Annotated in this window: 55 protein-coding genes and 2 riboswitches (1 of these 57 running past the window's edge); of the genes, 32 read left to right on the top strand and 23 right to left on the bottom strand. The window is 72.3% G+C overall.

Translation table 11 applies throughout. The features are described 5' to 3' along the window. Positions 1–1,139, top strand: the final stretch of a protein-coding gene (locus AB0F98_RS22260) for an alpha/beta fold hydrolase (protein WP_357738191.1). Its footprint begins 1,729 nt before the window's first position; only the last 1,139 of its 2,868 coding nucleotides appear in the window; its start codon lies off the left edge, out of view; the stop codon is at positions 1,137–1,139. Continuing rightward, positions 1,139–2,002 (top strand): ABC transporter permease subunit, encoded by an 864-nt coding sequence (locus AB0F98_RS22255; RefSeq protein ID WP_357738189.1) that lies wholly within the window; start codon positions 1,139–1,141, stop codon positions 2,000–2,002. The genes AB0F98_RS22260 and AB0F98_RS22255 overlap by 1 nt, the downstream gene beginning before the upstream one ends. Positions 2,003–2,008: 6 nt before the next feature. Here AB0F98_RS22255 and AB0F98_RS22250 read toward each other — a convergent pair whose 3' ends face one another. Continuing rightward, positions 2,009–2,689 (bottom strand): DUF4232 domain-containing protein, encoded by a 681-nt coding sequence (locus AB0F98_RS22250; RefSeq protein WP_357738187.1) that lies wholly within the window; start codon positions 2,687–2,689, stop codon positions 2,009–2,011. A 329-nt stretch (positions 2,690–3,018) separates the two neighbouring features. Beyond that, positions 3,019–3,153: riboswitch (SAM riboswitch) on the top strand. A 10-nt stretch (positions 3,154–3,163) separates the two neighbouring features. On the opposite strand from AB0F98_RS22250, the gene thrC reads away from it, so the two are divergent. From thrC to paaN, 3 genes are all read left to right on the top strand, one after another. Beyond that, positions 3,164–4,450, top strand: a complete 1,287-nt coding sequence (gene thrC / locus AB0F98_RS22245) for a threonine synthase (protein ID WP_357738185.1) — start codon at positions 3,164–3,166, stop codon at positions 4,448–4,450. Between the two features lie 281 nt (positions 4,451–4,731). Next, the gene (locus AB0F98_RS22240; RefSeq protein ID WP_357738183.1) at positions 4,732–5,751 is read left to right on the top strand and encodes a GNAT family N-acetyltransferase; all 1,020 of its coding nucleotides are present in this window, start codon (positions 4,732–4,734) and stop codon (positions 5,749–5,751) included. A 51-nt stretch (positions 5,752–5,802) separates the two neighbouring features. Further along, positions 5,803–7,476 (top strand): phenylacetic acid degradation protein PaaN, encoded by a 1,674-nt coding sequence (gene paaN / locus AB0F98_RS22235; RefSeq protein ID WP_357738181.1) that lies wholly within the window; start codon positions 5,803–5,805, stop codon positions 7,474–7,476. A 96-nt stretch (positions 7,477–7,572) separates the two neighbouring features. Here paaN and AB0F98_RS22230 read toward each other — a convergent pair whose 3' ends face one another. Further along, complete coding sequence (locus tag AB0F98_RS22230) at positions 7,573–8,028, bottom strand: GNAT family N-acetyltransferase (RefSeq protein ID WP_357738421.1); 456 nt, start codon at positions 8,026–8,028, stop codon at positions 7,573–7,575. Between the two features lie 297 nt (positions 8,029–8,325). Here AB0F98_RS22230 and AB0F98_RS22225 point away from each other — a divergent pair, with 297 nt between their 5' ends. The 3 genes from AB0F98_RS22225 to groL all read left to right on the top strand — a co-directional run bounded on the left by AB0F98_RS22225 (position 8,326) and on the right by groL (position 11,948). Then, positions 8,326–8,529, top strand: coding sequence for a cold-shock protein (locus AB0F98_RS22225; protein WP_091594539.1), 204 nt, complete (start codon positions 8,326–8,328; stop codon positions 8,527–8,529). A gap of 328 nt (positions 8,530–8,857) precedes the next feature. Further along, a complete protein-coding gene (locus AB0F98_RS22220) occupies positions 8,858–10,051 on the top strand; it encodes a hypothetical protein (protein WP_357738179.1) in 1,194 nt (397 codons plus the stop codon). A 274-nt stretch (positions 10,052–10,325) separates the two neighbouring features. Further along, positions 10,326–11,948 (top strand): chaperonin GroEL, encoded by a 1,623-nt coding sequence (gene groL, locus AB0F98_RS22215; protein WP_076466948.1) that lies wholly within the window; start codon positions 10,326–10,328, stop codon positions 11,946–11,948. A gap of 185 nt (positions 11,949–12,133) precedes the next feature. On the opposite strand, the gene AB0F98_RS22210 is transcribed toward groL, so the two are convergent. The 3 genes from AB0F98_RS22210 to AB0F98_RS22200 form a co-directional block, all read right to left on the bottom strand. After that, positions 12,134–12,376: a hypothetical protein gene (locus AB0F98_RS22210; protein WP_357738176.1), complete on the bottom strand. Its 243-nt coding sequence runs from the start codon at positions 12,374–12,376 to the stop codon at positions 12,134–12,136. A 90-nt stretch (positions 12,377–12,466) separates the two neighbouring features. Then, positions 12,467–13,399, bottom strand: a complete 933-nt coding sequence (locus AB0F98_RS22205; RefSeq protein WP_357738174.1) for a GNAT family N-acetyltransferase — start codon at positions 13,397–13,399, stop codon at positions 12,467–12,469. 68 nt (positions 13,400–13,467) lie between these two features. After that, positions 13,468–15,924: a S8 family serine peptidase gene (locus AB0F98_RS22200; RefSeq protein ID WP_357738172.1), complete on the bottom strand. Its 2,457-nt coding sequence runs from the start codon at positions 15,922–15,924 to the stop codon at positions 13,468–13,470. A 133-nt stretch (positions 15,925–16,057) separates the two neighbouring features. Here AB0F98_RS22200 and AB0F98_RS22195 point away from each other — a divergent pair, with 133 nt between their 5' ends. Together AB0F98_RS22195 and AB0F98_RS22190 are read left to right on the top strand one after the other, a co-directional pair. After that, positions 16,058–17,884, top strand: a complete 1,827-nt coding sequence (locus tag AB0F98_RS22195; protein WP_357738170.1) for a glycerol-3-phosphate dehydrogenase/oxidase — start codon at positions 16,058–16,060, stop codon at positions 17,882–17,884. Between the two features lie 75 nt (positions 17,885–17,959). Continuing rightward, a complete protein-coding gene (locus tag AB0F98_RS22190) occupies positions 17,960–18,490 on the top strand; it encodes a hypothetical protein (protein ID WP_357738168.1) in 531 nt (176 codons plus the stop codon). Positions 18,491–18,530: 40 nt separating this feature from the next. Here the strand turns inward: AB0F98_RS22190 and AB0F98_RS22185 are convergent, their stop codons facing one another. Further along, positions 18,531–19,931, bottom strand: coding sequence for an FAD-linked oxidase C-terminal domain-containing protein (locus AB0F98_RS22185; RefSeq protein WP_357738166.1), 1,401 nt, complete (start codon positions 19,929–19,931; stop codon positions 18,531–18,533). A 149-nt stretch (positions 19,932–20,080) separates the two neighbouring features. On the opposite strand from AB0F98_RS22185, the gene AB0F98_RS22180 reads away from it, so the two are divergent. After that, the gene (locus tag AB0F98_RS22180; RefSeq protein WP_357738164.1) at positions 20,081–20,482 is read left to right on the top strand and encodes a DUF4031 domain-containing protein; all 402 of its coding nucleotides are present in this window, start codon (positions 20,081–20,083) and stop codon (positions 20,480–20,482) included. Here AB0F98_RS22180 and AB0F98_RS22175 read toward each other — a convergent pair. Then, a complete protein-coding gene (locus AB0F98_RS22175) occupies positions 20,364–21,008 on the bottom strand; it encodes a metal-dependent phosphohydrolase (protein WP_357738162.1) in 645 nt (214 codons plus the stop codon). The genes AB0F98_RS22180 and AB0F98_RS22175 overlap by 119 nt on opposite strands. Before the next feature lie 74 nt (positions 21,009–21,082). Between AB0F98_RS22175 and AB0F98_RS22170 the strand changes: the two genes are divergently transcribed. Then, complete coding sequence (locus tag AB0F98_RS22170; protein ID WP_357738160.1) at positions 21,083–22,342, top strand: FUSC family protein; 1,260 nt, start codon at positions 21,083–21,085, stop codon at positions 22,340–22,342. 95 nt (positions 22,343–22,437) lie between these two features. Here AB0F98_RS22170 and AB0F98_RS22165 read toward each other — a convergent pair whose 3' ends face one another. After that, positions 22,438–23,703, bottom strand: coding sequence for an aminotransferase class V-fold PLP-dependent enzyme (locus tag AB0F98_RS22165; RefSeq protein WP_357738158.1), 1,266 nt, complete (start codon positions 23,701–23,703; stop codon positions 22,438–22,440). Positions 23,704–23,748: 45 nt separating this feature from the next. Continuing rightward, positions 23,749–23,869, bottom strand: a riboswitch (SAM riboswitch). 65 nt (positions 23,870–23,934) lie between these two features. Here AB0F98_RS22165 and AB0F98_RS22160 point away from each other — a divergent pair. Beyond that, positions 23,935–25,350: a PrsW family intramembrane metalloprotease gene (locus AB0F98_RS22160; RefSeq protein WP_357738156.1), complete on the top strand. Its 1,416-nt coding sequence runs from the start codon at positions 23,935–23,937 to the stop codon at positions 25,348–25,350. Between the two features lie 76 nt (positions 25,351–25,426). Here AB0F98_RS22160 and AB0F98_RS22155 read toward each other — a convergent pair whose 3' ends face one another. Further along, positions 25,427–25,594, bottom strand: a complete 168-nt coding sequence (locus tag AB0F98_RS22155; RefSeq protein ID WP_165947321.1) for a hypothetical protein — start codon at positions 25,592–25,594, stop codon at positions 25,427–25,429. 120 nt (positions 25,595–25,714) lie between these two features. Next, positions 25,715–26,053 carry a co-chaperone GroES gene (locus tag AB0F98_RS22150; RefSeq protein WP_357738154.1) on the bottom strand — a complete coding sequence of 113 codons (339 nt, stop codon included), beginning with the start codon at positions 26,051–26,053 and terminating at the stop codon, positions 25,715–25,717. Between the two features lie 103 nt (positions 26,054–26,156). Between AB0F98_RS22150 and AB0F98_RS22145 the strand changes: the two genes are divergently transcribed. Further along, positions 26,157–27,509 (top strand): AI-2E family transporter, encoded by a 1,353-nt coding sequence (locus tag AB0F98_RS22145; protein ID WP_357738152.1) that lies wholly within the window; start codon positions 26,157–26,159, stop codon positions 27,507–27,509. 36 nt (positions 27,510–27,545) lie between these two features. Here the strand turns inward: AB0F98_RS22145 and AB0F98_RS22140 are convergent, their stop codons facing one another. Beyond that, positions 27,546–29,699 carry an ATP-dependent DNA helicase gene (locus AB0F98_RS22140; RefSeq protein ID WP_357738150.1) on the bottom strand — a complete coding sequence of 718 codons (2,154 nt, stop codon included), beginning with the start codon at positions 29,697–29,699 and terminating at the stop codon, positions 27,546–27,548. A 123-nt stretch (positions 29,700–29,822) separates the two neighbouring features. Here AB0F98_RS22140 and AB0F98_RS22135 point away from each other — a divergent pair, with 123 nt between their 5' ends. The 4 genes from AB0F98_RS22135 to AB0F98_RS22120 all read left to right on the top strand — a co-directional run bounded on the left by AB0F98_RS22135 (position 29,823) and on the right by AB0F98_RS22120 (position 33,252). Then, complete coding sequence (locus AB0F98_RS22135; RefSeq protein WP_357738148.1) at positions 29,823–30,329, top strand: DUF402 domain-containing protein; 507 nt, start codon at positions 29,823–29,825, stop codon at positions 30,327–30,329. A 156-nt stretch (positions 30,330–30,485) separates the two neighbouring features. Continuing rightward, on the top strand, positions 30,486–31,484 hold the full coding sequence (locus tag AB0F98_RS22130; RefSeq protein ID WP_357738146.1) for a PPK2 family polyphosphate kinase: 999 nt from the start codon (positions 30,486–30,488) through the stop codon (positions 31,482–31,484). 129 nt (positions 31,485–31,613) lie between these two features. Beyond that, on the top strand, positions 31,614–32,240 hold the full coding sequence (locus tag AB0F98_RS22125) for a DUF47 family protein (protein WP_076466922.1): 627 nt from the start codon (positions 31,614–31,616) through the stop codon (positions 32,238–32,240). A gap of 4 nt (positions 32,241–32,244) precedes the next feature. Further along, positions 32,245–33,252 (top strand): inorganic phosphate transporter, encoded by a 1,008-nt coding sequence (locus tag AB0F98_RS22120; RefSeq protein WP_357738143.1) that lies wholly within the window; start codon positions 32,245–32,247, stop codon positions 33,250–33,252. 97 nt (positions 33,253–33,349) lie between these two features. Here the strand turns inward: AB0F98_RS22120 and AB0F98_RS22115 are convergent, their stop codons facing one another. After that, entirely contained in the window at positions 33,350–34,318 is a 969-nt protein-coding gene (locus AB0F98_RS22115) for a Gfo/Idh/MocA family oxidoreductase (RefSeq protein ID WP_357738141.1), read from the bottom strand. Between the two features lie 71 nt (positions 34,319–34,389). On the opposite strand from AB0F98_RS22115, the gene AB0F98_RS22110 reads away from it, so the two are divergent. Next, positions 34,390–35,223, top strand: a complete 834-nt coding sequence (locus tag AB0F98_RS22110) for an NUDIX hydrolase (protein ID WP_357738139.1) — start codon at positions 34,390–34,392, stop codon at positions 35,221–35,223. Between the two features lie 104 nt (positions 35,224–35,327). On the opposite strand, the gene pstB is transcribed toward AB0F98_RS22110, so the two are convergent. The 7 genes from pstB to AB0F98_RS22075 form a co-directional block, all read right to left on the bottom strand. Next, a complete protein-coding gene (pstB, locus tag AB0F98_RS22105; protein ID WP_357738418.1) occupies positions 35,328–36,104 on the bottom strand; it encodes a phosphate ABC transporter ATP-binding protein PstB in 777 nt (258 codons plus the stop codon). Positions 36,105–36,124: 20 nt separating this feature from the next. Beyond that, positions 36,125–37,213 (bottom strand): phosphate ABC transporter permease PstA, encoded by a 1,089-nt coding sequence (gene pstA, locus AB0F98_RS22100; protein WP_357738137.1) that lies wholly within the window; start codon positions 37,211–37,213, stop codon positions 36,125–36,127. Further along, complete coding sequence (gene pstC / locus AB0F98_RS22095; protein ID WP_357738136.1) at positions 37,210–38,301, bottom strand: phosphate ABC transporter permease subunit PstC; 1,092 nt, start codon at positions 38,299–38,301, stop codon at positions 37,210–37,212. Before pstC ends, pstA begins: the two co-directional genes overlap by 4 nt. A gap of 38 nt (positions 38,302–38,339) precedes the next feature. Beyond that, positions 38,340–39,446: a phosphate ABC transporter substrate-binding protein PstS gene (gene pstS, locus AB0F98_RS22090; protein ID WP_357738134.1), complete on the bottom strand. Its 1,107-nt coding sequence runs from the start codon at positions 39,444–39,446 to the stop codon at positions 38,340–38,342. Positions 39,447–39,841: 395 nt separating this feature from the next. Continuing rightward, entirely contained in the window at positions 39,842–40,768 is a 927-nt protein-coding gene (gene mshD / locus AB0F98_RS22085) for a mycothiol synthase (protein WP_357738132.1), read from the bottom strand. A 55-nt stretch (positions 40,769–40,823) separates the two neighbouring features. Next, positions 40,824–41,753, bottom strand: a complete 930-nt coding sequence (locus tag AB0F98_RS22080; protein ID WP_357738130.1) for a polysaccharide deacetylase family protein — start codon at positions 41,751–41,753, stop codon at positions 40,824–40,826. A 103-nt stretch (positions 41,754–41,856) separates the two neighbouring features. Beyond that, positions 41,857–42,576 (bottom strand): response regulator transcription factor, encoded by a 720-nt coding sequence (locus tag AB0F98_RS22075; RefSeq protein WP_357738415.1) that lies wholly within the window; start codon positions 42,574–42,576, stop codon positions 41,857–41,859. A gap of 267 nt (positions 42,577–42,843) precedes the next feature. Between AB0F98_RS22075 and AB0F98_RS22070 the strand changes: the two genes are divergently transcribed. From AB0F98_RS22070 to AB0F98_RS22045, 6 genes are all read left to right on the top strand, one after another. After that, positions 42,844–43,890, top strand: a complete 1,047-nt coding sequence (locus tag AB0F98_RS22070; protein ID WP_357738128.1) for a hypothetical protein — start codon at positions 42,844–42,846, stop codon at positions 43,888–43,890. A gap of 131 nt (positions 43,891–44,021) precedes the next feature. Continuing rightward, the gene (locus tag AB0F98_RS22065) at positions 44,022–44,810 is read left to right on the top strand and encodes a DUF2993 domain-containing protein (RefSeq protein WP_357738126.1); all 789 of its coding nucleotides are present in this window, start codon (positions 44,022–44,024) and stop codon (positions 44,808–44,810) included. Between the two features lie 103 nt (positions 44,811–44,913). Next, positions 44,914–44,991, top strand: coding sequence for an Ms5788A family Cys-rich leader peptide (locus AB0F98_RS22060; protein WP_311202345.1), 78 nt, complete (start codon positions 44,914–44,916; stop codon positions 44,989–44,991). Between the two features lie 206 nt (positions 44,992–45,197). After that, entirely contained in the window at positions 45,198–46,046 is an 849-nt protein-coding gene (locus tag AB0F98_RS22055; RefSeq protein ID WP_357738124.1) for a sulfurtransferase, read from the top strand. Between the two features lie 3 nt (positions 46,047–46,049). Continuing rightward, positions 46,050–46,382 carry a DUF1416 domain-containing protein gene (locus AB0F98_RS22050; RefSeq protein ID WP_357738122.1) on the top strand — a complete coding sequence of 111 codons (333 nt, stop codon included), beginning with the start codon at positions 46,050–46,052 and terminating at the stop codon, positions 46,380–46,382. A 138-nt stretch (positions 46,383–46,520) separates the two neighbouring features. Further along, positions 46,521–47,393 (top strand): hypothetical protein, encoded by an 873-nt coding sequence (locus AB0F98_RS22045; protein WP_357738120.1) that lies wholly within the window; start codon positions 46,521–46,523, stop codon positions 47,391–47,393. A 59-nt stretch (positions 47,394–47,452) separates the two neighbouring features. On the opposite strand, the gene AB0F98_RS22040 is transcribed toward AB0F98_RS22045, so the two are convergent. The 3 genes from AB0F98_RS22040 to AB0F98_RS22030 all read right to left on the bottom strand — a co-directional run bounded on the left by AB0F98_RS22040 (position 47,453) and on the right by AB0F98_RS22030 (position 50,349). Beyond that, entirely contained in the window at positions 47,453–49,504 is a 2,052-nt protein-coding gene (locus AB0F98_RS22040; RefSeq protein ID WP_357738118.1) for a glycogen debranching N-terminal domain-containing protein, read from the bottom strand. Next, complete coding sequence (locus AB0F98_RS22035) at positions 49,501–49,884, bottom strand: SCP2 sterol-binding domain-containing protein (RefSeq protein WP_357738116.1); 384 nt, start codon at positions 49,882–49,884, stop codon at positions 49,501–49,503. The genes AB0F98_RS22040 and AB0F98_RS22035 overlap by 4 nt, the downstream gene beginning before the upstream one ends. Positions 49,885–49,974: 90 nt before the next feature. Then, complete coding sequence (locus tag AB0F98_RS22030; RefSeq protein ID WP_357738114.1) at positions 49,975–50,349, bottom strand: DsrE family protein; 375 nt, start codon at positions 50,347–50,349, stop codon at positions 49,975–49,977. Between the two features lie 12 nt (positions 50,350–50,361). On the opposite strand from AB0F98_RS22030, the gene mtfM reads away from it, so the two are divergent. Together mtfM and AB0F98_RS22020 are read left to right on the top strand one after the other, a co-directional pair. Continuing rightward, complete coding sequence (gene mtfM / locus AB0F98_RS22025) at positions 50,362–50,466, top strand: small membrane protein MtfM (RefSeq protein ID WP_267900765.1); 105 nt, start codon at positions 50,362–50,364, stop codon at positions 50,464–50,466. A gap of 55 nt (positions 50,467–50,521) precedes the next feature. Continuing rightward, positions 50,522–51,127 carry an FABP family protein gene (locus AB0F98_RS22020; RefSeq protein WP_357738111.1) on the top strand — a complete coding sequence of 202 codons (606 nt, stop codon included), beginning with the start codon at positions 50,522–50,524 and terminating at the stop codon, positions 51,125–51,127. A 68-nt stretch (positions 51,128–51,195) separates the two neighbouring features. Here AB0F98_RS22020 and AB0F98_RS22015 read toward each other — a convergent pair whose 3' ends face one another. Further along, positions 51,196–52,050 carry an aminotransferase class IV gene (locus AB0F98_RS22015; RefSeq protein ID WP_357738109.1) on the bottom strand — a complete coding sequence of 285 codons (855 nt, stop codon included), beginning with the start codon at positions 52,048–52,050 and terminating at the stop codon, positions 51,196–51,198. A 66-nt stretch (positions 52,051–52,116) separates the two neighbouring features. Here AB0F98_RS22015 and AB0F98_RS22010 point away from each other — a divergent pair, with 66 nt between their 5' ends. From AB0F98_RS22010 to AB0F98_RS21990, 5 genes are all read left to right on the top strand, one after another. Then, a complete protein-coding gene (locus AB0F98_RS22010) occupies positions 52,117–52,545 on the top strand; it encodes a Fur family transcriptional regulator (protein ID WP_357738107.1) in 429 nt (142 codons plus the stop codon). Further along, a complete protein-coding gene (locus AB0F98_RS22005) occupies positions 52,542–53,654 on the top strand; it encodes a folate-binding protein (RefSeq protein WP_357738106.1) in 1,113 nt (370 codons plus the stop codon). Before AB0F98_RS22010 ends, AB0F98_RS22005 begins: the two co-directional genes overlap by 4 nt. A 22-nt stretch (positions 53,655–53,676) precedes the next feature. Further along, on the top strand, positions 53,677–54,504 hold the full coding sequence (locus AB0F98_RS22000) for a 3-keto-5-aminohexanoate cleavage protein (RefSeq protein WP_357738104.1): 828 nt from the start codon (positions 53,677–53,679) through the stop codon (positions 54,502–54,504). A gap of 93 nt (positions 54,505–54,597) precedes the next feature. Then, the gene (locus AB0F98_RS21995) at positions 54,598–55,557 is read left to right on the top strand and encodes an asparaginase (protein ID WP_357738102.1); all 960 of its coding nucleotides are present in this window, start codon (positions 54,598–54,600) and stop codon (positions 55,555–55,557) included. Between the two features lie 82 nt (positions 55,558–55,639). Beyond that, positions 55,640–55,936: a hypothetical protein gene (locus tag AB0F98_RS21990; RefSeq protein WP_357738100.1), complete on the top strand. Its 297-nt coding sequence runs from the start codon at positions 55,640–55,642 to the stop codon at positions 55,934–55,936. The last annotated feature ends 185 nt before the right edge of the window (positions 55,937–56,121 follow it).

The following is a 56,121-nucleotide window of genomic DNA, read 5'->3' as shown; positions in this document are numbered from 1 at the left end:
CGAGTCCGGCGGAGCCGAACGTCTACACCGTCGCGGCGGGTGACGCGCCGCTCGCCCTCCCCGACGTCGCGGGCGACCCGATCCCGACGGCGGCGACCGTCTGGCGCTGGGTGCTGGTCGGGCTGCTCGCCGCGATCGTGGTCGGGCTCGTCGTGGTCGTCGCCCTGGTCCGCCGCCGGCAGCGCCGTCACGACAGTTCGGTGCATCCGGAGTACGCGCAGGTGCCGCTCGCCGTGCGCCGACTGCGCAAGGAGTACGCGGACGGCTTCGTCGCCGTCTCCAACGTGGACTTCGAGGTACGCCCCGGCCAGGTGGTCGGCCTGCTCGGGCCGAACGGCGCCGGCAAGACCACCACCCTGCGGGTGCTGATGGGCCTCACCCAGCCCACGGCGGGCGAGATCTACGTGTTCGGGCACCGGCTGGTGCCCGGTTCCCCGGTGCTCTCGCGGATCGGCGCGCTGGTCGAGGGGCCCGGCTTCCTGCCGCACCTGTCCGGCCTGGAGAACCTGCGGGCGTACTGGCAGGCGACCGGGCGCCCGGAGTCGGACGCGCATTTCGACCAGGCGCTGGAGATCGCCGGCCTGGGCGACTCCGTGCACCGCAAGATCAAGACCTACAGCCACGGGATGCGACAGCGGCTCGCCATCGCGCAGGCCATGCTCGGCCTGCCCGAGTTGCTGGTGCTCGACGAGCCGACCGACGGGCTCGACCCGCCACAGATCGCCGAGATGCGCCGGGTGCTCCAGCGCTACGCCACGGACGGCCGCGCGGTGCTGGTCTCCAGCCACCTGCTCGCCGAGGTCGAGCAGACCTGCACCCACGCCGTGGTGGTCAACAAGGGCCGGATTGTGGCGTCCGGGCCGGTCGAGGAGATTGTCGGTGAGTCGCCCAGCGTGCTGTTCGACGTGACCGATCCGGCTGCGGCGCGGGCCGTCCTGGACCGTCTCGACGGGGTCCGGGTGCTGCCCGAGAGCGACGGGCAACTCGTGGTGGACACCAACGGCACCGCGCGCAGCGACGTGGTGGCGGAGCTGGTCCGGGCCGGCATCGGAGTGGACCGGGTGGTGCCTCGGCGCCGCCTGGAGGACGCGTTCCTCGCCCTCGTGGGGGAGAGTTCGCGGGGAAGCGGGGACCGCTGATGAGTACGTCCACGGTGGGTGCCGCCCCCGGTTACCGGCCTTCGGCCACACTGCCGTTCGTCGCGGAGTTCCGCCGTCAGGCGGCCCGACGGCGTACCCAGTTGGCGCTCGGGTTCATGGTGCTGCTGCCGCTGATCATCCTGATCGCGTTCCAGTTCGACGCCGGCGACGACGACAACGGTGGGGGCGAGTTCGCCAGCCTCATCTCGTTCGCCACCTCGGGCGGGTTGAACTTCACGCTGTTCACCATCTTCGTCTCGGCGTCGTTCCTGCTGGTCGTGGTGGTGGCGCTCTTCTTCGGCGACACGGTGGCCAGCGAAGCGAGCTGGGGGAGCCTGCGGTACCTGCTCGCCGTGCCGGTGCCGCGCGCCCGGCTGCTCACGGTGAAGCTGCTGGTCGCGGCCGCCTACTCGGGGTTGGCGCTGCTGCTGCTCGCCGGCACCGCCCTGGCCGCCGGCACCCTCCGCTACGGCTGGTCGCCGCTGCGCAGCATGGTCGCGGCGGAACTCCCGCCGGGGCAGGGGCTGCTGCGGCTGCTGGCGGTGCTCGGCTACCTGGCCGTCGTACTGCTGGTGGTGGCCGGTCTGGCGTTCCTGCTGTCGGTGAGCACGGACGCCGCGCTCGGCGCGGTCGGCGGCGCGGTGCTGCTCTGGATCCTCTCCAGCATCCTGGACCAGATCACCGCGCTCGGCGGCCTGCGTGCCTTCCTGCCGACCCACTTCAGCACCGCGTGGCTCGGGTTGCTCTCCACGCCGGTGCAGACCGACGACGTGGTACGCGGAGCCATCTCGTCGATCAGCTACGCGACGCTGTTCTGGGCGCTGGCGTACTGGCGTTTCACCCGCAAGGACGTCACCTCGTAACGGCGCTCACAACCGGCTGTCCGGGGTCACCGCCACCGAGGGCGCCCCGCTGGGCTGTGACGGGGCCGGCGGTGTGGCGGGAGTCGTCGGCTCCGCCTCCTTCCAGGCGCTGACGCCGATCCGGCCGGTGTTGCCCAGATCGATCGGCCCGTCCGGGTCGACGGCCTGCCTGGCCAGGCCGGGGCCCGGGGCGACCTCCAGACCTTCGGCGTCGGTCGCGACCACGGTCGAGTCGGTGACCAGGTTGCGCCAGAGCACGGCGGCGCCGGCCCGCTCGCCGGGACGCAGGGTCAGCGGTCGGGGCGGGTCGTCGAAGCCCGAGGTGATGCCCTTCGCCCCCTCGATCACCTGGACCGGGATCGGCGTGCCCTCGCCGTCGAGCAGCCGCAGCGACGGGTAGCCGTGCAGCGGGTAGTCCGCGGTGCCGCAGTTGATCAGCTCCAGGCCGAGGGCGCGCAGGCCCATGGCGGCGTCCGAGCCGGTCGACCGGATGAGCACGCCCGACTCCGGGCATGCGCCGGTCGGATCGTTGCCGGGTGCGGTGGGCCCCGCCCCGGGCCTGCCGCCTGTCACTGGCCCGTCCCCGCCCATACCGGCGTGGTCGGCGGTGCAGGCGCCGAGCAGCAGGGCGGCGGCGAGCGGCAGGCCGGTGAGCAGGAGTTGGCGGCGGGCCGGTCGAGGTGTCATCGCCGAATCCTCCCACCGAGTCCGCCTCGCCTTCGTCTTGGGCGATAGCGGGGCGGCAGGCCGATGGCTCGCGCGGACGGCGTGGTGGCCTGCCTGGACCTGGGCGTCCCCGTCCGGATGACCGGGGGTCGGCCACTGTCGAGCTGCCCCGGAAATGGGGCGCGGGTCAAGCTCGCGCGAGCGCCTGTGGCGCTTCTGCTCCGGCGTGTCCCAGATGTGGGGCAGCTCGACAGGGCGGTGACCACACCCTGTCCGCCCTCCGTTCACACCGTGGGAACCCCGCTCGGACCGTCCCCGGCGGGCGCTTAGACTCGGTTGCACAACTGAATACCTCATCCAGAGGGGCTTAGGGATACGGCCCGATGACGCCCCGGCAACCACCCCACGCGCTCACCGTCGAGCGCCCGAGGGGCAGGTGCCAATTCCGTCCCCGCCGCAGAGTGCGACGCGGGGGAAGATGAGAGGAATCTCGACATGACGTCGACGATCGCCCCGTCCGGCATCGACACCACCGCCAGCCCCGCCCGCGCCCTCGTCTGCCGTGCCTGTCAGGCCCGCTACCCGCTCGCCGCGCAGCACGCCTGCTACGAGTGTTTCGGCCCGCTCGAGGTCGACTACGACGCCGCCGCGCTGGCCACCGTGACCCGCGAGCAGATCGAGGCCGGCCCGCGCAACCTGTGGCGGTACGCGGCGCTGCTTCCCGCCGGTCAGGACCCGGCCACCCGGGTCACCCTCGACCCCGGCCTCACCCCGCTGGTCGCCGCCCCGAACCTCGCCGCCGAGCTGGGCATCACGGCCCCGCTCTGGGTCAAGGACGACAGCGCCAACCCGACCCACTCGTTCAAGGACCGGGTCGTCTCGGTGGCGCTGACCGCCGCCCGGGCGCTCGGGTTCACCCGGTTCGCCTGTGCGTCGACCGGCAACCTCGCGAACTCGGTCGCCGCCCACGCCGCCCGGGCCGGCGTGCCGTCGGTGGTGTTCATCCCGAGTGACCTGGAGCAGGGCAAGGTCGTCACCACCGCCGTCTACGGGGGTGAACTCGTCGCCATCGATGGCTCGTACGACGACGTGAACCGGCTCTGCGGCGAACTGGTGGAGACCGACGAGTTCGAGGACACCGCGTTCGTCAACGTCAACGTCCGTCCGTACTACGCCGAGGGGTCGAAGACGCTCGGTTACGAGGTGGCGGAGCAGCTCGGCTGGCGGATCCCGGCCCAGGTGGTGATCCCGATGGCCTCCGGCGAACTGCTCACGAAGATCGACAAGGCGTTCACCGAGCTGATCGAGATCGGACTGGTGGAGGCGCCGGCCGGCGGTTGGAAGGTTTTCGGCGCGCAGTCGGCCGGCTGCAATCCGATCGCCACCGCGCTGCACGGCGGCAGTGACGAGATCGTCCCGGTCAAGCCGACCGGCATCGCCAAGTCGCTGAACATCGGCGACCCGGCGGCCGGCCTCTACGCCCTGGAGGCGGTCCGTCGTACCGGTGGCTGGATGGAGTACGCCGACGACGACGAGATCCGCGCCGCCATCCGCCTGCTGGCCCGCACCACCGGCGTCTTCGCCGAGACCGCCGGTGGCGTCACCGTGGCGGTGCTGCGCAAGCTCGTCGAGTCCGGCAAGCTCGACCCGGCCGCCGAGACGGTCGTGTTCAACACGGGTGAGGGGTTGAAGACGATCGACGCGGTCGCCGGGCAGGTGGGCCCCACCCACCACATCCGTCCGTCGCTGCGTGCCGCCCGCGACGCCGGTCTCCTCGGCTGACCGGCCGTGGATCATCCGCAGATCGCCCGATCGGGGGATCAGGCCGATCCGCCGGGTAACCGGCTTTTCGCTCTGGGTGCGAGAAACCCGCCCCTAAGGACTTGACGGCAGGAACCGGACGGCGCAAGATGCTCCGTGCGGGAGGGCGTATCGCCGAAGACTTTCAGTTCTTTCGACCCAACGCCGGAGGCGTTGCGCGATCGTCCCTCCCGACCAACGTCCGAACGGGCCAGCGATTAAATCGCTGGCCCGTTCGTCATGCGGCGGGCACGCTCGCGGGCATGAGCATCACGATCGCGTCGTTCGACGCCACCGATACCGCCGCGATCGAGGCGGCGTACCACGTCGGGGCCGCGGCCAACGACGCGGACGTGCCCGGCTACCCCCCGTTCTGCCGTCGCCGTTTCGACGCGAAGCTGCGTCATCCTTTCCCGGGCATCGTCACGCTCTGGGCGTTGGCTCGGCTGGACGGCGTACCCGCCGGTTTCCTGGCGCTTGACCTGCCGCAGCTCGACAACACCGACAACGCGACTGTCGAGCTCGCCGTCGATCCGGCGTACCGGCGGCACGGCGTCGGCCGGGCGTTGCACGAGCACTGTCTGCGGCTGCTGCGGGAACAGGGCCGCAAGCGGGTCATCGGGATGGCCGTCTCGGCGCTGCCGGACGGGCCGGCGCGATCCGGGGCGGGCGGCGCGTTCGCCGCCGCGATGGGTGCCCGGCCGGCCCTCGCCGAGGTCCGCCGCCGGCTCGACCCCACCAGAGTCGACCAGGTCGCGCTGGACGCGCTGCTGGCCGACGCCCGCGCCCACACGGAGGGCTACCGCACCGTCCGGTGGCACGGTCTCGTGCCCGACGAGTACGTCGCCGACATCGCCTACCTCGACGGCCGGTTGAGCACCGACGCGCCGATGGGTGACCTGGAGTGGGAGGCGGAGAAGGTCGACGCCGAGCGGATCCGGGACACCGAGCGGGCGCTGACCGCGCGGGGGCGGCGGCAGTACCACGTCGCGGCCCAGCACGTGGCGTCCGGACGGCTGGTCGCGTGGACCCTGCTCGATGTCGGCCCGTCGGCCGACTGGCACGCGTTCCAGCAGATCACCCTCGTCGACCCGGAGCACCGCGGGCACCGGCTGGGCCTGCTCGTCAAGGTCGAGAACCTGCGTCACCTGCTCACGCACGAGCCGTCCGTACGCGCGATCGACACCTTCAACGCGGCGAGCAACAGCCACATGATCGCGATCAACGAGCAGCTCGGCTTCCGCCCGGTGGACGGCTGGACGGACTGGCAGTTGACGATTTGAGTTGTGACACAGGTCTACTGATCGCGACCCCTTCTGTTGCATCATGACGGCATGACGGACACCCCGCACCCCCTCTACGACCGGCACGTCGACACCCTCACCCGTGCGTTGACCGCGATCACTGAGCGCGGATACTGGTCCGCCTACCCCGAATCGCCCAGCCCCCGTGTGTACGGCGAGACCGCCGCCTCCGACGGCAAGGCCGCCTTCGAGGCGTACCTGAACGGCGACTTCCCGCTCGACCAGCCGGGCGCCGGCGACCGGGTCGCCACCGAGACGAGCCCGTTCGGCGTGGAGCTGGGTGTGCGCTACCCGCACGCCGGGGTCGACGAGTTGGTTGCCGCCGCGAGCGCCGCGCTGCCCGCCTGGCGGGACGCCGGCCCGCAGACCCGGATCGGCGTCTGCCTGGAGATTCTCGACCGGCTGCACAAGAACGTCTTCGAGCTGGCCAACGCGGTGCAGTTCACCAGCGGCCAGGCCTTCGTGATGGCCTTCCAGGCCGGCGGGACGCACGCGCTGGACCGCGCGCTGGAGTCGCTCGCCTACGCGTATGCCGAGATGACCCGGCACCCGGGGCAGGCCGGTTGGGAGAAGGCAGCGGGCAAGGGTGACCCGCTGCGGATGACCAAGACGTTCCACGTGGTGCCGCGCGGTGTGGCCTTGGTCGTCGGCTGCAACACCTTCCCGACGTGGAACTCGTACCCGGGGCTCTTCGCCTCGCTGGCCACCGGCAACCCGGTGATCGTCAAGCCGCACCCCCGTGCGGTCCTGCCCCTGGCCATCACGGTCAAGTACGCCCGGGAGGTCCTGGCCGAGGCCGGGTTCGACCCGAACCTGCTGCAGCTCGCCACCGAGGCGCCGGGCGAGAAGCTCGCCTCCTCGCTGGCCCTGCACCCGGCCGTGAAGATCGTCGACTTCACCGGCTCCACGGAGTACGGCGACTGGCTGGAGGCCAACGCCCGGCAGGCGTCCGTCTACACCGAGAAGGCCGGCCTCAACACGGTGGTCATCGACTCCACCGACGACTTCGCCGGCATGTGCCGCAACCTGGGCTTCACGCTCACGCTCTACAGCGGCCAGATGTGCACCACCTCGCAGAACATCCTGATCCCGGCGGACGGCATCGAGACCGACCAGGGGCACAAGAGCTTCGACGAGGTGGCCGGCGGGATCGCCGCGGCGGTCGCGAAGCTCACCGCCGACGCGGCCCGCGGGGTCGAGCTCACCGGGGCGATCGTCAACGACGGCGTGCTGGAGCGGCTCGACGAGGTCACCAAGGTCGGTGAGCCGGTGTTGGAGTCGCGCACGGTCGAGCACCCGTCCTTCCCCGGCGCGGTGGTCCGTACGCCGACGGTGGTCAAGGTTGCCGCGAACGACACCGCGACCTACGGCCGGGAGTGGTTCGGACCGATCTCGTTCGTCATCCCCACCGAGTCGACCGCGCACAGCCTGGAGATCGTGCGCAGCACGGTGGGCGAGAAGGGCGCGCTGACGGCTGGCGTCTACTCGACCGACGAGGCGGTGCTCGACGCGGCCGAGGCGGTGGCGATCGAGGTCGGGGTGCACCTGTCCTGCAACCTGACCGGCGGGGTGTTCGTGAACCAGTCGGCGGCCTTCTCCGACTTCCACGGCAGCGGTGCGAACGCGGCCGCCAACGCCGCGCTCACCGACGGGGCGTACGTCGCCAACCGCTTCCGCATCGTCCAGTCCCGCCGTCACGTCTGAACCGCGGGAGGAGCCCCCGGTGGATCGCTGCGGTCCGCCGGGGGCAACCGACGCCGACGCCGACGTCGACGGCGGGGCTCGGGCGCGGTCCGGCGCTCAGGCGGCGCGGCGCATCTGGAGTTCGGTCATCGCCGGGATGGTCGGATGTGGTACGCGGACGCCGGTGTCCGCGAAGCCGAGCCGCTGGTACGCCCGGTAGGCGCGGTCGTTGCCGACCACGACCTCCATCATCAACTCGGGTCGTCCGCACGCCCGCGACCAGGCCGCCACCGCCTCGACGAGGTCGGCGAGCAACCCGCTGCCCCGCCAGCGCGGGGTGACGTAGACGGCGTAGACGACGGTGAGCCCGGGCTCGGACGGGGTCACCGTGCCGCCGGCGTGCCCGACCAGCCGGCCACCGGGGTCGGCGACGAACTGCGCGGTCCGCGACCCGGTGGAGGTGGCGGCGATCCGGAAGGCGTACTCGGCGTGTGGCCGTGCCGCCGCGTCGGCGACGGTCTCCAGGAAGGCCAGCGGCGCGTCGGCGAGCATCTCCAGCCGTAGCGCTCGCATCCGGGCCGCGTCTCCGGGCCGGAGCCGGCGGACCTCCGGCCGGCTGCGTCCGACGTCGTCCGGAGCGCTCGTCACACCCGCATACCTACCACAGCGACAGCCAACGATGACTCCCGGCATTCATCGGCGGATTATGCCCCGTTTTGTGGTCGTGCGCCGCCGTCACGCCTCGTGTAGCGTGCGATTTCGGTCACCGTTTTCCCGTCCGTCGCCGATAGCGGAAACGGTGGTTTCCGAGCGCCCGGCCGTGCCCGGGCGCTTGGTTGGGGAACGCCGGGCAGAGTGAGGAAGTGCACCGTGGCACAGGGCACCGTGAAGTGGTTCAACGCCGAGAAGGGCTACGGCTTCATCGCCGTCGACGGCGGTCAGGACGTGTTCGTCCACTTCTCCGCGATCGAGATGGACGGCTACAAGGCGCTGGACGACGGCCAACGGGTGGAGTTCGAGATCGCCCAGGGGCAGAAGGGTCCGCAGGCGGAGCGGGTGCGCGTCATCGGCTGAGCAGCCCGTCCCGCACGGGTTCCGGGCGTCACCCGGACCGGGTTCGCGCCGCATCACCCGGTCCGGGCCTCGGTCCGCGGGCGAGCGAGCTCGGTCGGTGCAGCTCGGAGGGTGTGACGCGGCCGGCTGCCCGAGCGTGAATGATCGACTCGTCGTCATCGCTGTCGGGCTGTCGCGGATCGGGTGACCCCCGACATCAAGGAACCCGAGTCGATCAAGCGTCCATCGGGCGGTTGATTCCGGGCCGGGCATCCGCCCGGCGGGGCTGCGCACGGGGCACACCAGCAAGGAAGATCATGAGCCGTTCCAGCTGTTGCTAGGAGGGTTCATGTCCGACCTGCCGCCCCCGGCCACCCCACCCCCGGGTCCGTCCGGCCCGCAACCCGGCCAGTCCGGTCCGCAACCCGGCCAGTCCGGTCCGCAGCCGGGTTACCCGGGCGGGCAGCCTGCTTTCCCGGGTATGCCGACGGGTTACCCGGGTGTGCCGCCGGGGGATCCGGCCGGTGCGGGCGGCCCGGGCGCCCAGCCCGAATGGGATCCGAACCAGCCGACCCCCTGGGGCCCTCCTGGCGGCTACCCGCCTGTTCCCCCGGCCGGTGGCTATCCGCCCGCCGCGGTCCCCTACCCCGGTCAGACCTGGTACGGGGGACCCGTCAGCGGTTGGTACCCGCCCGGCGTCGATCCGAACGACCCGCTGGTGACGCCGCCCGGGGTCGGCCTCGGCGGCTGGTGGGAACGCTGCCTCGGCGCCGTGCGACGCGGTTGGCGCGTACTGCTTCCGCTCCTGCTGCTGACCCAGGTCCTGCCGGCGGTGGTGCTGTCGGTGATCAGTGTCGGGGTGGATCCGAGTGCGCGGTGGGAGGCCTCGGTCGCTCAGGATCCCTCGATGCTGCCGGACACCTTCGTGGGCGACGTGACCACCCTGCTCCTGGTGACCGTCGCCGGAAGCGTGCTGGTCGGGCTGGTGCAGTGCCTCGGTTGGGCGGCCGGTACGTGGGTGATCGCCCGCCAGGCGGCCGGTGCGCCGGTCGACCTGGGTGCCGCCCTGCGCTACGGCGCGCGCCGGATGCTCGGGCTCTGGGGTTGGACGCTGCTGGCCGGTCTGATCATCACTGTTGGTCTCTGTTTCTGCGTCCTGCCCGGGATCTACCTTGCCGCCGCGTTGAGCCTCTTCGGTCCGGTCTACCTCTTCGAGCGGGAGAATCCGCTGGGTCGCGCGTGGGGGATGTTCCACAAGCGGCTGGGGATGGTGCTCGGGCGGGTGCTGCTGGTGGCGGGGTTGGCGATCGTCGTCAGCGTCGTGGCTGGTGGCGTGCAGGCGGCGGCGAGTGCGCCGTTCGGTCTCGATCCGTTCGGTTCCGCCGGTACGGCGATCGGTGTGATCTTGGTGCTGGCGGTCACCGGGGTGCTGACCCTTCCCGCGCAGTTCCTGCAACTGGTGGGGCTGGTGGTGACGTACGCCGAGCAGCGCGCCCAGGAAGGTCCGGTGAACAGCGCGAGGCTGGCTGCGGAACTTGGCTGAGGGGCTGGTGCTGCTTGCACTCGCCATGGGAGAGTGCTAAACAAGTTATTGGCACTCGCACACTGTGAGTGCCAAAGGTCGGGGCGGTGGGGCTGCGGTCACACCGGCGGGACAAGCCGCTGGTGGGGCACGTGGCCGGTCGTCGCGGGCTATCCGGCCCGGCCGAGGAGACGTCGTCGTCGCATGATGGCGACGTTCCAAGGTGCGTACACCAGGCGGCCCATCCGGGACACACACTCGGGTGGCCCGTGAGTGTCCAGGAGGACAACGCCGTATGGCCAAGATGATCGCGTTCGACGAAGAGGCGCGCCGCGGCCTCGAGCGGGGCATGAACCAGCTCGCCGACGCCGTTAAGGTGACCCTCGGCCCCAAGGGCCGCAACGTCGTGCTCGAGAAGAAGTGGGGTGCCCCCACCATCACCAACGATGGTGTGAGCATCGCCAAGGAGATCGAGCTCGAGGACCCGTACGAGAAGATCGGCGCCGAGCTGGTCAAGGAGGTCGCGAAGAAGACCGACGACGTTGCCGGTGACGGCACGACGACGGCGACCGTCCTGGCCCAGGCCCTGGTCCGTGAGGGCCTGCGCAACGTGGCCGCCGGTGCCAACCCGATGGCCCTGAAGCGGGGCATCGAGGCCGCCGTGGCCAGCGTCTCGGAGGAGCTGCTGAAGCTCGCCAAGGACGTGGAGACCAAGGAGCAGATCGCCTCCACCGCCTCCATCTCGGCTGCTGACACCAGCGTCGGCGAGATCATCGCCGAGTCGATGGACAAGGTCGGCAAGGAAGGCGTCATCACCGTCGAGGAGAGCAACACCTTCGGCCTGGAGCTTGAGCTCACCGAGGGTATGCGCTTCGACAAGGGCTACATCTCCGCGTACTTCATGACCGACCCGGAGCGTATGGAGGCCGTCTTCGACGACCCGTACATCCTGATCGCGAACAGCAAGATCTCGTCGGTGAAGGACCTGCTCCCGATCCTCGAGAAGGTCATGCAGGGTGGCAAGCCGCTGCTGATCATCGCCGAGGACCTGGAGGGCGAGGCCCTCGCCACCCTGGTGGTCAACAAGGTCCGCGGCACCTTCAAGTCGGTCGCCGTCAAGGCGCCGGGCTTCGGTGACCGCCGCAAGGCCATGCTGACCGACATCGCCATCCTCACCGGTGGCCAGGTCATCAGCGAGGAGGTCGGCCTCAAGCTCGACGCCGCCGGCCTCGACATGCTGGGCCGCGCCCGCAAGGTCGTGGTGACCAAGGACGAGACCACCATCGTCGACGGCGCCGGTGACGCCGAGCAGATCCAGGGCCGGGTCAACCAGATCCGGGCCGAGATCGAGAAGAGCGACTCCGACTACGACCGCGAGAAGCTGCAGGAGCGCCTGGCCAAGCTGGCCGGCGGTGTTGCGGTGATCAAGGTCGGCGCGGCCACCGAGGTCGAGCTGAAGGAGCGCAAGCACCGCATCGAGGACGCCGTCCGCAACGCGAAGGCCGCCGTCGAGGAGGGCGTCGTCCCGGGTGGTGGCGTCGCGCTGGTGCAGGCCGGCAAGACCGCCTTCGACAAGCTGGACCTGACCGGCGACGAGGCGACCGGCGCGCAGATCGTCAAGATCGCGCTGGACGCCCCGCTGCGGCAGATCGCCGTCAACGCCGGCCTCGAGGGTGGCGTGGTCGTCGAGCGCGTCCGCAACCTGGAGCCGGGCCACGGCCTCAACGCCGCCACCGGCGAGTACGTGGACCTGCTGGCCGCGGGCATCATCGACCCGGCCAAGGTGACCCGTTCGGCGCTGCAGAACGCGTCGTCGATCGCGGCGCTCTTCCTCACCACCGAGGCCGTCGTGGCGGACAAGCCGGAGAAGACCCCGGCCGCCCCGGCTGGTCCGGGTGGCGGAGAGATGGACTTCTAAGTCCTGAAGTTCCGGTCGGAAATGGGGCGGGTCGCGTCAGCGGCCCGCCCCGTTCGTCGTCAATGGGCCCTTCCCAACCTCGCCCGCCGTCCGTCGGGACCACGAGTCGCGCGCCGGACCAAGAGTGCGGACGCGGTGGCGCTCACCGCGGTTCAGGTTGAAGAGGGCTCGCTGGCCGGGTGTCCTCAGGTCGGCAGCGGTCGTTGGTTGCGCCGCTTGAGCGTCCCGTCGTACGGGGCGCGCACCTTGATCGGCGCGTCCACCATCTCCAGCGGCTCCTCGATCACCGGTTCTCCGGTGTCGGTCATCTCCGCGAGCTGCTCGGCGTCGCCGTAGTCCAGCCGGTCGATCGGGAGATGGCCGGGGAGATCGCCGACCGGCGTCCAGGTGACGGGCGCGATGTCGTCGCTCTCTTCGTCCGTGGTCATGGCTGCCTCCTCTACCGAAACGGTAGGGGGCGATGCCGGCCGGTGAGGGCGAATGGCATTATCTGGGTCTATATCCCATTCGCCCTTTTATCAATTGTCGATCTGCTTCCGGTACAGGAAGAAGACGCGCTCGATCCGGGCGCCCGCGCTGCGCGAATAGAACGGTACGGGCCCGACCCAGCCGATCTGCGCCGAATCGTGCCCCGCCGCCCGCTGGTCGCGCAGGCACCGCCGCAGCAGCACCCCACCGATCCCCGAGCCCTCGGCCGCCGGAGTGGTGCCCATCGGGCCGAACCAACTCGGCCGGGACGAGCCGTAAGCCGCGAAGGCGATCACCTCACCATCCCGTTCGGCCAGGTGGCAGCCGGCACCGGAGCGGCCCACCGAGCCGGTCAGCTCGGCGTCCCAGGTCCCACCGAAGGTGGTGCGGGCGAGCTCGGTCAACGCCGGCAGGTCCGCCGGCTCCGCCTCGCGTACCGTCACGCCCTGACCGGCGAGGCGGCGCTCCGCGGCATCCGTGGACCGCAGTGCCGGCGAGTCGTCGTACGACAGGTCGGCCGTCATGTTCCACGCGGTCCGGTCCTGCCGGTAGCCGAGCGCGAGCGCGGCGCAGACCGCCGGGGTGTACCGGACGTCGATGCCCGGCCAGGCGTAGTACGGCGGGTTGCCGACGAGCAGCACTTCCGCCGCGCCCAGCCCGGCGAGGCGCCGTTCCGCGGCACCCAGCAGCGCCCGCGCGGCGCCCCGGCGGCGGTGCTCCGGCGCCACCGCGACCAGGTCGACGTGCCCGAGCCGCTGGTCGGCCGCCGACATCGAGCCGATCAGCACCCCGACCAGCTCCGTCCCGCGGTACGCCCCCAGGGCGAACACGGGCCGGTCGGCCGCCGCCCGGGCCCAGAGCGCGTCCACGACGACGGCCGCCTCGGCCGCGTCCTCCGGCAGGTCCAGCGCCCCTTCGCAGAGCCGTACGACAGTCGGTGCCAGGTCGGGGGTCAGCTCGACGACGGTGATCTCTGCGTCCATGGTCGCCGACCCTAGATCACCGGGTACGGGTCAGCGCAAGAGCGCCGGCCCTTCGCCTCAGGAGCCGCTCAGCGGGCCGCACGCACGGCGGCGTACGCGTCGACCAGCCCGGCGCCGGTGATGTTGGCGTCCCCGCCGCACGCGTCCGACGGGTTGCGGGACCGGTAGGTCGGCTGGGCCGGTGTGGCGGTGTCCCGCAGCAGCTGCCGGGTCCGGGCCACGTCACCGATCAGCGCCGGGTTCGCCGACCACATCAACGCCACCACGCCGGCCACCTGCGGGGTCGCCATCGAGGTGCCGTCGAGGGTGGCGTACCCGCCGCCGGGCATCGCCGAGCGCACCCCGACGCCCGGCGCCACCACGTCGGGCTTCGCGGCGCCGCCGGGTGCCGGCCCCCGCGAGGAGAACTCCGCGACCCGGTCCCGGTCGTCCACCGCCCCCACCGTCAGCACGTCCGGGTACGGCGCGGGCGGGTCGTCGACCGAGCCGCACCAGGGGCCGGTGTTGCCGGCCGCGGCGACCACGAAGATGCCGGCGGCGTCGAGTGCGGCGGTCGCCGGCCGGAGAACGCCCAGGTCGCAGCCCTCGATCCCGGGGCAGCCCCACGAGTTGGTGAGGATGTCCGGTGCCCGTTCGGGACGCCCGGCGGTGAACGGGTCACCACCGGCCGGGAACGGGGCGAGCATGAACTGGAGACAGTCCAGGTAGTGGGCGGGGCTGCCCAGGTTGCGGGCCAGATTCACGCACCCCACCCACTGGGCGCCCGGCGCCACCCCGATGCCGCCGCGGCCGACGGCGCTGCCGAGCGTGTGCGTGCCGTGCCCACCGGAGTCGGTGGGGGAGCGGGTGCCGTCCCACGGGTCGAACCAGGAGTCGTCGCCACCCCGGAAGCCCTCGGCCAGGGCCGGGTGACGACCGTCCACCCCGGAGTCCGAACTGCCGACGACCACGCCGGCGCCGGTCACCCCGAGCTGCGTCCAGACCCGGTCGGCGCCGATCCGCCGGATGTTCCACTCCGGGCCGCTGGGGGTGGGATCGGTTCCCCGGGTGGTGCCGGCCGGCGCGGGCAACGGGCGCAGCCGCTGGCTCACCAGCACTCGGCCCACCTCGGGGCGGCCGGACAGCCACGCCCGCACCACCGGGCCGCCGTCGACCTCGATCGCGTTCACCAGGTAGTACGACTTCGGGCGCAGGTGCAGGCGGGTCAACTCCCGGCGCAGGTCCGCCTGGGACCGGTCGGCCGTGTCGACCAGCCGCCGGTACACCTCGCGAGCCCGGGCGTCGCGGCCGGCCCGGCCCGGTGCGGCGGCGGGAAGGTTGCTCAGGTCGGCCTGCTGGCGCAGCACCACGAGCAGGCGTTCGCCGTACAGCCCGGGCTGCCCCGGGCCGAGGTCCACCGCGACGAGCGCCACCAGCAGCGCCGTGACGGTGATCGCGGCCGTCCGCCGGCTCGGGGTACGCCCGCCGCGGCGGGCGAGCAGCACCCCGTACCCGGCGGCGAGGAGCAGCGCCACGGCGAGCCCGGCACCGGCGGTGACCGCCACCCAGTACGGCACGTCCCGGGTGCCGACCAGCAGCAGGGTGATCTCCTCCGGGTCGGTGAAGGCCAGCGGCCCGAACGCGGCGAGCCCGACGAGCCACCGGGTCGGAGCGGCGGACACCACGCCGGCCGGTCCCAGACGACGGGCGGCGGCATGCAACGCGGCCAACGCGAAACCGGTCGGGGGGAGGGTGAGCAGCGCCGGCAGTTGGGTGCCCGACTGGCCGGCGCCGGCGGCGAGCAGCAGCAGTGCCACGCCGGCGACCAAGCCGCCGACCAGCACCAGGCGGGCCGGCCGGGGCGGCTCGCCGACCGCGAACCGGGACCAGAAACCGGCGTCGAGGAGCGCCCCGGCCACCGCGCCGAGCGCGGCGGCCGCCAGCGCGGCGAGCACCGTCTCCAGCAGCCCGCCGAGCGCACCCAGCCAGGCCCAGGGCAGCAGCACCGCGAGTCCGCCGGCGATCGCGAGCATCGTGACCGGCGCGGGCCGCAGCCCACCGAGGGCCCTGCGGCGCGGCGCGGCACCGCCCGGGACGGCCCCACCCGCTGGTACGACCTCCGGCCGGCGGTCAGCGAGGCGGCCCAGGACCAGCGCGGCCAGAGCGGCTGTCACGGCGAGCCCGGCGAGGTACGCCTCGTGATGCACCGGCGGGACGGCCCGCAGCAGCGTGAGCGAGCCGAGCACGACGACGCCGGCCAGCCAGACCCGGCCGATGGCGCGGACCACGCCCGAGCGGGGCAGCAGGGCGAGCAGCAGCGCGGGCGTACCGACCAGCAGCACGGTCAGCAGGCCCGCCACCGGCCAGAGCCAGCCGACACGGTCCCGCCCGAAGCCGAGCAGCACCTGGTCGACCAGCCAGCCGCCGATCTGGGTCGGCCCGGTCACCGCGACGGTCCAGCAGCCGGCCAGGACGGCCCCGACAACTGGCCAGGGCGAGGAGCTGTTCGACGCGCGGGCGTCGGCCCACGGCGGGGGATGGGGCATTGAGAAACAGTACGACGGGCCGCCGCCCGCGGACCGGTACGGCTGCGGGTGACCCCCGGGTGCGCACCGGTCGGGCCGGCGGGGCGCGCCCTGCGACGTGCCGCCGGATGTGCCCGGCGGTTACGGTGGACGGGTGCGCGACCCCAACGTCTCCCGATCCCTCGCCGGCCGGCTGTCACCCGACCGTCGTAGCAGTGACCTGCGCAAACTTCGGGCGGAGCGGTTCGATGTGTTGGTGATCGGCGGTGGCGTGACCGGGGCGGGCGCTGCCCTGGACGCGGCCTCCCGAGGGCTGAAGGTGGCCCTGGTCGAGGCGCGCGATCTCGCCGCCGGCACCTCCAGCCGCTCCAGCAAGCTGATCCACGGCGGGCTGCGCTACCTGGAGCAGTTGGAGTTCCACCTGGTCCACGAGGCGCTCACCGAGCGTGGGCTGCTGGCCACCCGGCTGGCGCCGCACCTGGTCCGGCCGGTGCCGTTCCTGGTGCCGCTCCCCGCCGGTCGAGGCGTGCGCGACCTGCCGGGACGGGTCTTCCGCCGCTCCTACTACGGCACCGGGGTGGCGACGTACGACGCGTTCGCCGGGATCTTCGGCACCGGCCGCGGCATGCCGCTGCACCGGCACCTGACCCGGGAGGGGGCCCGCCGGATCTTCCCGAGTCTGCGCGCCGACGTGCTCGCCGGGGCGATCCGCTACTACGACGGCCAGGTCGACGACGCCCGGCTGGTGGTGACCCTGGCCCGCACCGCGGCCAGCCTCGGTGCCACCGTGGTGAGCAGCGCCCGGGCCGTCGGCCTGATCCGGCAGGCGCGGGAGGTCACCGGGGTCCGCGTACGCGACATGGAGGCACCGGCCGGCTCGCCGGATGCCGAGTTCGAGGTGCGGGCCCGTACGGTCATCGCCGCCACCGGTGTGTGGAGCGACGACATGGCGCGGATGTTGAACGACGTCGGGCTGCGGCCCGGGCTGCGCGTACGGGCCTCCAAGGGTGTGCACCTGGTGGTGCCCCGCTCGGCGATCACGGGCGAGGCCGGCCTGATCCTGCGTACGGCCAGAAGCGTCCTCTTCGTCATCCCGTGGGGCGGTCACTGGATCATCGGCACCACCGACACGGACTGGCAGCTGGACCGCTCCCATCCGGCCGCGACCGCGAGCGACATCGACTACCTGCTCGATCAGGTCAACACGGTGCTGGACCGGCCGCTCACCACGGCGGACATCGAGGGCGTGTACGCGGGGCTGCGCCCGCTGCTGGCGGGTGAGGCGGACTCCACCTCGAAGCTCTCCCGTGAGCACGCGGTCGTGGAGCCGATGCTCGGGCTGCTGCTGGTGGCCGGCGGCAAGTACACGACGTACCGCGTGATGGCCTCGGACGTGGTGAACCGGGCCGCGCGGCGCCTCGGTGGGGTGCGCGCGTCGCGCACCGCCGACCTGCCGTTGCTCGGCGCGGACGGGTACACCGCGATGTGGCGGGACCGGGCCGACCTGGCGCGGCGACACGGCGTGCCGGTCGGGGTGGTGGAGCACCTGCTGGAGCGGTACGGCACCCTCACCCTGGACGTCCTCGCGCTGATCGACGCCGAGCCGCTGCTCGGCATCCCGCTGGCCGGAGCACCGGAGTACCTGGCCGCCGAGGTCACGTACGCGGCCCGGGCCGAGGGGGCGCTGCACCTGGAGGACGTGCTCACCCGGCGTACCCGGATCTCGATCGAGACCAGTCACCGCGGCGTCGAGTCGGCGGAGCACGCCGCTGAACTGATGGGCGCGGTGCTCGGCTGGGACGCGGCGCGCCGGACCCACGAGGTGGAGCACTACCGGGCCCGGGTCGAGGCGGAGCGGGAGTCGCAGCTGATGCCGGACGACGTCGCGGCCGACGCGGTCCGACTCGGCGCGCCGGACGTGCGCGGGTACGCCGCCGACCGGGGCGGCGACGGCGACCCGGCGGAGCTGCCCTCCAGCTGACCGCCGCCGGTGACCCGTAAGCTACCGAGCTGTAGGGCTACCAGGCACAACCGGCGTTGCCGTAGCCTGCGGCGAGTGTCACGCCGTTCCCGTTCCCGTCTGCTCGGCCCTCTCCTCAGCGCGCTGCTGGTCGCCACGTTGACCGGCTGCACCCTGGTCCACGCGTCCACCGAGGAGCCGGTGCCCGCGCCGAACGATCCGGCCAGCGTGCTACCGCAGCCGGGCGCCCCGACGACCGTGGGGGACGGCCAGGTGAGCCTCTTCCAGAAGCTCGGCGAGTACGGCCCGCTGCGCACCCTCCAGGTCGAGCGGGACGGCGTCTGGAAGTGCCTCGACTGCGCCGGGGACGGGGTGAACTCCACCGGCAGCCTCGCCCCGGAGCAGGTGAACCGGTTGCAGCAGCTCCTCACCGACCCGGCGCTCGCCGCGGAGACCGACCAGGCACGGCACTACCGGTCCACCTGCATCGACGCGCTGACCTCCAGCCTGCTCACCGCCGTCGGGTCGATCACCACCGAGGACTGCCCCGGGGTGGAGGATCCGCGGATCGCGGGCGAGATCCTCCTGCTGCTCACCCAGGCCACGCCGGCCGAGCTGAAGGGCTGAACGGGGCCGCCGCGCCGCCGACCCCGCCCGCGCCGGAGGCTCAGAGCACCTTGCCGGGGTTCAGCAGCCCGGTCGGGTCCAGCGCCGCCTTGATCGCCTGGTGCACGCGTACGCCCACCGGCCCGATCTCGCGTGCCAGCCACTCCCGCTTGAGCAGGCCCACGCCGTGTTCGCCGGTGCAGGTGCCGCCGAGTTCCAGCCCGAGCCGCATGATCTCGTCGAAGGCGCGCCGGCCGCGCGCCAGGCTGGCCGGGTCGGCACGGTCCACCACGATGTTCGGGTGCATGTTGCCGTCTCCGGCGTGCCCCACGACGCCGATCGGCACGTCGCACTCCGTCGCGATCCGGGACAGCCCGTCGAGCAGCGCGGCGAGCGAGCCGCGGGGCACCGCCACGTCGTCGATGACCAGGCCGCCGTTGCCCCCCGGGTACGCGTCCGCGGCGAACTTCTCCATCGCGGGGTGAGCGAGCCGGCGGGCCTGGAGCAGGGCGGCCGCCTCGACCGCGTCGGTGGCCGCGTAGACCTCATCGGCACCGGCCGCCTCGCACACCTCCGCCAGTGCGGCGAGGTCGTCCGCGGCCCGGGCGCCGGTGTCGGCGGCGGCCAGCAGCAGCGCCTGGGCGTCGGTACGCAGGCCCATCGGCCGGTACGCCTCGATGGCCCGCAGGTGGGTCTGGTCCAGCAGTTCCAGCAGGCTCGGGCTGAGCCCGCGGGCGGCGATCTCCGCCACCGCCGTGCCCGCGGTCGCCGTGGTGGGGAAGACCGCGACCAGGGTGAGCGACTCCGCCGGGGCCGGGCGCAGCGCGACCGTCACCTCGGTGACCACGCCGAGGGTGCCCTCCGAGCCGACGAAGAGCCTGGTGAGGTCGTATCCGGCGACGCCCTTCGCCGTCCGGCGGCCGGTACGCAGCACCTCGCCGGAGGCGAGCACCACCTCCAGGCCGAGCACGTACTCGGTGGTCACGCCGTACTTCACGCAGCACATGCCGCCGGCGTTGGTGGCGACGTTGCCGCCGATGGTGGAGGACTCCCAGGAGCCCGGGTCCGGCGGGTACCAGAGCCCCTGCTTCGCCACCGCGGCGGCCAGCGTCGCGTTCACCACGCCCGGCTGCACCACCGCGATCCGGCTCACCGGGTCGATCTCCCGGATCTCGTTCATGGCGACGGTGCTGAGCACCACCGCGCCGTCCACCGCGTTCGCGGCGCCCGCGAGGCCGGTACGGGCTCCCTGCGGCACCACCGGTACGCCGTGCCGGGCCGCGGCCCGGACAACGGCCACCACCTCCTCGGTGCTGCGCGGGCGGGTGACGACCAACGGAGTGCCGGCGGCGCAGAGGTCGGCTTCGTCGCGTTCGTGCGTCCGGAGCAGGTCCGGATCGGTCAGCACGGCGCTCTCGCCGAGGGCGGCACGCAGTTCGTCGATGAGGGGGGAACCGGCCATGCAGGAGAGGCTAGGTGCCCGTACGCCGTTCATCAACATGATCCACTGCGGTGGCCGTCCAGGATCGTTCACCGGGTCGCGTCGGACCGTCGCCCGGCCCTCGCCGAGACACCGCCGGTGTCCCCGGACACCGCGCTAGGTTTACGGCCATGCTCTACCTGGATCGGCCCGCCTGGCCGTCCCGCGGCCGGCTCTGGTCCCATCTGATCAGCGACGTCTCCTACGCGGAACTGCACGCGTTCGCCGAGGCGCTCGGTGCGCCCCGGCGCGGCTTCGACCGGGACCACTACGACATCCCTGCCGACCGGTTCCCGATGGCCGTCTGGCTCGGTGCGCGGGTGGTGCCCAGCCGCGAGCTGGTCCGGCTGCTCCGCGGTGCCGGGCTGCGCCGGCCGAAGCACCTGGTGCGGACGGCGCAGGCCGGTGGTTCCGCTACGCCGGGGCGGCCAGGGTCGCCAGCTCGCGGCGCAGGTTCGTCCGTGCCGGCTGCTCCCATCGGTGGGCCAGCGGAGGTGACCGGAACAGCGCGGGCAGGCCGAGCAGCCCGTTGAGCACCCGTGCCCTGCCGATCCGGAAGTCCGGTTCGGGCACGTGTGCGTATTCGCGCCGCACCGCCGCCGCGTACCGTCCGTACGCCGCAGGCGGCGCGGCCAGCACCGCGAGGTCGGCGTCGCAGAGCAGGGCGCCGTCGGTGTCCCCGGCGTCGACCAGGTGCCCGGCCGTGAGCAGCACCAGCCGGCGGACCTCCGCCACCGTGTCGGGCGGCAGCCCGAGGCCGGTGAGCAGTCGGACGGCCAGCTCGGCGCTGTCCTGTTCGTTCGCGTCGCCGCCGGCGCGGGGGTCGTAGACCGCGTCGTGGCACCACGCGGCCAGCCGGACCAGATCCGGTCGTACGGCCAGCTCGGCGTGCCGATCGACCACGTCGAGCACGGCGCGCAGATGGTCGACGGTGTGGTAGTGCCGGTGCGGCTCCCGCCACCGGTGGATCAGCTCTTCCCCGGCGTCGGTCAGCCCGGCCGGGCCGGTCGCCCCGGCGCCCCGGGCCGCCGCCCGCCACCGTTCGAGTAGGTCGGCCACGCGACGAGTCTGCCCCAGCCGGGGAACGGTGCGGAAGCGAGGATTCACCCGGCACACCTCGGGTAGTAGCGGACATGGCGACCCGCGAGCGTGGACGGATCAGGCGAGTGCGCCCTCGGGAGCTGGTCGCCGACGTCGACAGTGCGCGTATCGCCGACGCGATGGAGCAGGTCCGCCACATCAGCAAGGCGACCCTGCACGATCGGCTGCACCGGGTCCGGATGGCCGCCGGGCTGGCCGTGCAGGCCGGGCTGGCGGCCCTGTTGGCGTACCTGGTGTCGCACCGCCTGCTCGGCAACCCGCAGCCGGTCTTCGCTCCCATCTCGGCGGTCGGCACCCTGGCGGCCTCCGTCGGCCAGCGGTTCCGGCGCACGGTGGAGCTGATCGTCGGGGTGGCGATCGGGGTGGCGATCGGCGACGGCCTGATCTACGTCCTCGGCACCGGGGCCTGGCAACTCGGCCTCGTGGTCACCGCGGCCATCCTGCTGACGATCTTCGCGGGCGCGAGCGTGGCGATCGTGATCCAGGCGGCGGCCACCGCCGTACTGATCGTGACGCTGAGCCCCTCCACGATGAACCTGGAGATACCTCGGTTCGTCGACGCCTTCCTCGGCGGCGGGGTCGCATTGCTGGTGACCGCGATCCTGCTGCCGCTCAACCCGCTCCGGGTGCTCAACCGGGCCGCCCGGCCGGCGCTCGATCTGCTCGCCACGCAGCTCGACGCCACCGCCGAGGGACTGCGCAACCGGGATCGCGCCCGGGTCCAGCGGGCGCTGGACCGGCTCCGTGACAACAAGTCGGAGCTGGCCACCTTCGTCGAGGCGATCGATGGTGCGAAGGAGACCGCGACCCTGTCACCGGCCCGGTGGCACCGCCGCAACGAGTTGACCCACTACGCGGAGGCGGCCGACCCGATCGACCGGGCGATGCGCAACAGCGGCACACTCATCCGCCGCGCGGTGACCCTGATCGAGGACGAGGAGCCGGTCCCCGAGCCGATGCCGGACGCGATCGACCACCTCGCGGAGGCGGTGCGCCTGCTCAGACACGAGTTCGCCGTCGGCGACGAGCCGCAGGAGGCCCGGGAGCGGTCGCTGCGCGCGGTCAGCGAGGCCGGCCGGGCGTACGACGAGGGGGTGGGTTTCTCCGGCAGCGTGGTCGTGGCCCAGGTCCGGACGGCGGCGAGTGACCTGCTGGTCGCCTCCGGCATCGAGCAGGAGGAGGCGAACCGGCTGATCCGGCAGTCCTTCGGCGATCACAACGTGCCCCCGGGCGGCCGTCCCGAACCGGACGGCGGACGGCCGAAACCCCCCGTAGCGCCTCCGATCGGCTGACCCGCCGCCCGGCCGGCCGGGCACGCGGTGCGTGCCAGCCGGCCGGGCGGACCGCCGTTGGGCCGGGGACCGACCGGCGGTCCGCCGCCGGGCGCTCAGGCGAACGTGGCGAGGGCCGCGAGCAGCCGGTCGACGTGCTCCTCCGTGCTGCCCAGTCCGATGCTGGCCCGCAGCGCCGTCGGCGGCAGGTCCCGCCGTCCGGCGCGCGTGGCCGCCTCGATGAGCAGTCGCTGGGCGAGCGGGTGGGCGCAGAACAACCCGTCGCGTACCCCGATGGCGTGCTCCCGGGCCAGTTCGGCGGCCACGTCGGCGGAGTCCCGTCCCGCCACCACGAAGGAGACGATGCCCACCCGGGGCGCGTCGGGACCGAAGGTGCGCAGCTCCACGACGTGCGGCAGCGCCGCGATGCCGTCGCGCAGCCGGTCGAGCAGGCGCTGCTCCCGGTCGTGCAGCGCCGCACGGTCCGCGTCCGCGAGCGCGTCGCAGACGGCGGCCAGCGCGACCGCCCCCAACAGATTCGGGGTTCCCCCCTCGTGCCGCGCCGGCCCGACCGCCCAGGTGACCTCGTGGGTGGCCGCCCCGACCCGGGCCGTGGCGCCACCGCCGGCCAGGTACGGCTGCGCGGCGTCGAGCCAGTCCGCCCGGCCGATCAGCGCTCCGGCCCCGAACGGGGCGTAGAGCTTGTGGCCGGAGACGGCGAGATAGTCGACGTCCAGCGCCAGCAGATCGACCGGCGCGTGTGGGGCGAGCTGCGCGGCGTCCAGGGCGATCCGGGCTCCGTGGCGCCGGGCCACCCGGGCCAGCTCGGCCACCGGCCAGCGTTCGCCGGTCACGTTGCTCGCCCCGGTGACCGCCACCAGTACCGGCAGCCCGGGCTGCGCCGCCCGGCGTAGCTCGGCGAGCGCCGCGTCCAGGGCGCGTACCGCCCCGCCCGGGTCCGCGGGCACGGGCAGCCGGACCGAGCCACGCGGCCAGGGCAGCAGGTTCGCGTGGTGCTCGCCGCCGAAGGTGACCACGGTGGTGCCCGCGGGCAACGCCCGGGCCAGCAGGTTCAGCGCGTCCGTGGTGTTGCGGGTGAAGATCACGTGGTCTTCGGCCCGAGCGCCGAAGAAGTCACCCACCGTCTGCCGGGCCTGCTCGTAGGCGAGCGTGCAGCGGCGGGAGAGAGCCCCGGCGCCGCGGTGCACGCTCGCGTACCACGGCAGCAGCGCAGCCACCGCGTCGGCCGCGACCCGCGCGCACGGCGCGGTGGCCGCGTAGTCGAGATTGATCTCACCCGGTACGCCGAGCACGCCGAGCGGCTCGGCGTCGGCCGGAGCGGCCGGCAGGGTGGCGATCGGGGATACGAGGGCGACGGACACGCGGGAACCTCCCGGGCCAGGGACCCCGGGGCTACGTCGGGACGGGGTCCGCGCTTGCCCGGCACGCGGATCGGGCCGGGCCCGGTCATCACCCGGGGCACCCCACCGCGAACTCGACGAGGGTTGCCGGCCAGCAAGCCGGGGCTTGACGCTGGCGCTCGTGACCTGTCGGCAGCATAGCGGCTGCCGATGCGCCAGAACCACCCGGCCGGCGATGGCTAGGCTGACCGCATGGCCGACACCCCGCCCGGCAGCGCGCCGCCGTCGCCGTCCGTTCCGCCCGGTCCGGGTGGCGCGCTCCGGATGCCGCTGCGCCGGCTGGGCTGGCGGCGGTTCCTGGTGCTCGCCGGGCTGGTGCTCCTCATCGCGGCGTGCGCGGTCTTCATGGTCTACACGATCGGCGAGAACATCGGCGTGCAGGCGCTGCTGATCGGTACGGTGGCCGCTCTCCTGCCGGTGCCCGTGCTGGTCGCCTGCTTCCTCTGGCTCGACCGGTACGAGCCCGAGCCACTGAAGTACCTGATCTTCTGTTTCACCTGGGGCGCGTTCGTCGCCACCGCCGCCTCGCTGACGGTGAACGACTTCGCGGCCGGCCAGATCGCCCACGCGAAACTGCCGGCCGCGCTCACCGGAGTGCTGGTCGCACCCTTCGTCGAGGAGTCGACCAAGGCACTCGGGCCGATCCTGCTGCTGGTGTTCCGGCGACGGGAGTGGTCCGGGATCACCGACGGGCTGGTCTACTGCGGGCTCTCGGCGGTCGGCTTCGCGATGGTGGAGAACATCCTCTACCTCGGCGGGTACGGCTTCGCGACAGGTGTCGACCGGTACGGGCCGGCGACCGGGGCGCAGCAGGTCATCGCCATCTTCATCGTCCGGATCCTGCTGTTCGGGTTCGCCCATCCGCTCTTCACCTCGATGACCGGCGTGGGGCTCGGCATCGCCGCCCGTACGGCCGACCGCCGGGTCCGAGTGCTCGCCCCCCTCGCGGGGCTGCTGGTGGCCATGATGCTGCACGGCACGTGGAACCTGCTGCCGACACTCAGCCAGGCCACCAACCAGCCGCTGATCATGCTGTACGGCTTCATCGGCCTGATGGTGCCGATCTTCTTCGGCATGGTCGGGCTGGCCGTCTGGCTACGGGCCTGGGAGGGGCGGCTCACCGAGCGCAGGCTGCCGGACTACGTCCGGGCCGGCTGGCTGAGCCCGCCCGAGGTGGCGGCGCTGAGCAGCCTCGGCCGCCGGCACGCGGCCCGGGCCTGGGCGCGACGGGTGGCCGGGGACGCCGGGGTGAAGGCGATGCGCGGCTACCAGTTCGCGGCCACCCGGCTGGCGCTGTTGCGCGACGGGTCGCTGCGCGGCCTCGATCGGAAGGCGGCGGATCGGGAGCGGACCGCCCGGGAAGAGCGGGAGCTGCTGGAGGCGATCACGGCGTACCGCTCGTTCTTCGTCGGCCGGGACCCGCAGGCGCCCGCCGGGGTGTGGGACGGTGACCGTTACCACCTGCGTTTTCCGGACGGCTCCGAGCGGACCGTGAACGCGCCGGACGAGCCGGTGGTGCCGATCCCGGTGGTGCTGGGCGGGCCACCACCCGCGCCCGCGCCGCCGGGCTGGCACGTGCCGCAGCCCGGCCCGCCCTGGCACGCCTGACCGGCCGGCGCCGGAGTGCGAGCCGGTGCCGACCGGTGCGGGTGCTCGGGCGGCCCGGCGCGGGTCGCCGGCCGGGTCAGGTCATCAGGCTGGTGAGGAAGTCACCGAGTCCCTGGAACATGGCCACCAGTCCCGCCCCGATCGCCTTGAAGATGTTCGCCGCGCCGTCCGGCCGGAACGCCATGAAGTAGATCAGGAACGCGATGAAGCCCCAGAACAGCAGCTTCCTGATCCATTCGGGCATCGTCCCTCCCCAGGGCCGGTGGTGCGGGCTGGCTTCCCGGCGGGGAGCGGTGCAAACGGCGTCCGTGACGTCGGCGGCGGGAGAGACGGTGCCCTCCGGCGCGGGCCTGCGGGGCGAGGGCTAGAGGTAGAGCCCGGTGGCGTCGACCTCCACCCGCTCGGCGGCGACCGCGTGCACGTCCCGCTCGCGCAGCAGCACGTACCCCCGCCCGTGCAGTTCGACCTCCGACCGGTCGTCGGGGTCGAAGAGGACCCGGTCGCCGGAGACGATGGAACGGACGTTGGGACCCACCCCGACGGCGGTGGCCCAGGCCAGACGCTTGCCCACCGCTGCGGTCGCCGGGATCACGATGCCGGCGCTGGAGCGGCGCTCGCCCTCGCTCCCCTCCACCTTGACCAGCACGCGGTCGTGCAGCAGGCGGATGGGCAGGCCGGAGTCGAGATCCTTGTCGGCGGTCACGTCGCAGACGCTACCGTGTCGCCCCCGCCCCTCGACCGGTGGTTACCGTCACGGTGGCCAGGGCAATGTTGCGGAAGAGGCCTATGGTGTCGAAGGCCGGCGTATGCTGTCCGACCTGTCACCGTGGGCGGACCGGCCGTCATGCCAGGAGGTGCGCTTGAGCCGCTTCGAGCGGGTACGCGACCGATTCCGTCGTGCGTACGAGACGGTGCGGTCGTCCAGACGATCCGCGCGGGCCACCTCGAGCGACGTTCCCGTCGGGGCCGGCGTGACCGCGCCGACGTCGCCGGGCCCGGTGGCGCCGCCGACGGCGACGATGGTCGACGAGGAACTGCCGCCGCCCCCGCCGCCGAGCACCACCAGCCGGGACGACGCCGAGGTGCCGCACGCGCTGCGCATCGCCGCCGCCTGGTCGTGGCGTCTGATCGTGATCGGCCTGGTCGCCTGGGCGCTGCTGCGGATCGTCGGCACGATCCGCATCGTGATCATTCCGCTCGCCATCGCGCTGCTGCTGTCGGCTCTGCTGGCGCCCGCGGTGGGCTGGCTGCTGCGGATCCGCTTCCCCCGGTCGCTGGCGACCGGGGTGGTGCTGGTCGGCGGTCTGGCCGCGGTGGTCGGCACGCTGACCCTGGTGGTGAACGAGTTCATCAAGGGCGTGCCGGAGCTGAGCGAGAAGTCCTCGCAGGGTGTCCGGCAGATCCAGGAGTGGCTGAAGACCGGCCCGCTGCACGTCTCCGACAGCCAGCTGGATCGCTACATCGAGGAGGGCCAGAAGTGGGTCAGTGAGAACACCGGCCGGTTCACGGATGCGGCGACCACCATCTCGGGCACCGTCGCCGAGGTGGTCACCGGTCTGCTGCTGGTGCTCTTCGCCACGTTCTTCTTCCTGCGTGACGGCAATCGGATCTGGCGCTTCCTGGTGCGGCTGCTCCCCGTGGCCGCCCGCTGGCGGGTGGACGACGCCGGCCGGGCCGCGTGGGGGACGCTGGTGGCCTACGTACGGGCCACCGTGCTGGTCGCCTTCATCGACGCCGTCGGCATCGGCATCTTCCTGGTCATCTTCGACATCCCGTTCGCCTTCCCGCTCGCCGCGCTCGTCTTCCTGGGGGCGTTCATCCCGATCGTCGGGGCGGCGCTCTCCGGCGGGGTGGCCGTGCTGGTCGCACTCGTCGACAGCGGGCCGGTGACCGCGCTGATCATCCTCGGCGTCGTGATCGGCGTCCAGCAGGTGGAGGGGCACGTCCTCCAGCCACTGATCATGGGTCGTGCGGTGGCCATCCACCCGCTCGCAGTGATCATCGGTATCGCCGCCGGCGTGGTGCTCGCCGGAATCACCGGCGCGCTGGTCGCCGTACCGCTGATCGCGGTCCTGAACACGGCCATCCGCCGCCTCGCCGCCCGTACGGTGCCGGCGACCCCGCCGGACGCAGTGGTGGTCGCCTCGCAGACCCCCTGACGACCCCTCCGTCCACGCCGGACCGCAACGGTCGGGTCAGGACGCGGCGAGACGCTTCAGCGCGCCCTGGACGACGTCTCGCCGCGTGGTGTACCAGAACGGCGGCAGCGAGCAGCGCAGGAACGGGCCGTAGCCGCGAGCCGTCTCCAATCGCGAGTCGAGCACGGCGACCACTCCCTTGTCGCCGGTCGCCCGAATGAGTCGTCCCACTCCCTGCGCGAGCCGGATGGCCGCGATCGGCACGCTGACCGCGGCGAAACCCGAGCCGCCGCTGGCGTCCACGGCGGCCGCCCGGGCCGCCGCGAGCGGCTCGTCGGGCCGGGGGAAGGGCAGCCGGTCGATCACCACCAGCTGGCAGGAGTCGCCGGGCACGTCCACCCCCTGCCAGAGCGACATCACCCCGAACAGGCAGGTCTCGCGCTCCTCGCGGAACCGGCGGACCAACAGGGGCAGCGCGTCCTCGCCCTGCAGCAGAACCGGCAGGTCGGTCCGCGCGCGGACCAGCTCCGCCGCCTGCTGCGCGGCCCGCCGCGAGGAGAAGAGCCCGAGGGTACGACCACCGAGCGCCTGGACCAGCTCCAGCAGCTCCTCACCGGCCGCGTCGGGCAGGCCCGAGACACTCGGCCTGGGCAGGTGCGCGGCGACGTACAGGATGCCCTGCCGGGCGTAGTCGAACGGCGAACCGACGTCCAGTGATCGCCAGCCCGGCCCGCTCGTGGCCGCCCCGCCCGCCTCGCGTTCCGCCTCGCCGTGGGTGCCGCCGGGGCTCGTGCCGGAGCGGCCGCTCCTGCTGGTGGAGGCGGCCAGGGCGGCGGCCGCCGGGGAGGGCGGCGAAGCGGCCGGGGCCTCCAGCCCCAACGCCCGGGCCACCGTGTCGAACCGGCCGCCGAGGGTCAGGGTGGCCGAGGTGGCCACCACGGTGCGGTCCTCGTAGAGGTGGGTGGCGAGGGTGCCGGCGACCGACAGCGGGGCCACCACCAGCGCCCGTCGGCTGCCGTTGTCGGGCTTCTCGACCCAGGCCACGTCGTGCTCGTTCTCCTCCAGCAGCCGCTGCGCCGTGGTCGACAGCTCGTCCAGCACGGCTCGGGCCTGCTGCTTGCGTACCGGGTCGGGGTCGTCGGACTTGACGTCCCCGATGGCGTCGAGCGCGGCACGGGTGGCCGCGTCGAGGAGGGTGCAGGCCTCGCGCAGCGGCGGGGGCAGGCCGGCGGTGAGTCGCCCGGCCGGCGCCTCGGCCAGCCCCACCGCGAGCGCGTCGCCGGCGGCGGTGAGCGCCTCCGCGGTCTCCGGCTTCAGCAGCGGTCGGGCCCGACGGGTGGACCGGTCGATCAGCTCCGGCACCAGCTCGGCCTGTGCAGCCGAGGAGACCCGATCGGCCAGTTCGTGCGCCTCGTCGACGATGAGCAGCTTGTGCGGTGGCACGATCTGCCGCCCGGCGAGCATGTCCACCGCGAGGAGGCTGTGGTTGGTGACGACGATGTCCGCCTCGCGTGCCCGGGCCCGGGACGCCTCGGCGAAGCATTCCGCGCCGAACGGGCAGCGGGTCGCCCCGACGCACTCCCGGGCAGGCATGGAGACCAGGCGCCAGGCCTGGTCGTCGACGCCCGGATCCAGCTCGTCCCGGTCCCCGGTCGCGGTCTCCGTGGCCCAGTCCCGTAGCCGCTGAACCTGCTTGCCCAGCCGGCCGGCCTCGCCGAGCCACTTGCCGCCGGCCGGGCCGGGGGACGGCGCGTCGAAGAGACCGTCGGTCGGTTCGTCCTCGGTCGAGTTGTCGAGCCGGGCCAGGCAGAGGTAGTGGTGTCGCCCCTTCAGCACGGCGAACGTGGGCCGGCGGCCGAGCAGCGGCTCGACCGCGTCGGCCAGCCGGGGCAGGTCGTGGTCGACGAGCTGGGACTGGAGCGCGAGGGTGGCGGTGGAGACGACCACCGGCCCGTCGACGGTGAGCGCCGGAGCCAGGTAACCCAGGGACTTCCCGGTGCCCGTGCCGGCCTGCACCAGCAGGTGCTCGCGGGAGGCCACGCACTCCTCGATCGCGGCCGTCATCTGCTGCTGGCCGGGGCGGGCGGTGCCACCGGGGACGGCCCCGACGGCGGCGGCGAGCAGCTTCTCGCTGCTCGGCCGGGTGCCGCGACGCCGCCCCGTACGGCCCGACGGGGTGCTGGAACCGGTGGCGGCGCGGGGCAGGGTCACCGTGCGACGGTACCCGCCGCCGCCGACACCGGTCGCGCCCCTCCGCCGCGTGGCGGCCCGTCGGGTTCCAGCCCGTTACGTCGGCGCTACGACGAGTGGGCGATATCGGTTAGGGTGCGATTCATGCCGAGCGACGTGGTCCGCGTGATCTACCGCAAGTACGACGGCAGCGCCCACCGCGACTACCCGGCCCGCCGGCTCGCAGAGGACGACCTCGGGGTTTGGCTCGGCGTACCGGTCGGCACGAAGTCGATCTACCACGGGCGCCCGTCGGTGGAGCAGATTCCGTTCGTGCTCCTGGTGCCCCACCAGGCGTGGTGGACCGCCATGTTCAACCCGCCGCCCCGCACCAGCGAGGTCTACTGCGACATCGCCAGCCCGGCCCGTTGGGAATCCGACGACACCGTCCACCTCTACGACCTCGACCTGGACGTGGTTCGCCGGCGGGCGACCGGCGTCGTGGAGTTGCGTGACGAGGACGAGTTCGCCGAGCACCGGGCGCGCTTCGGCTATCCGGAGGAGCTGGTGGCCGAGGCGGAGGCCGCGGCGCGGTGGCTCCTGACCGCGCTCGACAATGGCACCGAGCCCTTCGCCACCGCCTACCGCAAATGGCTCACCCTCGTCCTCTGAACCCCGCGTGCGCCTGCTGATCATGAGGTTGACAGCGGGTTCGATCGTCAGACCCCCCGCCAACCTCATGATCGTCGGGGTCGGTGAGCGGGCGGAGAAGGGGTCGAGGGGCGGCGTCGGCGCGCGGGTTCGGCGTCCACGGGTGATGATCCGAGGGTGGCACCTCGTGAGACGGAAGTCGTAGCGCCGGTCGGCGGGCCCCTGCGGGGGCTGCTGAGGGTGACGGCGCCGGTCGACCTCGGCACGGTCGACCCGCGGTCCACGCCGGGGCTGCCGGGCGAGGCGGTGACCGGTGAGCGCCGGAAGGCCTGGGCCCGGTCCCAGGTGCGGCTGATCGGAGCCGAGTTGGGCCGGCAGCAGGAGATGCTCTACGCGGAGGCGAAGGTCGCCGATCCCGACCCGGGTCCGGTGGACGGTCCCGGGGCCCTGGGCGGGTCCATCCGGCCGGGTGGGCCGGGACCGGCGCGGCGAGTACTGCTGGTGCTCCAGGCGATGGACTGCGGCGGCAAGGACGGCACGATCAAGCGGGTCGCCGGTGCCATGGATCCGCTGGGGTTGCACATCCGCTCCTTCGGTCCGCCGACCCCCGAAGAGCTGCGGCACGACTTCCTGTGGCGGATCCGGCGGGCGCTGCCGGCCGCCGGCTACCTGGGGGTCTTCAACCGTTCCCACTACGAGGACGTGCTGGTGGCCCGGGTCGAGGCACTGGTGCCCGAGGCCACCTGGCGGGCCCGGTACGACGAGATCAACGCCTTCGAGCGCGAGCTGACCGAGAGCGGCGTGACCCTGATCAAGGTCATGTTGCACATCTCGTACGCGGAACAGGGCGAGCGCCTGCTCGAACGGCTCGACGACCCGCGCAAGTACTGGAAGTACAACCCGGCGGACGTGGCCGCCCGAGCCCGCTGGGACGACTACCAGGCCGCGTACGCCGATGCGCTGGGCCGTTGTGGCACGGACGCCGCGCCCTGGTTCGTGGTGCCCGCCGATCGCAAGTGGTACCGGGACTGGGCGGTGGCCCACCTGCTCCGAGAGACGTTCGACACCCTCGACCTCGGGTATCCGCCCGCCGGTTTCGATCCGGAGCGGGAGCGGGAGCGGCTGCGAGCTGGGGTCGTCGAGGCGCGAGGGACGCCAGAGGTGAACGGCAGGTGAACGAGCGATGAATGTGGCCTGGCCTGGGGTGGGCCGGGAATTTCCCGCCGCCGCCGTTCCCTAGCATTCCCAGGGCAGGCGTCCCGGCGGCGTCCGCCACCCTTCCACCGACACGACGAGGTCCGTGCTGTGAAGTTTTCCTTCCGCCCCACCGAGGGGGCCTTCTACGAGCTCTTCACCAGGGCCGCGCAGAACCTGGTCCGGGGCACCGAGCTGCTCAACGAGCTGGCTCTGCCCGGTGTCGAGGTGCAGTCGGTCAGCGAGCGGTTGACCGAGGTGGAGCACGACAGCGACCAGATCACCCACGAGCTGTACAAGAAGATCAACTCTACCTTCATCACCCCGTTCGACCGGGAGGACATCTACCGGCTCGGGTCGCTGCTCGACGACGTGATGGACCACTTGGAGGCGGTGGGGAACCTCCTCTACCTGTACGGCCTGACGAAGCTGCCGTCGCTGCCCCGGGAGATGCACGAGCTGGTCAACGTGCTCGACCAGCAGGCGAAGCTGACCGCCGAAGCGATGCCCCGGCTCAAGTCGATGAAGGATCTCGAGGACTACTGGATCGAGTGCAACCGGCTGGAGAACGACGGGGACCAGGCGTACCGGATGCTGCTCGTCCGTCTCTTCTCCGGCGAGTACGACGCCTTGACCGTGCTGAAGATGAAGGAGGTCGCCGACGAGCTCGAAGCCGCGTGCGACGCCTTCGAGCACGTGGCCAACACCGTCGAGACCATCGCGGTCAAGGAGTCCTGATCCTGTGACCCCCGAACTCATCGCCGTTCTGGCGGTGATCGCGGCTGCCCTGGTGTTCGACTACACCAACGGTTTCCACGACGCCGCCAACGCGATCGCGACGAGCGTCTCCACCCGCGCGCTGACACCCCGGGTCGCCCTCCTGCTGGCCGCCGTCGGAAACTTCGTCGGAGCGCACTTCGGCGCAGGCGTGGCGAAGACGGTCGGCGACGGCCTGGTCACGCTACCCACCGGGGTGGGCAGCCTCGGGGTCGTCTTCGCCGGGGTGCTCGGCGCGATCTGCTGGAACCTCATCACCTGGTACTTCGGCCTGCCGTCGTCGTCCTCCCACGCCCTGTTCGGTGGCCTGGTCGGCGCCACGCTCCTCGCCGCCGGCGGCGTGGTCCAGTGGGTGAACATCGTCGAGAAGGTCATCCTGCCGATGGTGCTCTCGCCGATCGTCGGCCTCACGCTGGGCTACCTGGTGATGCTCGCGATCCTCTGGCTGTTCCGGAAGGGGCAGCCGGGCAAGCTGAATAGGGGCTTCCGCTGGGCGCAGACCGCGTCGGCGGCGGCCATGTCGGTCGGCCACGGCATGCAGGACGCGGCGAAGACCATGGGCATCGTGGTCCTCGCGCTCTACACGGGCGGCTTCCAGGAGAGCAAGACGCACATCCCGGGCTGGGTCTTCTGGACCTCCGCGACCATGCTGGCGCTCGGCACGTACGCGGGTGGCTGGCGGATCATCCGCACCCTCGGCCGCAAGATCATCGATCTGGGTCCGCCGGAGGGCTTCGCGGCCGAGACGGTCGCCAGCGCCGTGCTCTACTTCAACGCACTGGTGCTCAAGGCGCCGATCTCCACGACGCACACGATCACCTCGGCGATCATGGGCGTGGGTGCGACGAAGCGGCTCTCCGCGGTCCGCTGGAACGTGGCGGGCAACATCGTGCTCGCCTGGATCATCACGTTCCCCGCCGCGGCGATCATCTCCTGCATCGCGTACCTGTTGGTGCGCCCGCTCTTCGGCTGAGCCCGGCGCCCCACCGGCAGGCAGGAGCCCGGTGAAACAGGGGCCCCGGTCGTCGCGGAAGCGACGGCGGGGCCCCTGTTTCACCTCCGATCGACGCTTACGCGTAGTCGACGCCGATCTGGCCGCGGATCGTGTCCAGCAGGGTCATCACCTCGAGAGTGGTGGAGTGCGGCACCAGCGGGCTCTCGAGCAGGCCCTCCGCCAGGCAGCGCTGCACCTCGATCGCCTCGTACTGGTAGCCGCCGCCGGGCACGTCCAACGAGACGGTCTCCGGCTCGGCGCCGGCCCGGTGCAGGGTCAGCGAGTCGGGCCGGAAGAACGGCGCCGGCAGGTCGATCCGACCGGCGGTGCCGGTGATCGAGGCGACCAGCGGGGTGGCCCCGACGATGCCGCAGCTGAGCGTCGCGACAGCGCCCGAGTCGTAGCCGAGGACCACGCCGGTGTTCTCGTCCACGCCCTCCGGGCCGATCTTGGCCCAGGAGCGGACGTGCTGGGGCACCCCGAGCAGCAGGTGTGCCAGGCTGATCGGGTAGATGCCCAGGTCGAGCAGGGCGCCGCCGCCCAGCACGCGGGCCCGCATCCGGTGCTCGGGCGGGAACGGCCCGGATACCCCGAAGTCGGCCTGCACGCTGGTCACGGTGCCGATCGCGCCCTCAGCGATCAGCTCGACCAGGCGCAGGATCACCGGGTTGGTCCGCATCCACATGGCCTCCATGAGGAAGACCCCGGCGGCGCGGGCGGTGTCGATGAGTTCCTTGCTGGTCGCCACGTCGAGCGTGAACGGCTTCTCCAGCAGCACCGCCCGTCCGGCCGAGAGGCAGGTCATGGCGGCCGCGTGGTGTGCGGAGTGCGGCGTCGCCACGTACACGGCGTCGACCTCCGGGTCCGCGGCCAGTTCCGCCCAGGAGCCGTACGCGCGCGGCACGTCGTGCTTCTGAGCGAAGAGCTTCGCGCTCTCCGGTGTACGCGAACCGACGGCGACCAGCTCCGCGTCCGGCACCAGCCGGAGATCCTCGGCGAAGCGCGCGGCGATGTGGCCGGTGGCCAGGATGCCCCAACGAGTCATGGCGGCAACGCTAGTCCAGCCAGGTGAACGGGCGATCATGCGCTCCCTGGACACCGCACTAGGCTCACGGCATGACGATCGACCCCGACGGCTTCCCCGCGCCAGCGGCTCTGGTGGAGCACGCCCGGCGGTTCCGTGCCGAGGGCGGGGTACCGGCGGTGCCCCGGGTGGCCGCCACCGTACTGCTGCTCCGTCCGGCCGGCCCCGGCTTCGAGGTGTACCTGATCCGTCGCGTCGCCGCGATGACCTTCGGCGGGATGTACGCCTTCCCGGGCGGCGGGGTGGACCGGTCGGATTCCGAGACCCACCTGGACTGGGCCGGTCCGACGCCGGCCGAGTGGGGCGAACGGCTCCGGCTCGCGCCGGACGCCGCGCAGGCGGTGGTCTGCGCGGCCGCCCGGGAGGTCTTCGAGGAGGCCGGGGTGCTGCTCGCCGGCGCGGACGCGGCGAGCGTTGTCGGCGACGTGAGCGGGGAGGACTGGGAGGCCGCCCGGGTCGCGCTGGAACAGCGCGAGGTCGGCTTCGCGGGCCTGCTCGCCGATCGGGGACTCACCCTCCGCTCCGACCTGCTGCTGCCGTGGAGCCGCTGGATCACGCCGGAGTTCGAGCCGCGGCGCTTCGACACGTACTTCTTCCTGGCCCTGCTGCCGGAGGGGCAGCGGCCCCGGAGCGTGTCGCGCGAGGCCGACCGGACGCTCTGGCTCCCGCCGGCGGACGCCCGGGCGAAGGCGGAGGCGGGCGAGCTGAACATGCTGCCGCCGACGCTGGTGACGCTGGGGCAGGTGGCCGCGGCCGGCGACCTGGCCGGTGTCGTGCGAGCCGCCACCACCCGTGACGCGGCGACCCCCGTGACCCCCCACCTGGACGACCTCGACAACGACACCCCCCACTTCCGCCTGCACTGACCCCCGCACGAGAAGCGCACTCGTTTACAGAAAGAGTGGCCATCCCCCGTGGAATGGCCACTCTTTCCGTGAACGAGTGCCGCCCGAGGGGCGGGTGGAGTGGGTCAGCCGAAGCGGCCGGTGATGTAGTCCTCGGTCTTCTTCTGGCTCGGGTTGCTGAAGATCTTCTGGGTGTTGTCGTACTCGATGAGGCGGCCGGGGTCGCCGGTCTTCTCGATGGAGAAGAAGGCGGTACGGTCCGAGACCCGGGCGGCCTGCTGCATGTTGTGCGTGACGATGATGATCGTGAACTTGTCCTTGAGCTGGAACATCAGGTCCTCGATGGCCAGCGTGGAGATCGGGTCGAGCGCCGAGCAGGGCTCGTCCATCAGGACCACCTGCGGCTCGACGGCGATCGTCCGGGCGATGCAGAGCCGCTGCTGCTGACCACCGGAGAGGCCGGCACCCGGCTTACCGAGCCGGTCCTTGACCTCGTCCCAGAGGTTCGCGGAGCGCAGCGCCTTCTCCGCGGCCTCGTCGAGGATCGACTTCTTCCGTACGCCGTTGAGGCGCAGCCCGGCCACCGCGTTCTCGTAGATGCTCATGGTGGGGAACGGGTTGGGTCGCTGGAAGACCATGCCGATCGTGCGGCGGACGGCTGTCACGTCGACGTCCCGGTCGTAGATGTCCTGGTCGTCGATGGTGAGGCTGCCCTCGACCCGGGCGCCGGGGAGCACCTCGTGCATCCGGTTGATCGAGCGGAGGAAGGTCGACTTGCCGCAACCGGACGGGCCGATCAGGGCGGTGACCGTCTTCGGCTCGACGGTGAGGTTGATGTTCTCGATCGCCTTGAAGGCGCCGTAGTAGGCGGTGACGTTCGAGGCTTCGATGCGCTTGGCCATGGTGGTGGTACCTCCGAAGTTCATCGGCCGAGCCGGTTACGACGGGCCAGCAGCTTCGCCGCGATCGTCAGGATCAGGACGAGGGCTACCAGGGTGAGAGCCGCGGTCCACGCCCGGGCGGGGGAGAACCGCGACGCGTCGCCGGCCTGCTGGTACACGAAGAGCGACAGCGACGACTGGTTGTTCTCGAACGGGTTGAAGTTGATCGCCGCGCCACCGCCGGCGACGAGCAGCACGGGCGCGGTCTCGCCGGCTGCGCGGGCGATGGCGAGCATGACGCCGGTCACGATGCCCGGCAGTGCGGTCGGCAGCACGACCCGCAGGATGGTCTTCCACTTCGGCACGCCCAGGGCGTACGCGCCCTCGCGCAGCGGCGCCGGGACGAGCCGGAGCATCTCCTCGGTGGAGCGGACCACCGTGGGGAGCATCAGCACGCTCAGCGCGAGCGCGGCGGCGAACCCGGAGAAGCTGGGCCGGCCGTCGTTGAACCACGGGGAGACGATCAGCACCCAGAAGGCCAGTACGAAGAGGCCGGAGACGATCGACGGGATACCGGTCATGACGTCGACGAAGAACCGGATCGCGAACGCGAACTTGCCCCGGCCGTACTCGACGATGTAGACGGCGCAGAGGATGCCGAGCGGGACGGTGATCAGGGTGGCGATGCCGACCTGCTCCAGCGTTCCGATGATCGCGTGGTACGCCCCGCCGTTCGCGTCCCGGGCCCCGATGTTGTTCATCGAGCTGAGGAAGAAGTCGGCGTCGAGGCGCTCGACGCCCTTGCTGAGCAGCGTCCAGACCACCGACGCGAGCGGCAGTACGGCGAGCACGAACGCCGAGTGAATCAGCGCGCTCCAGGTGCGGTTGCGGGCCGAACGGGGCCCCTCCACCGCCTTCGCCGCGAGGTAGAGCCCGACCAGGTAGAGCAGCGCGCCGAGGACCACGACGAGCACCCAGTTGCCGATGCCGGCGCCGAGCACGACCGCCGCGGCGACCAGCAGGGCGGCGACCGCGACGGCCGGCGCGGCGTACCGGGGGAGTCGCTTCGTCCGCAGGGTGTCCGGCTGGGCGGCCGGTCGGGAGCGGTGGCTGGTGACGGTGGTGGTCATGCGGCCGACTCCGTGAACTCCCGGCGGCGGTAGATGATGACCCGCGCGGTGATGTTGACGATCAGCGTGATCGCGAAGAGCACCAGGCCGGAGGCGATGAGCGCGCCCCGTCCGGTCTCGTTCGCCTCGCCGAACGCGTTGGCGATGTTCGCGGCGATGGTGTTGCCGCCGTTCTGGATCAGGTTGAACGAGATGCCGAAGGTGATGCCGAGGGTCATCGCGAGGGCGATGGTCTCGCCGAGCGCGCGGCCCAGGCCGAGCATGACCGCGGCGATGATGCCGGGGCGGCCGTACGGCAGCACCGCCGTGCGGATCATCTCCCAGCGGGTGGCGCCCAGGGCGAGGGCGGCCTCCTCGTTCGCCGTCGGGGTCTGTAGGAACACCTCGCGGGAGAGCGAGGTGACGATCGGCAGCACCATGATCGCGAGAACCAGCGCGCCCAGCAGGATCGAGGCGCCGAAGGGGCCGTCGCCGCCGAAGAGCGGGATCCAGTGGAAGTTCTTGTTCAGCCAGATCGAGAGATCCCGGACCGGGCCGGAGAAGTAGTCGCGGCCCCAGAGGCCGAAGACGACGCTCGGCACGGCGGCGAGCAGGTCGACCAGGAAGCCGAGCGCGGTGCCGAGCCGGCGGGGCGCGTAGTGGGAGAGGTAGAGCGCGATGCCCAGTGCCACCGGCACCGCCAGGATCAGGGCGAGTGCGGCGCTGAGCACGGTACCGAACGCGAGCGTGCCGATGCCGAACTTGGGCTGCGCTTCGTTGGGCGACCAGCCCTCGTAGGTCCAGAAGTTCGCGGTGTCGGCGCGCAGCGCCGGCACCGCCTTGGCGACCAGGAAGACCGCGATGGCCGCGATGATGACCAGGACGGCGGTACCGGCGGCCAGGGTGAGGCCGCGGAAGGCCCGCTCGGCGCCGAACGCCCGGGCCCGGGGCAGCGCGCCGCCGCCACCCAGCCCGGTCCCGCCCGGGGTACGGGTGCTGACTGGTGCCTCGGCCAGACGCGCCGAGGCACCGGCGGGCCACTCGTGACTCTCGGTCACGCGCGTCCCGCCGGTGCCGGCGTCGGCCGAGCGGTCGGGGGTTTCACCCATCTGCTCGCTCGATTCGATTGCGGAGGTGGTGGGTCAGGTCAGGAGATGTTCTTGACCGCGGCCTCGACCTTGGTGCGGACGGTCTCCGGCAGCGGCGCGTAGCCCAGCTCGGTCAGGGAGTTCTGGCCCTCGGTGCTGGCCGCGTAGCCGAGCAGGCCCTTGACCAGCGGGAGCTTGTCGGCGGCGAGGCCCTTGCCGCAGACGATCTCGTAGGTCGCCAGGACGATCGGGTAGGCCCCGGCCTCCTTGGTGTTGTAGTCGATCGACAGCTTCAGGTCGTCGCCCTGACCCTCGATGGTGGCCCCGGCGATGGTCTTGCCGGCGTTCTCGGCGGTCAGCTCGGCGAACTCGCCGGCGCCGTTACCGATCTTGGCCATCTTGAGGCCGGCGTTCTCGGCGAACGACCACTCCATGTAACCAATGGAGCCGTCAGCGCCCTTCACCCGGCTGGCCACACCGTCCGAACCCTTGGCGCCGGTGCCGCCCGGGGCCTTCCAGGCCTTGGCCTTGCCGAAGGTCCAGTCCGCCTCGGCGGTCTTGCCCAGGTAGTTGGTGAAGTTGTCGGTGGTGCCGGACTCGTCCGAGCGGTGCACCGTCTGGATGGTGGTCGACGGCAGGGTGGCGCTCGGGTTGTCGGCCTTGATGGCCGGGTCGTCCCACTTGGTCACCTTGCCGGCGAAGATCTTCGCCAGAGTGGCCGGCTTGAGCTGGAGGTTGTCCACGCCGCTCACGTTGTAGGCGACGGCCACCGGGCCGATGACCATCGGCAGGTGGATGGCCGTGCCGCCGGCGCACTTGGCGTCGGCCTGCGGCTGCTCCTCCGGCTTGAGCGCGGAGTCGGAGCCGGCGAAGTCGGCGGTGCCGGCGATGAAGGCCTGGATGCCCGCGCCGGAGCCGGTGGGCTCGTAGTTGATGGTGCTGCCCTGGCACTTCTGCTGGTACGCCTTGATCCATTCGGCCATGGCGTTCTTCTGGGCCGACGAACCCTGGGCGTTGACCGTGCCGGTGGCGCAGTCGACCGCGGCGGCCGAGCCGGAGGCGCTGGCGCCGGTCGCAGGCTCGTTGTTGTCCGAGCCGCATGCACTGAGAGCGAGCGCCGCAGTAACAGCGAGGCAGGCGATCGTGCCATACCGCTGGAGCTTCACCTGAGGGGTTTCCCTTCACGTCTGACTTGGCGCCCCGGTAGTCGCCCGGGGGAACCGGCAGTGACCGGCCGATTCCACAAGCTAGGAGCGCCAGGTGACCGGCTTGCCGGTCGCAAGTGAACGAAGGGTGAACAGGTTCGGCAGACGAGGTGACCGCTCGCCGAGGGCGGGTTGTCCGTTAAGTGAACTCGCGGGCGCAAGTCGGATCTATGACCATTTTTCCGGTTGTCCGGGACCTGGTCGAGCCGCCGTCATCCAACCCCGCGGCCGGTCCGGGGCGTCGGCGCGGCGTACCGACGGACCCGACGACGCGTCCGCGCCGCCGACCTGTCCGCGTCGACGGCTCGCCCCCGCGGCGAGGCTCGGCGACCTGGGCGCCACCGAGCCGGTTCCGGTCAGCCCAGGTGGTAGTTGACGTGCGCCGACCAGCGCAGGAACCCGAGCCGCTCGTAGAGGGCGACCGCCGGGCCGTTCGACTCGTCGACGTAGAGCATCACCCGGTCCAGCCCGCGCCGGTCGCGCAGGTACGCGAGACCGGCCGCGGTCAGCGCTCGGCCCAGCCCGCCGCGGTGCGCCGCCGGGTCCACCCCCAGCACGTACACCTCGCCGATGCGGGCCGATCCGGGGCGCTCGTGCACCTTGGTCCAGTGGAACCCGAGCAGCTGGCCGGTCGACTCCTCCACGGCGAGCAGGAAGCCGGCCGGGTCGAACCAGGGTTCCGCCAGCCGTACCCGCAGGTCGTCGGTGGTCCACCGGCCCTGCTCGGGGTGCTCGGCGAAGGCTCGGGCGTTGAGCGCCAGCCAGGCGTCGTCGTCGACCCCGGGATGAAAGGCGCGCAGCGTGACCCCGTCGGGCAGGCGCGGTTCGGCAACCGGGGCGGTGAGCGAGCGGCGCAGCTGCCAGAGCACCCGGGCCCGGGTGAACCCGAGGTCGACCGCGAGCGCGGCGGCGGAGGGGTGGTCGCCGTGCGCCCAGGCGCGCAGCGGGCCGGCGGCCGCGGCCACCGCGCCCCGGGCCAGCGCCCGGCCGGTGCCGCGCCGCCGGCGGGTGGGGTGCGTCACCAGCTCGACCCCGACACCGGCGGCCGGGTCGGTGGTGTCCAGGTGGGCGTACCCGCTCAGCGTGCCGTCGCCGGTCCGGGCGACCAGGTGCACCGCGGGCGCCTCGGGGTCGCGCAGGCGCAGCAGGGTGTGCTCGTCGAAGGGGGCGGCTCCGTCGGTGTCGCCGGCGGCCCGGGCCAGGGCCAGCACGTCGGCGATCTCCGTGGGGGAGAGCCGGTCGGCGCGGGTCACCTGGTCGACGGAGGGCTCGGCGCTGCTCATCCGTTCACCGTAGCCCGGTCCGTTCCGGCGATCGCCGGCCCCCGGTGCGATCGACTCACGTCCGGTCGGTGGGCAGGGCCTCCAGGTCGAACCGCGCGGTCAGTTCCGGAAGGAGCTGCCAGAGGGCCTCCACGGTGCCCTGCCGATTACCGCCGGCGTCGTGCATCAGCACCACCGAACCAGGTTCGACCTGGGAGGAGACGATCGCGGAGATCTTCGCGGCCCCCGGTGCCTCCCAGTCCGACGGGTCCACGGTCCAGTGCAGCGGCGTCATTCCCAGCGCGTTCGCCACGGAGACGACCGGGTAGGTCCAGGCGCCGCCGGGCTGGCGGTACCAGACGATCGGCGCGTCGGGGGCGGCGGCTCGGATGGCCTGGTTGGTGCGGAGCAGGTCGGCCCGGATCTCGTCCGGGGACCGCTTGCCGAGCGTGATGTCGTGGTTCCAGGAGTGGTTGCAGAGGGTGTGTCCGTCGGCCACGATCGCCCGGACCAGGTCGGGGTGGCTCTCGGCCATCTCACCCACCAGGCAGAACGTGGCCCGGACGCCGAACTCCCGCAGTGCGGAGAGGACCTGCGGGGTGTACTGCGGATCCGGGCCGTCGTCGAAGGTCAGGGCGACCCGGTCGTCGCCGGTGGTGGCGTGCGCGCCGAAGAGGCTGTCTCCGGTGGCGTCGCGCGATGAGCCGTCCTGTCCCGCCTCGGTCGGCTTGGACGGTTCGGTGTGATCGCCGTCCTGCTCGGCCTGCTCGCTGACGGTGGGCTCGGCCGGGGGCTGGTCGGCGTAGTGGCCGCCGTTCGGGTCGCTGGTGACCCCGGTGGCGTTGTGCTGCGGCCGTTCCGGGATGAGGCTCCGGCCCAACGCGTACGCCGAACCGAGCAGCGCGGCCACCACCAGGACGGCTATCGCGGCTGCGCGTCCGGTCGAGCCGGGCCGCAACAGCGCTCGTACCCGGCCGCTCAGCCGGCTGCCGCCCCCCGTGGTCATCGCGCGTACCGCCGTCCCTTTTCGCCAATAAACCCGACAGTCAGAATAGAACCGACGAGCTGCGCAAAAAGGGCATATCGGAAAAGCCCGAAAGGAACCCGGATCAGGCCGGTAGTGGTGCGGGCTCCGTCTCGGGCAGTGGGCGGGACGGCGGCACCACGAACTTGTAGCCCACCTGGCGCACCGTGCCGATCATCGACTCGTACTCCGAGCCGAGCTTGGCCCGCAGCCGCCGGACGTGCACGTCCACCGTGCGGGTGCCGCCGAAGTAGTCGTATCCCCAGACCTCACGCAGGAGCTGGTCGCGGGTGAACACCCGGCCCGGGTGCTGGGCGAGGAACTTCAGCAGCTCGAACTCCTTGTACGTGAGGTCGAGCGGACGCCCCTTGAGCTTCGCGGCGTAGGTGTCCGGGTCGATCGTCAGCTCCCCCGCCCGGATCGAGCCACCCGTGCCGGCGATCGCGTTGTTGTGCCGCCCCACGGCGAGCCGCAACCGAGCCTCCACCTCGGCCGGGCCGGCCGACGCGAGGATGACGTCGTCGACCCCCCAGTCGGCGTTCAGCGCGATCAGCCCGGCCTCGGTGACCACCGCGACCAGGGGTACGCCGAGGCCGGTGGCTTGCAGCATCCGGCAGGTCGCCCGGGCCTCGGTCAGCTCGGAGCGGGCGTCCACCAGGAGCGCGTCCGGGCTCGGACCGGCGACCAGCGTGCGTACGTCGCGCGGCGCGGTGCGTACCGAGTGCGGCAAGAGGTCGAGTGCCGGCAACACGGCGGACGGCTCACCTGCGCGTGCGCCCACCAGCAGCAGGATCTCCACGATCACCTCCGTCCCGGCGGCCTCGTGGCCGCGCGCGACCAGCGACACTCCGGTCGAGGGGTGTGCTGAGAACTAGCGTGGGTCCCGGCGTCTCTGACGGGCGGGGTAACGGCACGAGCCTAACCGATCGGTCTTCCCGCACCCGCTGGACCGTTTCCCGTTTGTTCGTTTTGCCCGCGTTGGGGGCTCAGGTTTTAACGTTGCCGAAACCGTGACCGCCGTACTCCCGGGCGGGGCCTCCGCTCCGCGCGGCCGGTCTGGCACGATCGGGACGTGTTTCCCTCCACCTCGCCCGAGACCGGCCGTGACTCGTGGTCCGACGGGCCCCGGCCCGGGCCGCCCTACGGCCCGCCGCCGGAGCCGCGCAACGCGCCCGACGTCGACGGCGGTGAGCGCCGCGAGCGCCGTGGCCCCCGCCGGATCCGGCGCGGCGGTGAGCCGGCCCGGAGACCGGACGACGCGACGGTCGAGCCGGACGAGGAGGAGATGCCGCCGGTCGAGGTCCGGCGGCCGCTCTCACTCGCCACCGCCGGCTTCTCCCTGCTGCTCGGGATCGGCCTGGTGCTCGGAGCGCAGACCTCCGGGCCGGGGCACCGGCTACCCTTCGCGATCATCATTCTCGGCGTCCAGCTGCTCTTCGTGCTGGCCTGGACGATGGCCATGCGGCCGCCCGCGCTGCTGCTGGTCGCGCTGGTCAGCGTCGGGGTGGCGGTGGCGGCCGACGCCGCGGCGGTGCAGTCCGGGGTCGCCGGGCTGGCGCCGCTCGGCTACGTCGCGGCCGGCGGCTTCATCCTCGGCGTGCTCGGCCAGCTGGTGCGCCGGGTCGACCGGGTGCGGGTCACCGACTCGCTCGGCAGCACCCTGCTGATCGTGGTCGGCGTGGTCGCCTTCGGCACCCTGATCGTGCTGAGCCGGGTCCCGGCGGGCACCCAGGCCATCACCGTCTGCCTGACCGCCAGCGGCGTCGCGCTCACCGTCGCCCGGGCCGTCGACGCGGTGGCGCCCTGGCCCCGGCTCGCCCCACAGGTGCCTCGGGGCGCGGCCGGCGTGGTCGGCGGCGCGATGGTCGGCACGCTGGTCAGCGCGGTGCTCGGCAGCTACCTCGTCACCCCCTTCACGCCGACCAAGGCCGCGATCATCGGCCTGGTCGCGGCCGTCGCCGCAGTGCTGGCCGACCTCGCCGTGGGTTACGCGGAGGCGGGCCGGCTGATGGCCGGTGAGGCGCCGACGATGTGGATCGCCCGGCACATGCAGGGTCCGCTGGGCGGCTTCGCGTTGGCCGCCCCGGCCGCGTACGCGATGTGCATGCTCTTCCTCTGAACGTACGGTTGAGTTCGATGCCGCCCGGGTACCAAGCGGGCGCCGCGGCGCGGCACAGGTAGCGACCAGTCGTCGCGACAGCGCGGGCGTGACAGGACGAGCCGCGCAGCGGCGTACCGACAGGAGGCGGCGTGGCCCAGGCCCAACCGGCGTACGTGGAACGTCCCCGGCGACGGGGCCGCCGGGCGCTCGTCGTGCTCGTCGTCCTGCTCCTGCTGCTGGTCGGGATCCTGGTGGTCGCCGACCGGGTGGCCGTCGGGGTGGCCGAGCGCGCCATCACCGATCAGGTCCGCCAGGAGGTGGCCAAGCAGGGCGCCCAGTCCGCGCCGCCGGAAGTCGAGGTCGGCGGCTTCCCGTTCCTCACCCAGGTGTTGAACGGCCGGTACGAGCGCATCTCGATCGTGCTGCGCGAGGTCCGTGGCTCGGTGCAGGGCGACGCGATCAGCCTGCCGAAGCTCGACGTGGACGCCCGTCAGGTCAGCGCCTCGCTGGACACCATCCGCTCCGGGCAGGGCGAGGTTGTCGCCGAGACGGTGCAGGGCACCGCCACCGTCAGCTACGACAGTCTGGCCGCCCTGCTCGACCGGCCCGGGCTCAAGCTCAGCGAACAGGGCGGGAAGCTGGCCGTGACCGCGCCGGTGGACGTCCTCGGCCAGCGGCTCACCGTCACCGGCACCGCCGACGTGGAGATCAGCGAGCAGGGCAAGGTCAGCCTCCGCTTCAACGACCTGAACGCCGAGGGGCTGCCGAACGTCGCGTTGGCGCGTACGTTGCTGAACAACTACGCGCGGAGCATCTCGATCGACGTGCCCCTGCCCGAGCTGCCCTTCCAGCTTGCCGTTCGCGAGGTCCGGCCGACGCCGGACGGGCTGGCGGTCACCGCCGACGCGACCAATGTGCCCATCAACTCCGCGGGCTGACCGGGCCGGCGGAGGAGGCGGGATGGCACGCCGGTGGCTGGCTGGTCCCGGATGCTGGTCGGCACCCTGACGTCCGGATAGATGGCTGATAGGGTCGCTGTCCATGGGGACCCTCCTCACCAAACGGCGCGCGGTCGACCTGTGCCGCGTGGCCACCTGCCTGTGTCGTCCCGTCATCTGACGGCGGGGCTGTCCTCGGCCGCCTGACGCGGCCATCGGCACGCAGGGTCCGCGTACCCTCCGGTGCTTCCACCCCATCCGCCCGGCAGCGGCGCCGTCGCACGAACCCGTGATCCGTCCTAACCGTGGGTCCCGCGCGTGGTGCGACATCGACAATCCTCGCTCTTCGCGCTGACTCACCACCCATCCTCGCCAGGGAGTGATCTGATGAGTCGCGACACCGCACTCGTGTCGGCCGACTGGGCCGAGAAGAACCTCGACACCCCGGGAATCGTCTTCGTCGAGGTCGACGAGGACACCTCCGCCTACGACACCGGCCACCTCGCCGGGGCGATCAAGCTGGACTGGAAGACCGACCTGCAGGATCCGGTACGCCGGGACTTCGTCAACAAGAACCAATTCGAAGCGCTGCTCTCCGAGCGCGGGATCGGTAACGACGACATCGTCGTGCTGTACGGCGGCAACAACAACTGGTTTGCCGCGTACGCCTACTGGTACTTCAAGCTCTACGGTCACCGCGAGGTCAAGCTGCTCGACGGTGGTCGCAAGAAGTGGGAGCTGGACGCCCGCCCGCTGGTCAAGGACGCGGCGGCCCGCCCAGCGACGCAGTACGTCGCGCAGGAGCCGGACACCTCGATCCGCGCCTTCCGCGACGAGGTGGTCGCCGCCATCGGCACCAAGAACCTGGTCGACGTGCGGTCTCCCGACGAGTACGCCGGTCGGCTGCTCGCCCCCGCCCACCTGCCGCAGGAGCAGGCGCAGCGGGCCGGGCACATCCCGACCGCGCTCAGCGTGCCGTGGTCGAAGGCGGCCAACGAGGACGGCACCTTCAAGTCGGACGACGAACTGCGCAAGATCTACGCCGACGCGGGGCTGGACGACGGCAAGGAGACCATCGCGTACTGCCGGATCGGCGAGCGCTCCTCGCACACCTGGTTCGTGCTGCAGGAGCTGCTCGGGCACCGCAACGTGAAGAACTACGACGGCTCCTGGACCGAGTACGGGTCGCTGGTCGGCGTGCCGGTCGCGCTCGGCGACGAGCCGGGGGAGGTGTGAGACGTGACTGCTCCTGTTGCTTCCACCGCCGCGGGCTGCGCCGCACCCGACCAGGCCGCGCCACTGCCGGCCGGCCTCAACCTGGAGAAGGAGACCGTGATCAGCGGCGTCGTCCACGCCGCCGAGGGTGAGGTCGTGCCCGGCGCGTACGTCCGGCTGCTCGACTCGACCGGCGAGTTCACCGCAGAGGTGGTGACCTCGGTGGCCGGCCAGTTCCGTTTCTTCGCGGCGCCGGGCACCTGGACCCTGCGTGCGCTCTCCCGGCACGGCAACGGTGACACCACCGTGACCGTCGGCCAGGGCATCACCGAGGTGTCCGTCACCGTCGCCTCCTGATTCGCGCTCTGATCGTCCGGGGCCGGTCACCCACGCGGGTGGCCGGCCCCGGCCGTACCCGGGCCACGACCGACGGCCGGGCGGTCCCACCATCGACGCGGGTCCGGATCGTCGGGCACCGCGTGACACGATGGCTCGGTGAGCGGTGCTGTCCAGACGGGGTACGCCCCGCCGACCGGTCCTGACGCGCCGGCCCCCAACCGTCGCCGCTGGCTGCTGGCGGCGACCGTCGCGTGGGCGCTGCTGCTGGCCTTGCTCGCCTGGACGTCGGTGCACGACGACCCGCCGACGGTGCGCGAACAGCGCACCCTCTCCGAGGCGGGCGCACTGGTCGACCGGGCCGTGGGCGAGCTGGTCGCGGCCGCCGGCACCAACGTGCTCGAGCTGACGCCGCCGCAGGTCGAGCGGGGCTGCCGGGTCACCCCGTTGGCCGAGGGCGCGACCCTGACCCGAAGCGTGGCGGTGGCCCTGACCGGGGGGGACGAGCGGCAGCTGCTGGAGGGGATCGCCGACCGCTTGCCGGCCGGCTGGCGGGCCGGGGTGCGGATGACGCCGGACGGGCTCCGGCTGCGCGCCGATGCCGGCGAGTTCGTCGCCGTCGCGGGGCGGCCCGCCGGCGAGCGGCGGTTCCAGCTGACCGTCGACACCGGCTGCCGGTTGATCGGTACCGGATACCCGTCCGCGGGGGGCGACGCCGGCGAGGCGAGCACCACGACGCCCGGGGCCGAGGTGGCCGCGCTCGCCGACGCGCAGCGCGCCCTCGGTGGTTCCGTCGAGGCGGCCCCCGAGCTGGTGACCGCACCCTGCCCCGGCGGTGGCCTCGCCCGTACCGCCCGCTCCGGCACCGACCCCGGCCCGGCGGACCCGGCCACGGCACTCGCCCCGCTCGCCACGGGCGGCCCGCTGCTCGAAACCGTGGCGGCGTACGCCTACCGCACGGGCCGGACCGTCGTCCTGGCCGACACCGCGGGCGACGACCCGCACCTGGCCGCCACCACCGGCTGCCCCTGACCATCCCGCCGGCTGCCGGCTGACGCTCAGGTGACGGGTGGGTCGCCCGGCGGACGAGGTCAGCGACGGCGGCCGCCCATCGGGGTGCGACTACGACCGAGGGCGTCGACCGTGCCCCAGCGCCCCGGGATGTCGAGCAACTCGATGCGGCCCATGCCCTCCGGAACGGCCGGGTCGATCACGAGATGCTCGCCCTGCGGTTCGAGGCCGAGCATGACCCGCAGCAGCAACAGCGGCGTACCGGTCGACCAGGCCTGCGGGCTGGACGCGGTCGGGTACCGCACCGGGTAGTCGGTGAGGCTGCGCTCGTACCCGGCGAACGCTTCGGGCAGCCGGCCGTTGAAGTAGCGGGAGGCGGCGAGCATCGCGTCGCAGATCCGCCCGGCCGCCTCCCGGTAGCCGTACCGGTGCAGCCCCCAAGCGATGATCGAGTTGTCGAACGGCCAGACCGTGCCGACGTGGTAGCCGATGGGGTTGTAACGCCCCTGGTCGTCGGCGAGGGTACGCACGCCCCAGCCGGAGAAGAGCCGTGGCCCGAGCAGGTGGTCGGCGATCCGCCCGGCTCGCGTCTCGTCCACGATGCCGCTCCAGAGCAGGTGGCCGATGTTGGAGGAGAGGGCGTCCACCTGCCGGCCGTCGCTGTCGAGCGCGAGCGCGTAGTACTCCTTCTCCGGGATCCAGAAGTCACGGTTGAACCGCTCCTTGAGCCGCGCCGCCTCGCGCTCGAGCCGATCGGCGTACTCCGGGTCGTTCCAGAACTTGCGGGCGAGCCGGGCTCCCCGCACCTTCGCGTCGTAGGCGTAGCCCTGCAGCTCACAGGTGGCCCGGGGGAAGCCGGGCAGCCGCCCGTCCGAGTAGGAGATCGAGTCCGGGGAGTCCTTCCAGCACTGGTTCTGCAAACCGGTCTGCGGGTTGCGGGTCTGGTACCAGATGTAGCCGGTACCGAGCAGGTCACCATAGGTGTCGACCCAGTCCAACGCCGCCCGGGCGGCCGATTCCAGCAGCAGCACGAGTTGGCTGTCGCCGGTCCACCGTTCGTACTCGTCGAGCAGGATGACGAAGAGCGGGGTGGCGTCGGCGGAACCGTAGTACGGGGAGTGGGGCTGTTCCTCGAAGCCGGCCGTCTCGCCGTACCGGAGCTCGTGCAGGATCTTCCCCGGCTCCTCGTCCCGGAAATCGTCCACCCGGTGCCCCTGTAGACCGCCCAGGATCTGGAGGGTTGGCGGGATCAGCTCCGGCAGGAACGGCAGCACCTGGAGCGAGGTGAACATGCTGTCCCGGCCGAAGAGGGTCATGAACCAGGGCAGCCCGGCGGCGAGCAGGCGGACGCCGAGAGCGATCGACTCGTAGCGCAGGGCGGCGAGGTCGTTGAGGCTCTGCCGGTACGCGGTGGCGAGCGGCTCGCAGTCGCAGCCGAGCTTCGGTGCCCGTTCGATCAGCTCGCTCTGCTCGGCCTCGATGGCGGCCATGTCCCGGCTGCCGCCGTACCGCAGGGTGGCGCGGATGTCCTCACCGCGTGCGCCGTACACGATGGTCGCCACGTGCAGCCGCGTGGTCCACTCGCCGTGCCGGTCGACGCGGACGTGGAACGTCATGCCGGCCACGTCGATGTCGGCCGGTTCGCTGGTGGTGATCACTGTTTCCCGGTGGAACGCCTCGCGACGGTAGATCAGGCGGAGTTCGTCGCCGCTCACCGTCGCCGTCGCCCGGCCCTTCTTCTGCCGGGGACTCTTGACCTCGAAGAGGTCGGCGAAGTCGGCGCCGACGTCGAGCCGCAGCCTGAACTCGACCTGCTCTCCCGAATGGTTGAGCACGGTCAGCTCCTCGATGAAGCTGCCGCCGATGGCACGGCTGCGGATCACCGAGACCTTGGCGTCCAGGTAGTGGGTCGGCTCGCCAGGGGCCAGGAAGAACCGGGTGCGGTAGGACCGCGAGTCGTCGATCGAGAGCGGGTGCAGGCGTTCCCCGTTGAGGGTGAGCAGCCAGGTGGAGAGGAAGCGGGTGTCGAACGAGAAGAGGCCGGTGGGGAAGTCGAAGGAGGGCTCGACGTCACCGCGCTGGTCACTCACCAGGAAAGTGTTGCCGTCCAGGATGCTGACCAGGTCGATCACGTCGGCCGTCCCGCCTGCTGCCGGGCCACCTCGCGGGGGTCACGGGTGCCCGGGGGATCGGGGAAGAACCTGCGGAAGACGAGGAAGAGCACGACGTTTCCGCTGAACGTGCTCTCGTTGCGCAACACCGCGGCGATGCCCTGTGCCTGCCCGCGCACCATCCGCTCGAAGAGAGCCACGCTGCTGTACCAGATGGCGTCGGCCGGGCCGCGCTGGTGGCTCACCCTCACCGCACCGGGCCGCATCATGACCAGCCAGTGTTCGGTCATGCCCCCGGCCACGGAGAGATCGATCTGGAGGGTGCCGCTCACCAGCCCACGCAGGATCTCGGGAGCGCGCGCCGGCAGCGATTCGAAGAACCGATCGATGGCCTCGCTCACAACAGAAGCGTAGGCAGCAACCCGGCATTTCGGGCGGGTATCCGATCTGGTCACCGAGCCGGTGACGGCGGCTGATCTTTCAGGGCGCGGTCAGTAGACGAGCGCCTGCGCGCCCTCCGCCATCGCCTCCTCGACGAAGACCGCCGCGCCGGCGATCCGCACCCCCGGCAGCACGTCGTCGGGGCCGATCTCCCGCCGGGCGGCACACTGGGTGCAGGCGGTCACCGTGCCGGTGGTGAGCACCACGTGCAGCAGTTCGGCCAGCGGGGCCGAGTGCGGCAGGTCGAACTCCTCGGCGCGGCCGGGCAGCGCGAACCAGGTCGATTCGCCGGTCAGCCAGAGCGACACCTCCACCCCGGACGCGGCAGCCGCGGCGGCGACCGTGAACGCCTGGGCGCACCGCTCCGGCGCGTCCGCACCCGCGGTGGCCTTGACGACGAGAGTACGGGCCATGGGGCCCAGCATAGGATGGCCGCGATGGTTACCGAGATCGGGTTCGTCAGCCTGCTGGTCGCCGGCCTGGGCGCGCTCGCCGGTGGCCTGATCTATCTGGCCGTACGCATTTCGAGAGGTAACTGGTGAGCGCGAGGAGTGAGCCGGGTTTGCGAGCCCCGCAGTCGCGAGCGAAGGAGATCCGGTGAGCGCGAACCCGTCGGACGACAACCCGCTGGCGCCGCCCCCGTGGCTGAACGCGCCGCCGGTCGACCCGTACCCGTACGAGGAGAGCCACGACCTGCGGGTCGGTCCGAAGCTGCACCCGACGCTGGACGGTCTGCTGCCGTACATCGGGGTGTGGCGCGGCCGCGGGCGGGGCGGCTACCCCACCATCGAGGACTTCGACTTCGCGCAGGAGATCCGGATCAGCCACGACGGGCGTCCGTTCCTGTTCTACGAGTCGCGTGCGTGGATCCTCGACGAGCAGAGCCGCCCGGTGCGCCCGGCCGGCCGCGAGGTGGGTTGGTGGCGCCCGGTGCTCGACGGTGAGCGGGCCACCGACGAGCTCGAGGTGCTGATGACGACCCCGACCGGAGTGATGGAGCTGTACCTCGGGCGACGTAACGGAACCCAGGTCGAGCTGGTCACCGACGCGGTGGTGCGGACGTCGACCGCCAAGGAGGTCACCGCCGGTCACCGTCTCTTCGGCATCGTCGAGGGCGCCCTGCTCTACGCGCAGGAGATGGCGGCCGTAGGCCAGGCGCTCAACCCGCACCTCTCCGCCCGTCTCGTCCGGGTCGCCGGCTGACCACCCGCGTCTGTCGATCATGAGGTTGACGGGGCCGCCGGGAGCGGAGACGCCCGTCAACCTCATGATCACGTCTGGTCGACGGGGAACCCCAGAAGTGCCTGCAGGGCGCGGGTGCTCGGGGACGGGGGGCGGGGTTCGCCGTCCAGTGCGGTCACCTCGACGAGGCCGCGTACCGACGAGGTGAACCAGACACCGTCGGCGGCGTGCAGCTCGGCCGGGGTGACCAGCCGTTCGTCGGCGGTGAGATCCAGGTCGCCCGCGTGCGCCAGCAGCCAGGCCGCGGTGGTGCCGGGCAGGATGCCGGTGCTGGCGGCCGGCACCGTGCAGAGGGTACGGCCGACCAGCCACACCAGGTTCGCGGTCGGCCCCTCCAGGGCGTACCCGTCGGAGGAGATCCAGAGCACGTCCTGCACACCGGCCCGGCGCGCCCAGCGCCGGGCGGCCGTGCTCGCCGCGAACGACGTCGACTTGATCCCTGCGGGCAGCCAGTCCAGCGCGGAACGCGATGCCGCAGGCACGCCGAGCGGCAGGCCGGCCACCGTGATTCCGGTCACCCGGGCGCGGCGCGCCGCCGCCGGGACCTCGCCGAGCGTGGCGAACACGGTCGGCGGTCCGCCGCTCTCCGGACCTCGGGTGCAGACCAGCCGCAGCGCGCCCTCGACCCTGGCCGGCCAGCCCGCCCGGACCGCGTCGAGCAGCCCGACCAGGACGGCCCGAGGTGGCAGCGCCAACTCGACGGCCGAGGCGGCCCGGGACATCCGGTTCAGGTGTTCGTCCCGCAACCACGGCGCCCCGTCGCGGAGGTGCATCGTCTCGAAGAGCCCGTCGCCGTGCAGCACGCCCAGGTCGTCCGCGCGCAGTACCGGATCATCGACGGAGGTGGCGTTGCGCCCCAGCACCGCGATCCTCGACGCCACCATGACCGCCGAGCGTAGCGGCGGAACAGGTGAGCCGGGATCGGCCTGACGGCGAACTATGATCGGACGGTGTCCGAATCCTCCCTCGCGGAAATGCTCCGCTCCCGCGGCCTGCGGCTGACGGCGCAGCGGCAGCTCGTCCTGCAGGCGGTGCTGGACCTCGGGCACGCCACGCCGGAGCAGGTGCACACCGCGGTCCGCGGGGTGGCCGCGGGCGTGAACATCACCACCATCTACCGCACGCTGGAGCTGTTGGAACGGCTCGGCCTGGTGACACACACGCACCTTTCGCACGGCTCGCCGACCTACCACACGGCCGGTGAACACCAGCACGTCCACCTCGTCTGCCGCAACTGCGGCGAGATCGACGAGTTCGACCCCGAGTTGATCCGGCCGCTCGCCGACCAACTCGCCAGGCAACGTGGTTTTCGGGTGGACATCGGGCACGTGTCACTGTTCGGCGTCTGCGGCAGCTGTGAGAACGGGGACCAGGAATGATCGACATCGCGGGCGCGGTGGCCGTCGAGAGCATCGACGAGGCCAGCCGCGACCAGCCCGAGCCGGCGCACGCTGCGGCCGGGGTGCGCGGGGTCGCCGCGCACTATGGCGATCCGATGCGGGAGCAACGGGCGCTGGCCACCTCCGTCGGCCTGGTGGACCGGTCGCATCGCGGGGTGATCGCGGTGCCCGGCGAGGAGCGGGCGAGCTGGCTGCACACGCTGACCTCGCAGCACCTCGCCGACCTCGCCGCGGGCGAGGGGACGGAACTGCTGGTGCTCTCCCCGCACGGGCACATCGAGCAGCACGCACTGGTCGCCGAGGACGGCGTGACCACCTGGCTGGACACCGAGCCGGGCGCCACCACCGGACTGCTGTCGTACCTGGAGCGGATGCGCTTCTTCAGCAAGGTCGAGCCGCGTGACGCGACAGCGGATCACGCGCTGCTCTCCCTGGTCGGGCCGGAGGCGCCCGGGGCGCTCGAGACGCTCGGCGTGACCGGGCTGGCGGCACCCGACGCGGTCGCGGTGCCGGGTCCGAAGTTCCGTCGCGGCGAGGTGCCTCCCCGGCCCACCGCGCGGTACGCGGTGCAGCCGCTGCCCGCCGGTGGCTGGGCCCGCCGGGTGCCGCTCGGGGTGGACCTGCTCGTACCTCGGGAGACGATGGACCAGGTGGTCGCGGAGCTGCGCGGAGCGGGAGTGCCGGTCGCCGGGCTGTGGGCGTACGAGGCGATCCGGGTGGCCGCCCGTCGACCCCGGGTCGGGGTGGACACCGACCACCGGACGATTCCCGCCGAGGTGAACCTGATCGGCCCGGCGGTGCACCTCGACAAGGGCTGCTACCGGGGTCAGGAGACGGTGGCCCGGGTACACAACCTGGGCCGGCCGCCGCGTCGCCTCGTCCTGCTGCATCTGGACGGGGTGAGCACCGACCAGCCGCCGGCCGCCGGCACGCCGGTGACTCTCGACGACCGTACGGTCGGCTTCGTCGGCACCGCCGTGCACCATTACGAGCTGGGTCAGATCGCCCTCGCGGTGGTCAAGCGCAACGTTCCCGAGGACGCCCGCCTCATGATCGGAAACATCGCGACCGCCATCGACCCGGACTGACCTCGGCGTCTACGATCCCGGCATGACCACAGGGACGTTGATTACGGTTGCCCCGACCGGCGCGGAGTCGGCCAAGGCGGAGGTTCCGGCGCTGCCGGTGACCCTCGACGAGTTGCTGCTCACCGCGAAGGAGTGCGAGGCGCTCGGCGCCGCCGTGATCCACGTGCACATCCGGGACGGCGAGGCGAAGCCGACCCTCGACCTGGGCCGGTTGCGCGACACGGTGGCGGCGCTGCGGGAGCGCACCGACCTGATCGTGCAGCTCTCCTCCGGCGGTGCGGTGACCGACCCGGAGTCGGACCGGCTCGCGGTGCTCGACGCCGCACCCGACATGGCCTCCTGCACGATGGGCACGGTCAACTTCGGCGACGACGTCTTCCTCAACCGCTGGGAGTTCATCGTCGACCTGCACACCCGCATGCAGGAGCGCGGCATCGTGCCGGAGTACGAGATCTTCGATCTCGGCCACCTGACCGCGCTCCAGCGCCTGATCGGCAAGTACGGCCTGCCGCACGGCGGTCACGTGCACGTCGACTTCGTGATGGGTGTGCCCGGCGGCATGCCGGGCACCACCGAGACGCTGGTCGCCGCGCGGCAGATGCTGCGGGACCTCCCGGAGGGCACCACCTTCTCGGCCACCGGCATCGGTCGTAGCACCCTCCCGGTCCTGCTCGCCTCGCTGTCCACGGGTGGACACCTGCGGGTCGGCATGGAGGACACGGTCACGTACGCCAAGGGGCGGCCGGTGGAGTCCAACATGCAGCTGGTCGCCCGGGCGGTCGGCTTCGCGCAGCTCGCGCAGCGTCCGCCGCTGACCACCGTCGAGGCCCGCGAGCTGCTCGGCCTGTAAGGCCAGCCCCGTTCGGCACACCTGTCACAGATTGCCGGACGACCTGGTCACCCGGCCGTCGGAGGCCACCGTCGCGTCGGTACCGTCCACAGCGTGGCAAAGACGTACGAGGGCGGTGCGCCGCTCGCCGAGGTGATCCGGTCGGAGTTCGTTGAGGGGGTGCACCGCGGGTCGGTCGTGGTGCTCGACCCGTCGGGGGCGACGGTCGCCGCCGCCGGGGACGTAACCTCGGCGATCTTCCCCCGGTCCTCCAGCAAGCCCATGCAGGCGATCGGAATGCTCCGCGCCGGTCTGTCGCTGAGCGATTCCGCCGATCTGGCGCTCGTCTCGGCGAGCCATGCGGGTGAGGAGTTCCACCTGGAGCGGGTCGGCGCGTTGCTCGCGCGGGCCGGGCTGGACGAGTCGGCACTGCACTGCCCGCCCGACCTGCCGGTCGGGGAGGCAGCCCGAGAGGCGGTGCTGCGCGCCGGGGGCGGGCCGACCCGGATCCAGATGAACTGTTCCGGCAAGCACAGCGGGATGCTGCTCACCTGCCTTGCCGCAGGCTGGCCCCTGGACGGTTACTGGCGGCCGGAGCATCCGCTCCAGCAGCGGCTGCGGGAGTCGATCGAGGAGTTCACCGGCGAGGAGGTGGCGGCCGTCGGCGTCGACGGGTGCGGCGCGCCGGTGCTCGCGGTCTCGCTTACCGGACTGGCCGGGGCGTTCCTTCGCCTCGTCTCGGCTGAGGTCGGCTCGCTGCCGCGCACGGTGGCCGACGCCATGCGGGCGTACCCGGAGATCGTCGGCGGTACGCAGGCCGACGACACCCGGCTGATGCGTGGCATCCCGGGTCTGCTCGCCAAGGTCGGCGCGGAGGGCGTGATCGCCGCGGCGCTGCCCGGTGTGGGTGCGGTCGCCCTGAAGATCGACGACGGTGCCGCCCGCGCCCGGATGCCGGTGCTGGTCTCCGCGCTGCGCCGGCTCGGTGTCGACGCGCCGGTGCTCACCGAGTACGCCGAGGTGCCGCTCTTCGGCGGGGGCGTACCGGTAGGCGCGGTCCGCCCGGTCTGGTAGCGCCGGAACCCGCAAGGCCCCCCGCTCTGGCTCGGCGCGGATTCGATGGGCTCCGCGCGTTTCGGCGAGCCCGATCCCCTGGTTGGCCCAACCCCGGCCCGGCCCGGCCCAACCCCGGCCGGCGGGACCCCGGCCGGGCGACCCCGGTCCGACCTGGTGCGGCCCGGCCTTGGTCCGGCTCGGCCTGGTTCGGCTCGGCCTGGTCTGGCCCGGCGTGGTCCGGCTCGGCCTGGTCTGGCCCGGCGTGGTCCGGCTCGGCCTGGTTCGGCCCGGCGTGGTCCGGCTCGGCCTGGCCCGGGGCGGCCTTTCCTGGTGCGGCCTGGCCTGGTTCGGCTCGGTCTGGTTCGGCTCGGCCTGGTCCGGCTTGGCGCATACATAGGTCGATGAAGCGTGATACCTCAGAGGCATAAATATGCCTCTGAGGTATCACGCTCGACTGTTATCGGCCCGGCCGTTCCGTGCTGGGCCGGCCGTTCCGTGCTGGGCCGGCCGTTCCGTGCTGGGCCGGCCGTTCCGTGCTGGGCCGGCCGTTCCGTGCTGGGCCGGCCGTTCCGTGCTGGGCCG

Origin of the sequence: Micromonospora sp. NPDC023737, assembly GCF_040639715.1 — a bacterium.
Taxonomy (GTDB): Bacteria; Actinomycetota; Actinomycetes; order Mycobacteriales; family Micromonosporaceae; genus Micromonospora.
The sequence above is the reverse complement of the archived record's forward strand: the minus strand, read 5'-3'. Positions and strand labels throughout refer to the sequence as shown.

Bases quoted from the DNA above. Each gene is read 5' to 3' on its own strand.
- AB0F98_RS22255 (WP_357738189.1), top strand. From the start codon at position 1,139: ATGAGTACGTCCACGGTGGGTGCCGCCCCCGGTTACCGGCCTTCGGCC.
- AB0F98_RS22250 (WP_357738187.1), bottom strand. From the start codon at position 2,689: ATGACACCTCGACCGGCCCGCCGCCAACTCCTGCTCACCGGCCTGCCG.
- thrC (WP_357738185.1), top strand. From the start codon at position 3,164: ATGACGTCGACGATCGCCCCGTCCGGCATCGACACCACCGCCAGCCCC.
- AB0F98_RS22240 (WP_357738183.1), top strand. From the start codon at position 4,732: ATGAGCATCACGATCGCGTCGTTCGACGCCACCGATACCGCCGCGATC.
- paaN (WP_357738181.1), top strand. From the start codon at position 5,803: ATGACGGACACCCCGCACCCCCTCTACGACCGGCACGTCGACACCCTC.
- AB0F98_RS22230 (WP_357738421.1), bottom strand. From the start codon at position 8,028: ATGCGAGCGCTACGGCTGGAGATGCTCGCCGACGCGCCGCTGGCCTTC.
- AB0F98_RS22220 (WP_357738179.1), top strand. From the start codon at position 8,858: ATGTCCGACCTGCCGCCCCCGGCCACCCCACCCCCGGGTCCGTCCGGC.
- groL (WP_076466948.1), top strand. From the start codon at position 10,326: ATGGCCAAGATGATCGCGTTCGACGAAGAGGCGCGCCGCGGCCTCGAG.
- AB0F98_RS22210 (WP_357738176.1), bottom strand. From the start codon at position 12,376: ATGACCACGGACGAAGAGAGCGACGACATCGCGCCCGTCACCTGGACG.
- AB0F98_RS22205 (WP_357738174.1), bottom strand. From the start codon at position 13,399: ATGGACGCAGAGATCACCGTCGTCGAGCTGACCCCCGACCTGGCACCG.
- AB0F98_RS22200 (WP_357738172.1), bottom strand. From the start codon at position 15,924: ATGCCCCATCCCCCGCCGTGGGCCGACGCCCGCGCGTCGAACAGCTCC.
- AB0F98_RS22185 (WP_357738166.1), bottom strand. From the start codon at position 19,931: ATGGCCGGTTCCCCCCTCATCGACGAACTGCGTGCCGCCCTCGGCGAG.
- AB0F98_RS22180 (WP_357738164.1), top strand. From the start codon at position 20,081: ATGCTCTACCTGGATCGGCCCGCCTGGCCGTCCCGCGGCCGGCTCTGG.
- AB0F98_RS22170 (WP_357738160.1), top strand. From the start codon at position 21,083: ATGGCGACCCGCGAGCGTGGACGGATCAGGCGAGTGCGCCCTCGGGAG.
- AB0F98_RS22160 (WP_357738156.1), top strand. From the start codon at position 23,935: ATGGCCGACACCCCGCCCGGCAGCGCGCCGCCGTCGCCGTCCGTTCCG.
- AB0F98_RS22155 (WP_165947321.1), bottom strand. From the start codon at position 25,594: ATGCCCGAATGGATCAGGAAGCTGCTGTTCTGGGGCTTCATCGCGTTC.
- AB0F98_RS22145 (WP_357738152.1), top strand. From the start codon at position 26,157: ATGCTGTCCGACCTGTCACCGTGGGCGGACCGGCCGTCATGCCAGGAG.
- AB0F98_RS22135 (WP_357738148.1), top strand. From the start codon at position 29,823: ATGCCGAGCGACGTGGTCCGCGTGATCTACCGCAAGTACGACGGCAGC.
- AB0F98_RS22115 (WP_357738141.1), bottom strand. From the start codon at position 34,318: ATGACTCGTTGGGGCATCCTGGCCACCGGCCACATCGCCGCGCGCTTC.
- AB0F98_RS22110 (WP_357738139.1), top strand. From the start codon at position 34,390: ATGACGATCGACCCCGACGGCTTCCCCGCGCCAGCGGCTCTGGTGGAG.
- pstB (WP_357738418.1), bottom strand. From the start codon at position 36,104: ATGGCCAAGCGCATCGAAGCCTCGAACGTCACCGCCTACTACGGCGCC.
- pstA (WP_357738137.1), bottom strand. From the start codon at position 37,213: ATGACCACCACCGTCACCAGCCACCGCTCCCGACCGGCCGCCCAGCCG.
- pstC (WP_357738136.1), bottom strand. From the start codon at position 38,301: ATGGGTGAAACCCCCGACCGCTCGGCCGACGCCGGCACCGGCGGGACG.
- mshD (WP_357738132.1), bottom strand. From the start codon at position 40,768: ATGAGCAGCGCCGAGCCCTCCGTCGACCAGGTGACCCGCGCCGACCGG.
- AB0F98_RS22080 (WP_357738130.1), bottom strand. From the start codon at position 41,753: ATGACCACGGGGGGCGGCAGCCGGCTGAGCGGCCGGGTACGAGCGCTG.
- AB0F98_RS22060 (WP_311202345.1), top strand. From the start codon at position 44,914: ATGGGGACCCTCCTCACCAAACGGCGCGCGGTCGACCTGTGCCGCGTG.
- AB0F98_RS22055 (WP_357738124.1), top strand. From the start codon at position 45,198: ATGAGTCGCGACACCGCACTCGTGTCGGCCGACTGGGCCGAGAAGAAC.
- AB0F98_RS22030 (WP_357738114.1), bottom strand. From the start codon at position 50,349: ATGCTGGGCCCCATGGCCCGTACTCTCGTCGTCAAGGCCACCGCGGGT.
- mtfM (WP_267900765.1), top strand. From the start codon at position 50,362: ATGGTTACCGAGATCGGGTTCGTCAGCCTGCTGGTCGCCGGCCTGGGC.
- AB0F98_RS22015 (WP_357738109.1), bottom strand. From the start codon at position 52,050: ATGGTGGCGTCGAGGATCGCGGTGCTGGGGCGCAACGCCACCTCCGTC.
- AB0F98_RS22005 (WP_357738106.1), top strand. From the start codon at position 52,542: ATGATCGACATCGCGGGCGCGGTGGCCGTCGAGAGCATCGACGAGGCC.
- AB0F98_RS22000 (WP_357738104.1), top strand. From the start codon at position 53,677: ATGACCACAGGGACGTTGATTACGGTTGCCCCGACCGGCGCGGAGTCG.